General features: G+C 44.6%; 53 protein-coding genes (1 of these 53 running past the window's edge). 19 read left to right on the top strand and 34 right to left on the bottom strand.

Annotated features, from left to right (window positions below):
* Positions 1 to 279: the 5' portion of an STAS domain-containing protein gene (locus AYW76_RS08630; RefSeq protein ID WP_067038367.1), read on the bottom strand. It extends 12 nt beyond the left edge of the window; only the first 279 of its 291 coding nucleotides appear in the window; the start codon lies at positions 277 to 279; its stop codon lies beyond the left edge, outside the window.
* A 344-nt stretch (positions 280 to 623) separates the two neighbouring features.
* On the opposite strand from AYW76_RS08630, the gene AYW76_RS18940 reads away from it, so the two are divergent.
* The 4 genes from AYW76_RS18940 (at position 624) to AYW76_RS08610 (ending at position 4,709) form a co-directional block, all read left to right on the top strand.
* A complete protein-coding gene (locus AYW76_RS18940) occupies positions 624 to 995 on the top strand; it encodes a peptidoglycan-binding domain-containing protein (RefSeq protein WP_082866165.1) in 372 nt (123 codons plus the stop codon).
* A 423-nt stretch (positions 996 to 1,418) separates the two neighbouring features.
* A complete protein-coding gene (gene dusA, locus AYW76_RS08620) occupies positions 1,419 to 2,477 on the top strand; it encodes a tRNA dihydrouridine(20/20a) synthase DusA (protein ID WP_067218838.1) in 1,059 nt (352 codons plus the stop codon).
* Positions 2,467 to 3,417, top strand: a complete 951-nt coding sequence (gene tal, locus AYW76_RS08615) for a transaldolase (protein WP_067218560.1) — start codon at positions 2,467 to 2,469, stop codon at positions 3,415 to 3,417. Before dusA ends, tal begins: the two co-directional genes overlap by 11 nt.
* 185 nt (positions 3,418 to 3,602) lie before the next feature.
* Positions 3,603 to 4,709 (top strand): PQQ-dependent sugar dehydrogenase, encoded by a 1,107-nt coding sequence (locus tag AYW76_RS08610; protein ID WP_231872576.1) that lies wholly within the window; start codon positions 3,603 to 3,605, stop codon positions 4,707 to 4,709.
* 37 nt (positions 4,710 to 4,746) lie between these two features.
* Here AYW76_RS08610 and AYW76_RS08605 read toward each other — a convergent pair whose 3' ends face one another.
* Genes AYW76_RS08605 through hrpA form a run of 4 tightly spaced genes read right to left on the bottom strand, consistent with a single transcriptional unit; the run spans position 4,747 to position 12,871 of the window.
* Positions 4,747 to 7,017 (bottom strand): putative bifunctional diguanylate cyclase/phosphodiesterase, encoded by a 2,271-nt coding sequence (locus AYW76_RS08605; RefSeq protein WP_067218556.1) that lies wholly within the window; start codon positions 7,015 to 7,017, stop codon positions 4,747 to 4,749.
* A 43-nt stretch (positions 7,018 to 7,060) separates the two neighbouring features.
* The gene (locus AYW76_RS08600; protein ID WP_067218553.1) at positions 7,061 to 8,107 is read right to left on the bottom strand and encodes an ABC transporter substrate-binding protein; all 1,047 of its coding nucleotides are present in this window, start codon (positions 8,105 to 8,107) and stop codon (positions 7,061 to 7,063) included.
* Positions 8,108 to 8,138: 31 nt separating this feature from the next.
* Entirely contained in the window at positions 8,139 to 8,942 is an 804-nt protein-coding gene (locus tag AYW76_RS08595) for an MlaA family lipoprotein (RefSeq protein WP_067218550.1), read from the bottom strand.
* Positions 8,943 to 8,962: 20 nt separating this feature from the next.
* Positions 8,963 to 12,871 carry an ATP-dependent RNA helicase HrpA gene (hrpA, locus tag AYW76_RS08590; RefSeq protein ID WP_197467791.1) on the bottom strand — a complete coding sequence of 1,303 codons (3,909 nt, stop codon included), beginning with the start codon at positions 12,869 to 12,871 and terminating at the stop codon, positions 8,963 to 8,965.
* A gap of 248 nt (positions 12,872 to 13,119) precedes the next feature.
* On the opposite strand from hrpA, the gene cysK reads away from it, so the two are divergent.
* A complete protein-coding gene (cysK, locus tag AYW76_RS08585; RefSeq protein ID WP_067099169.1) occupies positions 13,120 to 14,085 on the top strand; it encodes a cysteine synthase A in 966 nt (321 codons plus the stop codon).
* A 91-nt stretch (positions 14,086 to 14,176) separates the two neighbouring features.
* Here cysK and AYW76_RS08580 read toward each other — a convergent pair whose 3' ends face one another.
* The 12 genes from AYW76_RS08580 to AYW76_RS08525 all read right to left on the bottom strand — a co-directional run bounded on the left by AYW76_RS08580 (position 14,177) and on the right by AYW76_RS08525 (position 25,460).
* The gene (locus AYW76_RS08580; protein WP_067038360.1) at positions 14,177 to 14,410 is read right to left on the bottom strand and encodes a glutaredoxin; all 234 of its coding nucleotides are present in this window, start codon (positions 14,408 to 14,410) and stop codon (positions 14,177 to 14,179) included.
* Positions 14,411 to 14,556: 146 nt separating this feature from the next.
* Positions 14,557 to 15,357, bottom strand: a complete 801-nt coding sequence (locus AYW76_RS08575; RefSeq protein WP_067038359.1) for a class II glutamine amidotransferase — start codon at positions 15,355 to 15,357, stop codon at positions 14,557 to 14,559.
* A 4-nt stretch (positions 15,358 to 15,361) separates the two neighbouring features.
* Positions 15,362 to 17,230 carry a vWA domain-containing protein gene (locus AYW76_RS08570; RefSeq protein ID WP_067218547.1) on the bottom strand — a complete coding sequence of 623 codons (1,869 nt, stop codon included), beginning with the start codon at positions 17,228 to 17,230 and terminating at the stop codon, positions 15,362 to 15,364.
* A 48-nt stretch (positions 17,231 to 17,278) separates the two neighbouring features.
* The gene (locus AYW76_RS08565; RefSeq protein WP_067218543.1) at positions 17,279 to 17,761 is read right to left on the bottom strand and encodes a YcgN family cysteine cluster protein; all 483 of its coding nucleotides are present in this window, start codon (positions 17,759 to 17,761) and stop codon (positions 17,279 to 17,281) included.
* Positions 17,761 to 18,051 (bottom strand): YcgL domain-containing protein, encoded by a 291-nt coding sequence (locus AYW76_RS08560; protein WP_067038356.1) that lies wholly within the window; start codon positions 18,049 to 18,051, stop codon positions 17,761 to 17,763. Before AYW76_RS08560 ends, AYW76_RS08565 begins: the two co-directional genes overlap by 1 nt.
* A 25-nt stretch (positions 18,052 to 18,076) precedes the next feature.
* Positions 18,077 to 19,216, bottom strand: a complete 1,140-nt coding sequence (gene rnd, locus AYW76_RS08555; RefSeq protein ID WP_067218540.1) for a ribonuclease D — start codon at positions 19,214 to 19,216, stop codon at positions 18,077 to 18,079.
* Between the two features lies 1 nt (position 19,217).
* Positions 19,218 to 19,811 (bottom strand): recombination mediator RecR, encoded by a 594-nt coding sequence (gene recR / locus AYW76_RS08550; protein WP_067218537.1) that lies wholly within the window; start codon positions 19,809 to 19,811, stop codon positions 19,218 to 19,220.
* A 15-nt stretch (positions 19,812 to 19,826) separates the two neighbouring features.
* Positions 19,827 to 20,153, bottom strand: coding sequence for a YbaB/EbfC family nucleoid-associated protein (locus AYW76_RS08545; protein WP_067038353.1), 327 nt, complete (start codon positions 20,151 to 20,153; stop codon positions 19,827 to 19,829).
* Between the two features lie 21 nt (positions 20,154 to 20,174).
* Positions 20,175 to 22,283 (bottom strand): DNA polymerase III subunit gamma/tau, encoded by a 2,109-nt coding sequence (dnaX, locus tag AYW76_RS08540; protein ID WP_067218533.1) that lies wholly within the window; start codon positions 22,281 to 22,283, stop codon positions 20,175 to 20,177.
* 198 nt (positions 22,284 to 22,481) lie between these two features.
* Positions 22,482 to 23,561, bottom strand: coding sequence for a hypothetical protein (locus AYW76_RS08535; protein ID WP_067218530.1), 1,080 nt, complete (start codon positions 23,559 to 23,561; stop codon positions 22,482 to 22,484).
* Between the two features lie 161 nt (positions 23,562 to 23,722).
* A complete protein-coding gene (gene trhO / locus AYW76_RS08530) occupies positions 23,723 to 24,715 on the bottom strand; it encodes an oxygen-dependent tRNA uridine(34) hydroxylase TrhO (protein ID WP_067218526.1) in 993 nt (330 codons plus the stop codon).
* A gap of 91 nt (positions 24,716 to 24,806) precedes the next feature.
* Positions 24,807 to 25,460, bottom strand: coding sequence for a 2OG-Fe(II) oxygenase (locus tag AYW76_RS08525; RefSeq protein ID WP_067218522.1), 654 nt, complete (start codon positions 25,458 to 25,460; stop codon positions 24,807 to 24,809).
* A 93-nt stretch (positions 25,461 to 25,553) separates the two neighbouring features.
* Here AYW76_RS08525 and AYW76_RS08520 point away from each other — a divergent pair, with 93 nt between their 5' ends.
* Complete coding sequence (locus AYW76_RS08520) at positions 25,554 to 27,299, top strand: DEAD/DEAH box helicase (RefSeq protein ID WP_067218518.1); 1,746 nt, start codon at positions 25,554 to 25,556, stop codon at positions 27,297 to 27,299.
* Positions 27,300 to 27,307: 8 nt separating this feature from the next.
* Here AYW76_RS08520 and AYW76_RS08515 read toward each other — a convergent pair whose 3' ends face one another.
* Together AYW76_RS08515 and AYW76_RS08510 are read right to left on the bottom strand one after the other, a co-directional pair.
* Entirely contained in the window at positions 27,308 to 27,889 is a 582-nt protein-coding gene (locus tag AYW76_RS08515; protein ID WP_067218515.1) for a TetR/AcrR family transcriptional regulator, read from the bottom strand.
* 69 nt (positions 27,890 to 27,958) lie between these two features.
* Positions 27,959 to 28,717 carry a DUF1499 domain-containing protein gene (locus tag AYW76_RS08510; RefSeq protein WP_067218511.1) on the bottom strand — a complete coding sequence of 253 codons (759 nt, stop codon included), beginning with the start codon at positions 28,715 to 28,717 and terminating at the stop codon, positions 27,959 to 27,961.
* Positions 28,718 to 28,912: 195 nt separating this feature from the next.
* On the opposite strand from AYW76_RS08510, the gene AYW76_RS08505 reads away from it, so the two are divergent.
* Both AYW76_RS08505 and AYW76_RS08500 read left to right on the top strand, forming a co-directional pair.
* Positions 28,913 to 29,632 (top strand): tRNA-uridine aminocarboxypropyltransferase, encoded by a 720-nt coding sequence (locus tag AYW76_RS08505; RefSeq protein WP_067218508.1) that lies wholly within the window; start codon positions 28,913 to 28,915, stop codon positions 29,630 to 29,632.
* A 143-nt stretch (positions 29,633 to 29,775) separates the two neighbouring features.
* Entirely contained in the window at positions 29,776 to 30,051 is a 276-nt protein-coding gene (locus tag AYW76_RS08500; RefSeq protein ID WP_082866163.1) for a hypothetical protein, read from the top strand.
* A gap of 19 nt (positions 30,052 to 30,070) precedes the next feature.
* Here AYW76_RS08500 and AYW76_RS08495 read toward each other — a convergent pair whose 3' ends face one another.
* Positions 30,071 to 30,541 (bottom strand): DUF2947 family protein, encoded by a 471-nt coding sequence (locus AYW76_RS08495; RefSeq protein WP_067218504.1) that lies wholly within the window; start codon positions 30,539 to 30,541, stop codon positions 30,071 to 30,073.
* Between the two features lie 134 nt (positions 30,542 to 30,675).
* On the opposite strand from AYW76_RS08495, the gene AYW76_RS08490 reads away from it, so the two are divergent.
* Together AYW76_RS08490 and AYW76_RS08485 are read left to right on the top strand one after the other, a co-directional pair.
* Entirely contained in the window at positions 30,676 to 30,954 is a 279-nt protein-coding gene (locus AYW76_RS08490; protein WP_067038343.1) for a hypothetical protein, read from the top strand.
* Between the two features lie 141 nt (positions 30,955 to 31,095).
* Entirely contained in the window at positions 31,096 to 31,743 is a 648-nt protein-coding gene (locus AYW76_RS08485; protein WP_067038342.1) for an HAD family hydrolase, read from the top strand.
* Here AYW76_RS08485 and AYW76_RS08480 read toward each other — a convergent pair.
* A complete protein-coding gene (locus tag AYW76_RS08480) occupies positions 31,726 to 32,757 on the bottom strand; it encodes a nucleoid-associated protein (RefSeq protein WP_067218501.1) in 1,032 nt (343 codons plus the stop codon). The genes AYW76_RS08485 and AYW76_RS08480 overlap by 18 nt on opposite strands.
* A gap of 78 nt (positions 32,758 to 32,835) precedes the next feature.
* Between AYW76_RS08480 and AYW76_RS08475 the strand changes: the two genes are divergently transcribed.
* From AYW76_RS08475 to AYW76_RS08465, 3 genes are all read left to right on the top strand, one after another.
* Positions 32,836 to 33,159, top strand: a complete 324-nt coding sequence (locus AYW76_RS08475) for a hypothetical protein (RefSeq protein ID WP_067038340.1) — start codon at positions 32,836 to 32,838, stop codon at positions 33,157 to 33,159.
* A gap of 92 nt (positions 33,160 to 33,251) precedes the next feature.
* On the top strand, positions 33,252 to 33,674 hold the full coding sequence (locus AYW76_RS08470) for a VOC family protein (RefSeq protein WP_067218498.1): 423 nt from the start codon (positions 33,252 to 33,254) through the stop codon (positions 33,672 to 33,674).
* A gap of 126 nt (positions 33,675 to 33,800) precedes the next feature.
* A complete protein-coding gene (locus AYW76_RS08465) occupies positions 33,801 to 34,454 on the top strand; it encodes an OmpA family protein (protein ID WP_231872575.1) in 654 nt (217 codons plus the stop codon).
* 60 nt (positions 34,455 to 34,514) lie between these two features.
* On the opposite strand, the gene AYW76_RS08460 is transcribed toward AYW76_RS08465, so the two are convergent.
* The 3 genes from AYW76_RS08460 to AYW76_RS08450 all read right to left on the bottom strand — a co-directional run bounded on the left by AYW76_RS08460 (position 34,515) and on the right by AYW76_RS08450 (position 36,927).
* Complete coding sequence (locus AYW76_RS08460; protein ID WP_067218494.1) at positions 34,515 to 35,810, bottom strand: uracil-xanthine permease family protein; 1,296 nt, start codon at positions 35,808 to 35,810, stop codon at positions 34,515 to 34,517.
* An 18-nt stretch (positions 35,811 to 35,828) separates the two neighbouring features.
* Positions 35,829 to 36,455 carry a uracil phosphoribosyltransferase gene (gene upp / locus AYW76_RS08455; RefSeq protein WP_067038337.1) on the bottom strand — a complete coding sequence of 209 codons (627 nt, stop codon included), beginning with the start codon at positions 36,453 to 36,455 and terminating at the stop codon, positions 35,829 to 35,831.
* A 223-nt stretch (positions 36,456 to 36,678) separates the two neighbouring features.
* Positions 36,679 to 36,927 (bottom strand): hypothetical protein, encoded by a 249-nt coding sequence (locus AYW76_RS08450; RefSeq protein ID WP_067218491.1) that lies wholly within the window; start codon positions 36,925 to 36,927, stop codon positions 36,679 to 36,681.
* 292 nt (positions 36,928 to 37,219) lie between these two features.
* Between AYW76_RS08450 and AYW76_RS08445 the strand changes: the two genes are divergently transcribed.
* Complete coding sequence (locus AYW76_RS08445; protein ID WP_067218488.1) at positions 37,220 to 38,302, top strand: porin; 1,083 nt, start codon at positions 37,220 to 37,222, stop codon at positions 38,300 to 38,302.
* Positions 38,303 to 38,373: 71 nt separating this feature from the next.
* Here the strand turns inward: AYW76_RS08445 and AYW76_RS08440 are convergent, their stop codons facing one another.
* Complete coding sequence (locus tag AYW76_RS08440) at positions 38,374 to 39,333, bottom strand: AraC family transcriptional regulator (protein ID WP_067218485.1); 960 nt, start codon at positions 39,331 to 39,333, stop codon at positions 38,374 to 38,376.
* 171 nt (positions 39,334 to 39,504) lie between these two features.
* On the bottom strand, positions 39,505 to 40,488 hold the full coding sequence (locus tag AYW76_RS08435) for an acyltransferase family protein (protein ID WP_067218481.1): 984 nt from the start codon (positions 40,486 to 40,488) through the stop codon (positions 39,505 to 39,507).
* Between the two features lie 222 nt (positions 40,489 to 40,710).
* On the opposite strand from AYW76_RS08435, the gene AYW76_RS08430 reads away from it, so the two are divergent.
* Positions 40,711 to 41,871 carry an alpha-hydroxy acid oxidase gene (locus AYW76_RS08430; RefSeq protein ID WP_067218478.1) on the top strand — a complete coding sequence of 387 codons (1,161 nt, stop codon included), beginning with the start codon at positions 40,711 to 40,713 and terminating at the stop codon, positions 41,869 to 41,871.
* A gap of 64 nt (positions 41,872 to 41,935) precedes the next feature.
* Here the strand turns inward: AYW76_RS08430 and AYW76_RS08425 are convergent, their stop codons facing one another.
* Entirely contained in the window at positions 41,936 to 43,153 is a 1,218-nt protein-coding gene (locus tag AYW76_RS08425) for a hypothetical protein (protein WP_067218474.1), read from the bottom strand.
* 383 nt (positions 43,154 to 43,536) lie between these two features.
* Here AYW76_RS08425 and AYW76_RS08420 point away from each other — a divergent pair, with 383 nt between their 5' ends.
* Complete coding sequence (locus AYW76_RS08420) at positions 43,537 to 45,204, top strand: GGDEF domain-containing protein (RefSeq protein WP_067218471.1); 1,668 nt, start codon at positions 43,537 to 43,539, stop codon at positions 45,202 to 45,204.
* 41 nt (positions 45,205 to 45,245) lie between these two features.
* Here the strand turns inward: AYW76_RS08420 and AYW76_RS08415 are convergent, their stop codons facing one another.
* The 3 genes from AYW76_RS08415 to csiR form a co-directional block, all read right to left on the bottom strand.
* Complete coding sequence (locus AYW76_RS08415; protein WP_067218820.1) at positions 45,246 to 45,794, bottom strand: HPP family protein; 549 nt, start codon at positions 45,792 to 45,794, stop codon at positions 45,246 to 45,248.
* Between the two features lie 257 nt (positions 45,795 to 46,051).
* On the bottom strand, positions 46,052 to 46,768 hold the full coding sequence (locus AYW76_RS08410) for a YccT family protein (protein ID WP_067218467.1): 717 nt from the start codon (positions 46,766 to 46,768) through the stop codon (positions 46,052 to 46,054).
* A gap of 190 nt (positions 46,769 to 46,958) precedes the next feature.
* A complete protein-coding gene (csiR, locus tag AYW76_RS08405; protein WP_067218464.1) occupies positions 46,959 to 47,657 on the bottom strand; it encodes a DNA-binding transcriptional regulator CsiR in 699 nt (232 codons plus the stop codon).
* Between the two features lie 218 nt (positions 47,658 to 47,875).
* On the opposite strand from csiR, the gene glaH reads away from it, so the two are divergent.
* Positions 47,876 to 48,844: a glutarate dioxygenase GlaH gene (glaH, locus tag AYW76_RS08400; RefSeq protein ID WP_067218460.1), complete on the top strand. Its 969-nt coding sequence runs from the start codon at positions 47,876 to 47,878 to the stop codon at positions 48,842 to 48,844.
* Positions 48,845 to 48,936: 92 nt separating this feature from the next.
* The gene (lhgO, locus tag AYW76_RS08395; RefSeq protein WP_067218456.1) at positions 48,937 to 50,136 is read left to right on the top strand and encodes an L-2-hydroxyglutarate oxidase; all 1,200 of its coding nucleotides are present in this window, start codon (positions 48,937 to 48,939) and stop codon (positions 50,134 to 50,136) included.
* 140 nt (positions 50,137 to 50,276) lie between these two features.
* Here the strand turns inward: lhgO and gloA are convergent, their stop codons facing one another.
* Positions 50,277 to 50,801, bottom strand: a complete 525-nt coding sequence (gene gloA / locus AYW76_RS08390; RefSeq protein WP_067218453.1) for a lactoylglutathione lyase — start codon at positions 50,799 to 50,801, stop codon at positions 50,277 to 50,279.
* Between the two features lie 353 nt (positions 50,802 to 51,154).
* On the opposite strand from gloA, the gene AYW76_RS08385 reads away from it, so the two are divergent.
* Positions 51,155 to 51,607: a tlde1 domain-containing protein gene (locus AYW76_RS08385; protein ID WP_067218449.1), complete on the top strand. Its 453-nt coding sequence runs from the start codon at positions 51,155 to 51,157 to the stop codon at positions 51,605 to 51,607.
* A gap of 481 nt (positions 51,608 to 52,088) precedes the next feature.
* On the opposite strand, the gene acnA is transcribed toward AYW76_RS08385, so the two are convergent.
* The 3 genes from acnA to AYW76_RS08365 all read right to left on the bottom strand — a co-directional run bounded on the left by acnA (position 52,089) and on the right by AYW76_RS08365 (position 57,229).
* Positions 52,089 to 54,929 carry an aconitate hydratase AcnA gene (gene acnA / locus AYW76_RS08375; RefSeq protein WP_067218817.1) on the bottom strand — a complete coding sequence of 947 codons (2,841 nt, stop codon included), beginning with the start codon at positions 54,927 to 54,929 and terminating at the stop codon, positions 52,089 to 52,091.
* A gap of 398 nt (positions 54,930 to 55,327) precedes the next feature.
* The gene (locus AYW76_RS08370) at positions 55,328 to 55,729 is read right to left on the bottom strand and encodes a GFA family protein (protein ID WP_067218442.1); all 402 of its coding nucleotides are present in this window, start codon (positions 55,727 to 55,729) and stop codon (positions 55,328 to 55,330) included.
* 378 nt (positions 55,730 to 56,107) lie between these two features.
* Positions 56,108 to 57,229: a hypothetical protein gene (locus tag AYW76_RS08365; RefSeq protein ID WP_067218438.1), complete on the bottom strand. Its 1,122-nt coding sequence runs from the start codon at positions 57,227 to 57,229 to the stop codon at positions 56,108 to 56,110.
* Between the last annotated feature and the right edge of the window lie 442 nt (positions 57,230 to 57,671).

Genomic DNA, 57,671 nt, shown 5'->3' with positions numbered 1-57,671 from the left:
ATCACGTACGACATATTTCTCGTACATGTTAGCTAAAGACAATATTTCGTCACAATAAGCCGTAGGCTCGCTAACCACTATTTCTTTGCTATGATGCTCGTTAAGACTTTTCTGTAACATAGCAATCATGCCTAAAGCAGCAGAATCTAAAAACTTAACTCGATCACACACTAGCTCTATTTTTCGAGCATACCTCAAAGCTTGCTTACACTCATCACGAAACCATTCATGGTGTTCAAATGAAAAGGTTTCCGGCAGAGTAATTCGTTTGATATCCATAATCGACTTATCCTCATTGCTGTATTATCGGGCTAGAAGACTAAAACAAACCTTGTTTGCTTGCTTTGCGTCTTGGCTCAAAACGTAATGATCACAAGTTAGTTACGTTGAGATAGGGATACTGGATTACATTAGGGGATAAATAGCTTTAAAGGTGCCTGCGGATGAAACACGACTCAACCGCAAACTAGGTTTGTCATCTTACTTGAGGGTAATTGAGCCCTGATGATAGTAGATATCGCAAATTTTCAATTTTTTGGGCAATACAGCACCTCTCAGCACTTTCTAATTCCCTCTATACAGTTCATAATCCGTACAAAATATTGACACTAGAAGGATCTAGAATGCACCCCATCGTTACTCTTGCATTATCACTCTTTTGCTCGCTAATAATTGGAGTCAATGCTTACGCAGGCAACACCAACTCTCTAAGTTGCCAAGGTGACATTAATATTGGCAATTATCACTGTAATGACGCTTCAACCGGAAGCAATGCACTGGCTGAAAAAAACCAATATGCGTATGACTCAGACGTACTTCAAGTACAGCAAATGTTAAGTAAATTAGGCTACAATTCTGGGCACGCCGACGGAATTTATGGGCCAAAGACTAAAAAAGCAATTGAGAAATTTCAATTTGAAAATGGTTTTATGATAAACGACCAAATAACACTTCTTTTGATCTATCGCCTGAAGTTAAAACTTTCTGAGCAATAAAAAAGCTTATCTCAAAGTATCTGCCAAGAATACTTGGAAAACCCTTAGTAAAAACAGTGACTTTCAGATAAGCACCTTAAGGTAATTCGCCCTTTTACGTAACCTCTCAAAGGAAATAGGTGATCCAAGTACGTAAAAAGAATGTGCACTCAATGCTCGCACCACGGACAGTTGAGATTTTGTCACTTCAAATACTATTGCCACCAACCTTTTTGTACTAATCCGTGCCAGTCATGATACTGAACCCTCTTAGTTGATAGGCTACCTAAAAGTAGCCATATCGCATTCCTGTAATTTTATGACATAATGACATCATTATCGCTTCCGCTGGTTACAAAATCGGAAGTACTACCAAATAAAACGTGGCTTTTGTGTGTCACTGTGCCACCAAAAACACCCATACAACCAGAAATTACCCTATACATGACACAAAAAAAGACACTAGAAACTGACCATAGCCCAGTCGAATCAGCCTTTAAACTTGATAGACGCTTCTCTATTGCCCCTATGATGGAATGGACAACCAGCGATTACCGAGTCTTTGCAAGATGCCTGACCAAAAACACGCTTTTGTATACAGAGATGGTGACAACAGGTGCTTTGTTACAAGGTAAAAACCCTGAGCGCTTCCTAAAGTATGACGCGTGCGAGCACCCTATTGCACTACAGCTCGGCGGCTCAGACGCCTCGGCGCTTGCTAAGTGCGCAAAAATGGCGGAAGAGTTTGGTTATGATGAGGTAAACCTAAATGCAGGCTGTCCAAGTGATCGGGTTCAAAACAGTCTGATTGGTGCCATATTAATGGCGCATCCAGATAAAGTTATTGACGCAATGAAAGCCATGCAGGACGCGACCTCTATCCCTGTAACACTGAAACATCGAATTGGTTTAGACGATCAACAAGATTACTCTATTGTGCGTGATTTCGTTGGCGCAGTAGCTGATGCAGGGGTGGAAACCTTTATCGTGCATGCGCGTAATGCTATTTTGCAGGGTTTGAGCCCAAAGGAAAACCGTGAAATTCCGCCGTTAAAATACGATTTTGTGTACCAATTGAAGAAAGATTTCCCTGACCTTGAAATCCTGATCAATGGTGGCATTAAAACAATTGAAGAAACACAAACACATTTACAGCATGTAGATGGTGTGATGATGGGTCGAGAGGCCTACAATAACCCTTGGGTGCTGAGCCAAGTGGATTCAGCTATTTACGGTAATACCCCATTGGTTGAGACACGCTTTGAAGCATTAGAGCGCTTCCTCCCATATGCAGAGCAACAATTAGCAAATGGAGAGCGTCTCATGCATTTAACCCGCCATTTACTGGGCATTTTTCAAGGGATTCCAGGCGGAAAGCAATTTAGACGCTACCTTTCAGAAAACGGTCATCAAAGTGACGCTAAAATTAATGTGTTACTGGACGCTATCGAATTGGTAAAACAACAGCAAGACAAAGCAAAGGATAAGAGCAATGAGCACTAAGTTATCTCAATTAAAAGAGTTCACAACGATTGTTGCCGACACAGGTGATATCACTGCAATCAAAGATTACCTTCCAGAAGACGCAACAACTAACCCTTCTTTGATGCTTAAAGCGGCCCAAATTCCTGAGTATGCCCCATTTATTGATCAAGCGGTTGCTTGGGCAAAAGAACAAAGTAGCGATAAAGCACAGCAAATCATCGATGCCAATGACAAGCTAGCCGTGATTGTTGGTTCTGAGATTCTAAAATACGTGCCAGGCCGCATTTCAACGGAAGTGGATGCGCGCTTATCTTACGACAAAGAAGCGACTATCGAAAAGGCTCGTCGTTTAATCAAACTGTACGAAGAAGCCGGCATCTCTAAAGATCGCGTGTTGATCAAAACCGCTTCAACTTGGGAAGGTATTAAAGCCGCTGAAGAACTTGAGAAAGAAGGCATCAACTGTAACCTAACGTTGTTGTTCTCATTCACGCAAGCACAAGCTTGTGCCGAAGCTGGCGTGTTCCTAATTTCTCCATTTGTTGGCCGTATTCTTGACTGGTACAAAAAATCAACAGGCGAAGAATACACCGCTGAAACGGACCCAGGTGTTGTATCTGTTACAGAGATTTACAACTACTACAAACAACACGGTTACAAAACAATCGTGATGGGTGCAAGTTTCCGTAACATCGGCGAAATCGAACAACTGGCAGGCTGTGACCGCTTAACAATCAGCCCTAACCTACTAGAAGAGCTTAAAAAAGACGAAGGAAAACTAGAGCGTAAACTCGTTCCTACCTCTGACGTCTCTACGGCTGGAGAACCGGTCACTGAGCAAGCTTTCCGTTGGGCTTTAAGCGAAGATGCTATGGCAACAGAAAAGCTGGCGGAAGGTATCCGTAACTTCGCAGTCGATCAACGCAAATTAGAAGCCTTGCTCGAAGCTAAACTGTAAACTCCTTCTTTCCTAAAAGATCACACCAAAACGCGACTTTATGTCGCGTTTTGTTTGTTTACGTGCTGCTTTTATAGTCACTGGGCAAGCTTTCCGCAATGAATATGAATAACGAGTAACGCCCATACCACTTTTGTTTTTAAAATCTATACTGATAGTTCTTGAATGAATTAGGTATAAATTTCATGCTTCAACTTATAAAGAAAATGAGTGTTAGCCTACTGATGACCGTCAGTATATTGGGCCACGCAATGGAAGCAGAACCTCAATTCCAGATAGAGAAAATCAGTCAGCTTCAAGGCATTCCTTGGGGTATGGCGCAACTAAACGCTGACACTTTGCTAGTCACTATTTTGGATGGTCAATTACTCAAAGTAGATATGTTGACGGGAGAAACCGTCGAACTTTCAGGCCTACCTAAGATAGCAAGGTTTGGTCAAGGAGGCTTGCTAGACGTCGCTATCTCCCCTGACTTTAAAGACACCGGCTGGGTATATTTTACCTATGCTCATCCAACAACATCCGATGAAGCAACCACGGCATTGGCCCGGGCTAAGTTATTAGACAACGCACTTGTGGAGTGGACCGATCTTGTTATTGCCGATGCAAGCTCTTCAAAAGGTCAGCACTTTGGCAGTCGAATTGCTTTTGATGGTCAGGGGCATGTCTTTTTCTCGGTTGGTGATCGCGGTAAACGAGCCAATGCACAAGATCTATCCAATCATGCGGGTAGCATACTCCGCGTCAATATGGACGGCTCTGTGCCAGCTGATAACCCCTACGTTAGACATGGGCAAGTACGCCCAGAAATATGGAGTTTTGGCCACAGAAATCCCCAAGGGCTGTACTTTGACAAAAAGACTCAACACTTATGGTCTAATGAACATGGTCCACGTGGTGGTGACGAAATAAACTTGATCCGTGTTGGCGCCAATTATGGCTGGCCAATCGCATCATACGGAAAAGAATATTGGGCACCAATACAAGTGGGTGAATCAACCAGTAAAGAAGGCGTTGAAGAGCCTAAGAAAGTATTCATTCCTTCCATTGCGCCAAGCTCTTTGCTGATTTACCGTGGCGACCTATTCAAAGGGTGGAACGGGGATTTTCTTTCAACCGCTTTAGCATTACGCCATCTGAACAACGTTAAACTGGAAAGCGGCAAGGTCTATGAAACAAGGTTTCTAGAAAACCTCAACGAACGCTTACGAGATGTTATTGAAGCCAGTGACGGTAGTTTGTTAATCAGTACAGACTCTGGGCAAATACTGCAAGTTTTCCCAGAGCATTAATAAAGAGGCTAATGCCTCTTTATTAATGCTGATTCATTTATATCTTATCAGATAGCTGGTACCGTCTATGCCACTGACGTAATTCTGAAAATGTCATCGGCTGCGCAATCGAATACCCTTGGAAATAGTCACACCCTGCATCTTTTAATAGGTCAAACTTAGCCATGGTTTCAATGCCTTCAGCGGTTACTTTGATGTTCTGAAGATGACATAGCTCAACGGTTGGTTCCATAAGCTTATGATAAGCATCATTAGTTAAACGATCGACTAACTCTTTATCAAACTTCACCTTATCAACTGGGTAATCAATCATCTGAAGCAACGGCGTATACCCAATACCAAAGTCGTCTATCGAAATATTAAACCCAGCATCACGCAATTCTCTTAATACAGAAAGCACTTGCTCGACTGCGAAATAACCAAATGTTTCAGTGATCTCAAGCTCAACTGAACGATCAGGTACATTAAATTCTTTCTTAAGGTTAATGATTCGATCGGCAAAAGCTGTTTGCCCAAGCTCTCCCGCGGAGATATTAATGGCGATAACAATCTCTTCACCTAACAACTCTCGAAGATTTGATAATTCACTAAACGCGTTTCTAAACACCCAATCGTCAATTTTAGTATAACTACCCGTTTGCTCGGCTATGGGCACGAACTCATCGGGCGTAATTTGCCCTAGATCCGGCGAAAACCAACGCAGTAATATTTCTAATCCTTTAATCGTATGATTTTGATCCACAAACGGCATAAAAACGAGAGAAAACTCTTCATCACAGTTTACAAACTTCAAGGCATCTTCAATCAACTTTACTCGACGTGCTGCGCGAGCAATCGTGTGCGAGTACGCCGAAAAGCGATTTTTACCCGTACGTTTGGCGTGATACATAGCCATGTCAGCGTTTGCAATCAGCTCTCTTAGATCCTCACCATCACTTGGGTAACTCGCTATACCAACACTTGCTGATACTGGAGTAATATAACGTTCCGTCTTAAATCCGCCTTCAAATAAACTGACTAAACTTGAGGCCAGCACCAAACGATCATCTAAATGATCATGGGCTAAGACAATCGCAAACTCATCACCCGCTAAACGAGATACAAGTGAACTTTGGTTTCGATGCTCGTCGTTTTGCAATAACGCCTGAAAAGTCAATGCAGTATGTTGTAACAATTCATCGCCCGCTTCATGCCCTAATCGGTCGTTAACAAACTTAAAATTATCTAAGTCGATATAAATTAAAGAAACATAGCTATGACGATTCCACGCTCTTATCAATGCTCGTTTTGCAAACTCTTGGAATCGGGTTCGATTGGGTAGCTTTGTTAACGAGTCAGTCACAGAAAGAACTCGTGACTGTCTCAAATTTTCATTAAGCTGATCATATAAGTCGTAAAACTTGATACCTAGACGACTCACCTCGTCTTTACCGAAAGGTTTTTGAATATTACTTTGATGCTCGTCCATCACTAAGGTTAATTGTCGATCTAACGACTCAATGGGATGAATAATAAAACGTTTTATTAAAAGTAATAATAACGCCGTTATAGCAACACCTAGAATCACCGAAACAGCCAGCATCCAACCAATTAAATAGGAACGTGATTGACTTAAATACTGCTCTGTCAGTTGCATTTCCAAATCGAAGTCAGGGAATAAGGTAATTGACCGAAAAGTATCTGACACGTCAGGCTTCACATTTGTACTGCGATTCACTATTGAAGGCTTTACACCATATCGCTCGCTTAAATTGTTGTATAACTGATCAAACTTGGTTAAGTAGACCGTTGCAACAATCGCAATGGAATCCTCCATTGATGGCTTTAAAGGATGTGTAAATGTAGAGGCGTTAACGGTTTTGCCATACAAATAGGCGTGATGCTCACGCTTTAGAAACATGAGTTTTTGTGCTCGTAAATCATTTTTCAGAATCAATGATCTAGCAAACATCGGCAAGAAACTGGGCATATCTGAAAACGGATCATCGCTACGCTCGTAATGATACAACGGCTCGCCTTTATTATTAAAAACCGTCAATAATACACGCGCTTTTTCATCTTCAAGAACTTCATTAATTAAGTAATCTAGGCGTTGCGTGACAAAGTATTCATTTACATCCCTGCCAATATAGTGTGTGAAATCTGCAAGGGTTTCGCCTTCTAAGAGAAGCGAAATGATATTTTCACTTATGCTTGCCTCACGCTCAAACTCGATTTTTGCTTGCAATAGTTTTAGGTCGAGCCTGTTCTGCTCGACCTCTGTCAGCGTAGCGGTTTGGATTTGATACACTCCAATCGTAGCCGCCAATACTCCGACAAGAAGAATTGGTAGAACGAGGAGGACGAGCCGTTTAGTTAGAGTCATAGTAGCGAATTAAAGCGTCCTTGATGCGTGTCCTTTTTAATATATCAACACCTTTAAGCTCCTTAAACAATGTCGAATTTTGAATAGCTTCCGCATCTAAATAAATCGACGTATCATTTAATATCTCGCTATCAATATAAGGTATGGCGTCTTTATAGGGAGAAGCGACCCAAAGTCGATCCGTGTTTCTTGCACTTATTTCGGCACGAGATAAAAAGTTTATAAATGCTTGAGCCTCTTCTTTTCGTTTAGACTCCATAGGAATAGCTAAGCAATCCACCCACACAATAGCCCCCTCATCCGCTATGGTGTACTGCCAAAGCGCATCGCCACCTTGAAGCTCATTCAGACCTTCTTGGTCACCCGAGTAAGCAGGTGCGATCCAGATATCTTCTTGATCGGGGGAGTTAGACACATAACTGTATATATAATCATAGGTCTCTACAAAGTGCGATTGGTGCTTGAGCAATTGGAATGCTTCTTTGAGATGAGTTTCACTATGTGTGTCAATTGGATAACCTAAAGCGGCCAAGGCCGTTGTTAAAAGTTCATCCGCTTGCCCTAGCATACCGACATGACCGCGAAGCTCCTCCACAGGGTCCAAAAGATCCATCCAACTACTAACCTGTCTGTCAATTTTGTCACTTCGGTAAACGATTCCATACGTCCCCCAAAGATAGTGACGACCATAACGACCACAGGCTTCAGGCCAAAGTTTTTCTCGGCGAACCTCTTGTTCGACTGGGTAGAGATGACCTGCTTGAGACATGACGCGAATTGTAGAGTTATCCACCACTACCACATCAATATTTTCAGCATTATGGCCTGATAAAATTAAATTTCTTTGTGCTTCATCATCATACAATACTAAATGAATGGGGATACCTGTCTGCTTTTCCCATTCTTCAATAACGCTTTCACCGACAAAATCTTCCCATGTAAATAGAGTAAGCGGCGAGTTATCAGCTTGCACTGAAGCTGATAACATAGCTGAAAAAAGAACAGCACTATAAGCCATGGTTTTTTGTGGCATTCGCTTCCCCTAAATAGAAAGATCTCATTTATTAAAGCTCTTCACCCCAAGAATCTGTTTCAGCTTCACCCCAGGAGTCTGTTTCACCGCCCCAAGAATCACTACCTTCAACACCCCAAGAGTCGGAAGAAATACCCTCTTGCGTTTGCAAACCATCACTTTGTCTTAGGCTAGAAGTACCTTTTATCTCACCCTGACGGTTTTGAATGTAGACATCTCGTAAAAAAGAGTAACGATCACCAAACACCATACGCTCAGCCGACAAGTATTTAGCACGAATCTGAATGACATTAACGCCGCGAGCAATCCACTTGTGATCATCCGTGAAGTCGTACAAATCCATACCATCATACAAAGAATAGTCTACAACCATGCCACTGGCATCACGTACAGTAGAAGGCCCAAAGAATGGCAATACTAAATATGGGCCTGAATCGACTCCCCAGTACCCCAATGTTTGGCCAAAGTCTTCTTCGTAGTGTTGCAAACCCATTGCCCCTGCAACATCAAAAAGACCAAAAATACCGATGGTGCTATTGATAATAAAACGAAACGTTGACGAGGCGGTTTCATCCCATTTCGCCTGCAGTAAATTATTAAAGGCATTAGGCACTTCCCCTAAATTTGAAAAAAAGTTACCCACCCCTTTTTGCATGAAATTCGGCGTTATCGCATCATAGCCCTGAGCGAGGGGTTTCAATCCATATTCGTCTACCGTTTCATTGAAACCAAACATTGAGCGATTAAACCCTTCCCAAGGATCTTCAGGGGTCGTCTCTGCGACAGCAAACAAAGACGCTAACAAAAGACCTAAGCTGGCCACTATTTTTTTCATCTCGTATTCACTCCCTTGCCTTAAACAAGCTTCTTCACTTCTTGCCATTGTTTTGCTAAACGCTTTTCAGAAATTGGTTCTAGGGTGCCAACCGTTTGCGCAAACAATGATATACGATATTCTTCCAACAACCAGCGATAGCGCGTCAGGTTGGGATCATAGATCCCCTTTTCATCATGCGCTTTTTTCTGGCGTACATATTGTGCCCACAACGTTTCCAGCTCGCCTACCGCGGCATTTTCTTTATTCAAATGATTCTGAAAACGCTCTAAACGTACTTCCACCCCTTTGAAATAACGCGGCAACTGGCCAAGCCAATACAGCGGTGTAGCCCCAATAAACCCAGGATAGACTAAGTTTTCTAGCTGTTTTTTAATATCACCATAAACTATCGTCCAAGGTAGGGGCATAGAGCCTTTCATTTGTTTAGCAACTTTCTGATAAGCTGACAGAACCGAATGCAGTTGCACGCCCATCTCATTAGCGACAGAGATCAATTGACTCTTACGTGACGTCAGTCGCTGCTCAAACTCATCTTTTGTTCTTGGTAACGATTGCTCTTCCAAAAACACTTTTTCAACGATGGCATCCAGTAAATCATGGAGTAGCACTTCTTTCTTGCCAATCGGCGCAAATAACAACATGGATTCACGCAATTTAGGTACATTTCTTTCAAGGTACTTCATGTCCTTGTGGAGTGCTATTTTTAATAATGCGATCACCCCTTTCCGATGAGCTTCTGCTGCAGTGCTCGGGTCATCGTACATTTTTAGTGAGACCGAATGCTCGTTGGCTACGAGTGCAGGAAAAGCGGTAACTTTAATTCCCGCTTGTTTCAGCTCCTGACGCTCAGGCACATCTTGATCAGGCCACTGGGTTAACTCTGCTTGCTCATGTTTTTTGGTGCCAAATTTCGCAAAGCTTTTCTCAACCATTTCGGCAAAACGAGATTGCAACTCCGATAAATCCTTGCCGCTGCCGAGCACTTTGCCACGTTCATCAATCACATCAATGCTCAGCGTCAAATGCCCTTCTAACCGCTCTGCGTTCCACTCCGTAAGTGGTATTTCCACCAAGGTTTCACGCTTAATTTGGAGTGATAATTGCTCCAACAAATCGCCTTTATCCTTAGATAAGTTAGGATAAATACGATCCACAAACTGAGGAATTGGCACAAATCGACGACGTAAAGCCTTTGGTAAGGCTCGAATGAGTGATTCACAGCGTTCCTTCACATAACCCGGCACTGCCCAACCCAGCTCATCTAACGTCAACTGGCGCAACAGTCCGACAGGCACTTTTAATGTGGCACCATCTTTTTGTTGGCCGGGAGCAAACTCATAATCAATCGGCAGCGCGACACCGTTCAATGAATAGTTATCAGGAAACGCAAATTCATCAACGTTAATGTCCTGATTCACTAAGTCATCACGCGTCATCAATAAGAGATCGGGGTTCTGCTTAGCAAAATACTCCACATTTTTCTGATTTCGTACGTCTTCTGGCAGTCGTGTATTATAGAAATGATACACCGCTTCATCATCAACAAGAATATCGCGGGTCCGCAATTTTGCTTCTTGAGTCTCTACCGTTTTAATGAGGTCTTGATTGTATTGAAAAAATTTAGCTTTTGATTTTAAGCCGTGTTCTACCAGCGCCTGGCGAATGAAGACATCGCGGGCATCTGCTGGATTCACGTGCCCGTAGTCAATACGGCGTTTCGCAATCAAGATCAGACCATAAAGCGACACTTGTTCGTTGGCGACAACTCGACCTTGATTACGCTCAAAATGCGGATCGAAATACTGACGTTTAACAAACGGTGCGGCGTATTCTTCCACCCACTGTGGGTCAATCTTCGCCACAATACGCGCATACAATTTAGACGTTTCCACCAATTCTGCGGCCATCATCCATTGTGGCGGACGTTTAAACAGCATAGAACCAGGGAAAATGGCTAACTTACGTGATCGACAACCGAGCATTTCTCGAGAGTCATCAATTTTATTCGCCACCTGTGTAAACAAGCCCGCTAGAAGCGCTTTATGAATAGCATCGTACTGCCGTTCTTCATGATCCACTTCTTTGAAGCCCAGTTGCTTACAAGCAATCAAGATCTGACGATGAATATCACGCCATTCGCGTAGGCGCATAAAGTTTAAAAACTGTTTGCGACAATACTGACGCAGCTGATTTTGGGACAACTCTAAGCGTTGCTCTTCAAAGCGCTGCCAAAGGTTAAGCAATACCATGAAATCCGAGTTTTCATCTTTATCGACGGCATGACATTGATCAGACTGCGTCTTTTTGTCTTGCGGACGTTCACGAGGATCCTGCACTGATAACGCGCTAACAATGATTGCCACTTCTTTTAAAACGTGATGCTCGTTCGCAGCAATCAGCATACGCCCTAATTTAGGGTCAATCGGAAGCTTAGCAAGTTGACGACCTATGGTGGTCAGACGTTCATTTTTCAGAGCTCCTAATTCGGTTAACGCTCGGTAACCATCATTGATCATGCGTTTTTCAGGCATTTCAACAAATGGAAACTTTTCTACCGCACCCAAACGCAAATTGGCCATTTGCAAAATAACGGACGCTAAGTTGGTACGAAAAATTTCAGGATCCGTAAACTCTGAGCGATTTTGGTAATCTTCTTCGTCATATAAACGTATACAGATGCCATCCGCTACACGACCACATCGCCCCGCACGCTGATTGGCACTGGCCTGACTGATCTTTTCGATCGGTAACTGCTGCACTTTGGAACGCACACTATAACGACTGATACGCGCCAAACCTGGATCGATCACATAACGAATGCCAGGAACCGTTAGCGAAGTCTCCGCCACGTTAGTCGATAACACAATGCGTCGACCGCCGTGCGATTTAAAAATGCGTTGCTGCTCACTGCTGCTTAATCGGGCATACAAGGGTAAAACTTCCACCCCTTGCAGTTGTTCTTGTCGCAATAACTCAGCCGTCTCGCGAATTTCACGCTCACCGGGTAAGAAAACCAGTATATCGCCTGCTCCACGGTAACCAGAAGCACGTTCTTCTGCGATCAAAAGCGTCACCGCATCTAATACGCCCTGCTCCATCGACTGATCTTCGTCGAGCTCTTCCGAATCACCTTTGCTCAGTAGTGGCTGGTAACGAATTTCAACGGGATAAGTACGTCCAGAGACTTCAATAATGGGGGCATTATTGAAGTGACGAGAGAATCGCTCAACATCAATGGTGGCTGAGGTGACGATCACCTTCATATCAGGGCGGTTATCCAATACCCGCTTTAGATAGCCTAACAAGAAGTCGATATTAAGGCTGCGTTCGTGGGCCTCATCGATAATAATCGTGTCGTATTTCTGCAGATACTTATCCTGCTGTATTTCAGCCAGCAAGATACCGTCCGTCATCAATTTGATGAGCGTTTCTTGTTGACTTTCATCTGTAAAACGGACTTGGAAGCCTACCGCCTCGCCCAGTTTCACATTCAATTCGTCACTGATACGATCGGCAACGCTGCGCGCAGCGATACGACGTGGTTGCGTGTGACCGATTTGACCAGCAATGCCGCGACCCGCTTGCAAACACATTTTAGGTAACTGAGTGGTTTTACCCGACCCCGTTTCCCCCGCAATGATCACCACTTGGTTTTCTTGGATGGCTTTAACGATTTCATCGCGTCGCCCTGAAACTGGCAACGATTCATCAAACGTGATGTTAGGCATGCGTGCTTGACGCGCCTGATAGAGTGTTTTCGAGGATTCAATTAATCGCGCCACTTCGGTTTCTAACTTTGAAGTAGGCAGACCTTCCCTTCGACGTTTTTCAAGCATCTCTAGCTTTCGAGTAATCGCGTGACGATCTCGTGCCATAAGCTCAGCAGACTGATGCCCTGGCAAATTGGTTTCTTGGTTATCTCGCATGTAGTACTACGGACCTTACAAATACGGCGCCAATACAGACGACTGACGAATGGTAACTGTTTAATATGGATCAGATTCTATCATTAAATGCGGCAATTGGCGTTGACTGTATCGACCACTCAATAAGGATGCACACATCTAACCTTATAGTTCAAAATTCTTACATCGTTTCAGTGGATACGGTTATAGTGGACGACTACAATTGAACTCAATGAATACACTCCCTAAACAATAGATAAGGATGGCCAATGTCTGAACAAGTATTTAACGATAACTCCTTAACCATCGGCAACACACCACTGGTACGTCTTAACCGCATTGGAAATGGAAATATCTGGGCCAAAATCGAAGCGCGCAACCCAGCTTTTTCTGTTAAATGTCGCATTGGCGCTAACATGGTTTGGGACGCGGAAAAACGTGGTGTTCTAACAGAAGGCAAAGCCATTGTTGAGCCGTCAAGTGGTAACACCGGTATTGCTTTATGTTTCGTTGCTGCGGCGCGAGGTTACGACATTACCATCACTATGCCATCCAGCATGAGTCTTGAACGCCGCCAAGTTATGAAGGCATTAGGTGCCACGATTGTGTTAACTGAGCCGGCGAAAGGCATGAAAGGCGCGATCGAAAAAGCGCAAGAAATTGCTCAAGACCCTAACTTTGTTCTGCTACAACAATTTGACAATCCCGCTAACCCAGAAATACACGAACAAACAACTGGGCCTGAAATTTGGAACGATACCAATGGTGAAGTTGATGTCTTTGTCGCAGGTGTGGGTACTGGCGGTACCATCACAGGCGTAAGTCGTTATATCAAAAACACGCAAGGCAAAGCGATCACCAGTGTCGCCGTTGAACCAACCGCCTCTCCGGTGATCACGCAAACCATCAATGGAGAAACACCAACCCCTGCACCTCACAAAATTCAGGGCATTGGCGCAGGCTTCGTACCTAAAAACCTTGATCTGTCTGTTGTTGATCGCGTTGAGCAAGTATCAAACGAAGACGCAATTGCCATGGCAAAACGTCTAATGCGCGAAGAAGGCATTTTGTGTGGTATCTCATGTGGTGCAGCCGTGGTTGCAGCAGAGCGATTGAGCCAAGAAGCAGAGTTTGCAGACAAGAAAATCGTAGTGGTGTTGCCGGATTCCGGTGAGCGCTATCTGTCTACAGCATTGTTTGAAGGTGAATTCAGCGACAACGAACTTGTTCAGTAATCACTAGCTAAGCTTACCGCTGTAATATGAAAACAGGCCCTCAAATTGTGGCCTGTTTTTTTTCACATAAACTGTTGTTTGCTTTAAGCAATTAAACAGTACGAAACAAACTCTGTATATCATCTAGATTACCGACGTACTCTGTACCATAAAACACTTGCGGCGTTCGAGTGGCGTCGTTGGCAAATAAACCCACCAAGTCAGAAGATGCGTTGGCAATGTTCACGCTAATTGTTTCAAATGCAATGTTGTTCTGCGCTAAGGTGTTCTCAGCAGCGCTGCAAAACCCATTATCAGACGCACAGTATAACGTGTAATGTTTCATCAAATATTCCTCTTAACGTTAGATCGCCTTGAATGGCGTTTTTAAGAGCGATTGGCGCCCTTTTAGTAGGGCTAACTATAAAAAGAATATTGATATCCATGAAATCAATTAAAAATATAGATCCGATAGTTTTTTTTAAACCCTAATTACGCATCAAGCATTTCTACCTCAGGCTTAATATGAACAACTAGCTCCCCCGCATCAAACACGCACATCTCACCCGCCCGCATTTGATGCCATGTTTCATTTTCCGTTAATGGCTGCGTCGCGATCACTGTCACCACATCTTTATCAGTTGTCACTTCTTTAAAATCAACGGTCATGTCTTCATCTGACAGAGTGGCTGGCTTAAACGGTGCTCGACGAGTGATCCAATGAAGCTTAGTGGTGCAATAAGAAAACAAATATTGCCCATTAGATAGCATCATATTAAAAACACCTTTCTCTCGCAGTCGGTCGCATAGCTCGGTAAGTGTTTCTGAAAGCGCTTGTACATCGGGCATGGTATCGCCAAAACGTGCCATCAGCTGCTCTATGATCCAACAAAACGCTCGTTCAGAATCCGTTGTCCCTAGAGGGAAATGGGTTAATAGCGACAAACTTTGAGGCGTATCCAACTGGCCATTATGGGCATAACTCCAAGTTGTATCCCACAACAATCGGCTAAATGGATGCGTATTAGGCAAACACACATTGCCTACATTCGCTTGGCGAATATGGCTGATAACAATGTGACACTTCAACGAGGTTTTACTCATCACATCGGCCATGTCTGAATCTGCACTTGGCCGCGGATCGTGTATTGACCAAACGTGGCTGTCTCGATACATCGCCATACCCCAACCATCTTTATGGGGACCGGTTCGACCGCCTCGGGCACGTAGGCCCGAGAAACTAAAGCAAATGTCCGTTGGCACATTTGCGCTCATTCCAAGCAACTCACACATTAAATTAATCTACTTTTAGCTGTTTACGTTTTTTACGGATGCGACGAAAGATTAAATAGCCGCCCACGAGTAAAATCACACCGGCACCATTTAGCGCGCCGTATAGTATCCATTCACTACTGGAAAGTCCCGCGGGCTCTTCTTTCGCTTTAGTGTCATCTATCGACTCATTAATAGCAGCATCGACAGCCTCATCTTGCTGACTGGCTGGATCGATTTCCTCCATTTCTTCCTGGGATACCAGCGCAATTTGTGGCGTCACAACAACCGGCATTAAGTCACGATTTATCGCCGCAACCGCCGCCATTTCAGCCCCACCTTCATCCCGTGATTGACTCAGTTTAACGACATCAGCGCCATTACGATTTAGGTACCATGAAGGCGTAGAATACTCGAAACGAACACCAGTTTGAGTAATGCCGATTAAACGTATGTGAGCACTCAACGCACTGTTTGGCGCAACTGGGTAAATTTTTTGCCAGTACCCCTCACCAATTAAGGGCATTTCAAGGGACTCTTCGCTACCATCACCACTTGTGATAATTAAACGTGCATTACTGCGAAGCAAATTTAAGCGCAAGTTCGTTGGCTTAGCAGAAAAAGCCACTAAGTTTTCACTCTGGCGCTCTGCTTCCAATGAAATCGGTGCTGTCACTGCAAAAAATTGGCTAAGTTTGCGAACAAAAGTTTTTCCGTCTACTTCTGAAATCAACTCATAGTTGCCTTCACCCGTAATTTGCTCAATTTTATTCTTGAATTGATTATTAGTGATGGGTAATGGACGATTAAGGAGTTGTTTCGTACTCTCACCACTCAGCAGATTCAGTTTTTGCTTGGTCTCAACTAATGACAGTACCTCGGGATCTTCAATCAGAGTGTTATCTTGGAACAGTCCGACGGTCGAATAAATAGGTTCATTCACAAACAAAACCGGAGCGACTTTGGTGGCTTGAGCGCTGAGTTTGGTGATCACACGAATGTTACTGCGCTCTAAATCGACATCCTCTACTTTCCATGTCCCCACACTTGGCTTAGTAATGGTAACCAACAAATAATGATCCGCATCGACATAAGAGACATTCTGCGCCTCCATTTTCAACCGTTGGCCGCTTGGCAAAAATACTTTTGGTGAGACGCCTTGCTCATGAAATATGAGTAAGGTGGCCTCTTCAATAGCGTCATCAATAAAGAATGTATTACCTTCAAAAGGTACTTCTTCTGACGGTGCCGCTTGTGAAAAGACTCGATCAAAGGTATCTAACAAGTCATTTGGCGTAGCAACTTCTGTATGTGTTGCATCCGTTAACGTCGAGACTGATGACAGCAGCTCTTTATCGGTATATCCCGTCATGGAAACTGTATGCAAATGGATATTACGTTCAGCCAACTGACTGGCCAAATCGTTCATAATCCGAGAACGAGAAGCTTCATTCACCGCTTCATCCAAGCTTACATCCACCATACCATCGGTGACCAAGATCCAATGGCGATCAAAGCCTGGCTCTAAATCCCCAGCATCAGGTGTTTGCAGCAACATTCTAATTATCGATTCTAAATCCGTCTTCAAATCACCTGGCGTGTAATTACTAACAGCTTGGCTTAATGCCTGTTTCGTTTCTTGATTGACACGTGCTTCTGGTAGCAACACTCGGGCACGCTCTCCAAATAGCCAGACACCCAGAGTAGCTTGTTCTTCAGGTGCTAAATCGGAAATGAGTTTTAAAGACTCGGCGGTTAATTTGTCAGGATCACTGATCAACATACTGCCAGAGGCGTCTACAATGAGACGAAATTGTGTGTCAGCAGCAGCCCAGGGGGCTATTGTAAGAAGTATCATCACCAAACAACTGTTGACGTGCTTTCGTATAACCATCTTCTTACTCCTGAGCAACTGCTTTATATGCTAATTCGAAGGATTGCCCTAATAAGTAGGATCATAGGGCTCGGGCATTCCGTGTACCCATTTGATTATATGTTCTTCCCAACGCTCTTCGTCAACGGTGTTTTCGTTAACGGCGTAATGGCTAACATTTAGGCCTTGAGTTTTCATTTCTCGATCACTGCCCACCACAAGTGGATGCCAGTTCGGTAAATCGCCCGTTTGATGCAGTACTCGATAGCTACAAGTGTCGGGCAGCCAATCAAACGCTGCGACATCTTCCGGCCTAAGAGACAAGCAGCCTTCGACCTTTTCAAGACGCTGATCATAGACTTTACAACGGCAAGCATTAATATCTAATTGGTGACACGACAGGTTGGTGTAATACACCTCTTCTGTCTCATCATCTACCATTTTCTGTAAACAGCACTTGCCACAGCCATCACAAATAGACTCCCATTCACTGGGGGACATTTGCGCCATCGGCGTGGTCTTCCAAAAAGGTTCGTAACGCTTTGCAATCATCAGTAACGAGCTTCCGTCGGCGCTTTATACATATCCAATAAATACTCTTCCCGAGCGGGTGGCATTTGCAAATAAAAACCTTTCTCTTTAATCGATTCCATAACGTCTGTAGCGTTCGCTCGAGCCAATTTTTGATCTGGTTTAATCAGCATTGTCATTGCACTAATGCCCGCGCCAAAGCGAGACATTAATGCTTCTGGAATGTTCTTTAACCCTTTGTTTTTCTCAACATAAAGGTACATTTCGTCCACTTTTGATGAGCGGAAAATTTCAATAATCATGTGACTCATGATAGTTACTCAGTAAGTAATAGTATTAGTTTGCGAATTTTTCTAACAAAGGTGCAACCACCTTATCTTTGCGCCAGCCATTAAACGCTGGATTCGACCAATCCATCGGTGAGCCTTCATAAACATGTCGCATCAAGGGATCCAACAATTTACGTTTTAACACCACTTCCGGTGCCAGCTCCAGTTGCTGAGCAAGTTGCTTTGAATACGCTCGCATCGCCTTTGATAAATCACCGGCTTCGGAAGGCAGTGGAGCAGGCAATGGTTTTTGGTATTCATCGGCACTCAACTCATTCACCAATGCAATTTTTTCAAGCACTGTATCGGAATATAAGCGCACTTGCTTAGGCGTAATTTCTTCTGTCTTGCCTATATCACGCGCGTTATCCGGCATAAACTTAGCCAGCGCCCATAATGTACGGTCTTTCAGCACTTGGCCACGGGGCGTATCGTTTGCGCGAGCTCGCTCATCACGCCACAAGTACAGTAAACGCAACAACGTCAGGCCTTTCGGACTTAAACGCCAAGCCGCTTTCACACCATCCCAATTCTGCTCAGCATCATTATTTTGCAAATATTGCCATTTAAGACTTTCGCAATCTTCTAGCACCCAATCGAGCATGTTTTTCGCGATTAAACGCTCTACCTGCATTGGGTATACTTCAGCAAGATATATAACATCTAAGGCTGCATAACGTTTTTGCGCGTCCGTTAAAGGGCGAAGAGTCCAATCAGATCGCGTCTCATCTTTGGCAACATCGATATCAAGGTAGGCTTTCACTAACTTAACATAGCTTAACGACCATTGTGCACTGGCAAACGCTTCACCGATTTGAGTGTCATAAAAAGGTGTCGGCAACACGCCTAAAAGGTGATCAAAGACATCTAAGTCTTCAGAGCAGGCATGAAAGACTTTCATAACGTCTTCATTAACCAATAGCGCGCGCAATGGTGACCAATCTGAGATGGTTTGTGGATCAATTAAGACCGCTTGCTTGCCTTCAGAAATTTGAATCAAGCCTGTCACTGGGTAAAAAGTCGTGCGACGCACAAACTCAGTATCCACTGCAACAAAAGACAATGTGGACCAGTAATCACACCACTTCGCCAGTGCTGCATCGTTATCCACCCAAACAATATCGAGATTTTGGTTTTGTGTATCCATGTTATAGTCTTTTCCGGCCTTCTAATGCTAACGCTAGCGTATTACCGTCAACATATTCTAATTCGCCGCCCATCGGTACACCCTGAGCTATACGACTGACGTCTACTCCGTGAGGTTTCAGCATTTGCGCAATGTAATGGCTAGTCGCTTCACCTTCTACGGTACTGTTTGTAGCAATGATAACTTCTTCAACACCGACTTTTTTAGCCAGTGTCTCTAAGCGATCTAAGCCAAGCTCTTCTGGTCCAATGCCATCAATCGGGGAAAGATGCCCAAGCAGAACAAAATACAATCCATCAAACTGCTTAGTACTTTCAATGGCAATCACATCAGCAGGCGTTTCAACAATACATAAACGACTGCTGTTACGCTGATCGTCAGCGCATATAGGACAGAGCGTATCCTCGGTCAAAGTGCGGCACTGATGACAGCGCCCCACTTTATCCAATGCTTGACGAAGAGACTGAGCGAGTCGATCAGCCCCTTGGGAATCGCGTTCTAATAAATAGAGCGCCATTTTTTGCGCGGACTTAGGCCCAACACCCGGTAAACAGCGCAGGGACTCAATCAGCTCTTTAATTAATGGGCTGAACAAGTGTCCACTCCTATCTTAGAAAGGCATTTTGAAACCAGGAGGAATCGGCATGCCTTCTGTCGCAGCCGCCATTTTCTCTTTAGAAGCCGATTCAATGTTACGCACGGCATCATTAATGGCCGCCGCTACTAGATCTTCTAGCATTTCTTTGTCGTCTTCAAACAGAGAGTCATCGATTGAAACACGTTTCACATCATGACGACCTGTCATTGTGATTTTCACAAGGCCTGCACCCGCTTGGCCTTCAACTTCCATATTGCCCACTTCTTCTTGGGCTTTTTGCATGTTTTCTTGCATTTTTTGCGCTTGGCGCATCATGTTGCCCATACCACCTTTAAACATAACTCTCTCCAAATATAGTAATTAAGCTTTCACTTTAACTGTGTCATAAAGAACTTGGCCACCCAACGTTTCCGCTAACGCTTGAACCACTGGGTGCGCATTTAAATGATTGATCGCAGCTTGCAGTGCTTCGGCACGCTTGCTTGCCGCAAACTCTTCGGCCGTCACACCTTCCACCTCAGCCAGCGTATCGATAATAAGTGGCACTGGCGCAGCGAAAAATTCCGATAACTGGTTTTGTATTTGCTCATAACGAGCTTGATTTAACATATGCCCGTATTCAAGTGGAACTTGTAATTTCACCCCTTGCTCTGAAGCATCCATCAAACAAGAGTTCATAATTATATTTTGGACCAATCCAGTTAATTTCAAGCGTGGCGCCACCAACCACCATAGATTCATGGTCATATCTTTAAAATGCGCAATGTCTGGCAACGGAATTGCCAATGCTGGCTGAGCAACTGTATCGGGCTGCTTTTCAATTAAAGCCGGTTTATCTGATACAGTCTCCACCAGATTTGCTGACATCGCGTATGGGTCTGAGGTTTCTGCAATGGCTCGCTCATCGGCCTCATCGTCCGTTTCTTCTTCTGCTGCATTGGAGTCATTCAGCATTTTAGAGAGACGAGCACTAGGATCGACCGACACTTTTGGCTGAGACGTCGTAGCCGGTACCGCTTCTGTAACAACCGGCTCAGGTGGCAATGATTCAGGCACAGCATAATCCGCTACCGACGCTTGGTACTCATTGTCTTCGTCGTCAGGTAATGACTCATCCCATGGCGGAGTTTGCTCATTCGTCAACGACGGTTCAGCAGGTGCTACTGGAACTGGCGTTTCTGCTAGCGTCTCAACCGGTGTCGCTGTAACCGCATCCCCTTGGTCATACTCAGTTTTAGCAGGTGTTACTTCTGCATCACTCGCAGGCAAAACCGTAGCGGCTATATTCGACTCAGCTGTTTTTTTTTGCTCGACTGTCGGTTCAGGTTCTCGATAAGGGGCAACGGGCTCAGAAGGCGCTTCGTAACGTACAGTCATCTGAGTGGCTGGTCGAAATGCGATTAGGCGAAACATCAACATTTCAAAGCCGGATTTAATCGAGTGAGACAAAGGAAGATCGCGTCGGCCAATTAACAAACTTTGGTACATCACCTGTATTTCTTCAGGCGAGACATTGTGTGCCAATTGCTGAATACGAGCTAAATCCCCCATCTGATCTTGCAGCACACCAGGTACTTGTTGCTCAACTGCCACGCGGTGCAATGCATCCAACAAGGCACCACAGATTGAAATGAAGTCCGGCTGATAATCTGCCAACGCTTCGATTTTTATCAATGTTTGAGCCGCGTCTTTTGCCGCAACGGATTCTAATAAAGATAAAATCTGAGTCTGGTTGACCAATCCCAGCATAGATGTCACACCGGTTTCGGTAATTTTACCATCACCAAAGGCGATCGCTTGATCCGTCAAACTCAACGCGTCTCGCATACTGCCATTAGCTGCTTGACCAATTTGCCACAAGGCCGGTTGGTCATAGCTGACTTGCTCGGAGCCAAGAACGGTTTGTAAATAATCAACCACTCGCTGTGCCGACATATTCTTAAGATTAAACTGCAAACAGCGAGAAAGAATCGTCACAGGTAGTTTTTGTGGATCCGTCGTCGCTAGTAAAAACTTAACATGCTCAGGCGGTTCTTCTAGGGTTTTTAGCAGCGCGTTAAATGAATGACTCGACAACATGTGCACCTCGTCTATTAGGTACACCTTGAAACGCCCTCGTGTGGGTGCGTATTGGACGTTCTCCAATAGCTCTCGGGTGTCTTCGACTTTGGTACGCGACGCCGCATCCACTTCAATTAGGTCAACGAAACGTCCTTCCGTGATTTCACGACAGCTGTCGCATTCGCCACACGGCTCAGGAGAAATACCATTCACCTCACAGTTTAGACATTTTGCGAAAATTCGTGCGATGGTGGTTTTACCTACCCCGCGAGTCCCCGTAAACAAATAGGCGTGGTGTAGACGCTGCTGCCGCAACGCATTCACTAATGCTTGTAATACGTGGTCTTGGCCTGCCATTTCAAGGAAGGTTTGCGGACGCCATTTTCGTGCGAGTACTTGATAGCTCATGCAATCTAATCTGGTGATAAATGGGGTTGCTTAATCACAACTTTGAGCCGCAATCTTATACTTTAAAAGCTTGAATAACGACTTGATAATGTACTGAATTTTAAGCTTTTTCAGCCTAAAAAGGAATGAGCAGAAGGGAAATCTCTTTTGTTTCAAGGAAACACCCGTTAGACAGGGCTGTATAACGGGTTGTAGCGCTTATTTACGATCGATCAATTTAAAGCCATCTGGAACCTCAAATCGGCTAGTGTGCTCGCCAGACATTTGAGCGGATTTCACTTCGCGCAAGTATGTCAACACTGGCTCGCCTTCTTTAAGCCCCATCCAAGACTTAACACCTTTCTCTGCTTGCTTAGACAAGAAACCGGTCGCCATCCCTTGCAAAGAGCCAAGTGGGTCATTGGCATCAAAGCCAGCACCTTGTTCTTGTTCCGCTTTTGCAGGCTCCTGACAGGTGTTTATATCTGCGTACCATTCCATTTTAACGGAAATGGGCTCTCCCCCAACAGACGTCAGTTTTTTCAGCTCTTTTTCTTTACCGGCACTGAAAATAGTCATGATCTCTGCGATATTTTCGTTCGCTAGCTGAGCCAGCGGTGTTGGCGCAATGGCGGTATCGTAATACTTTTTATCAAATGCATGAGCGGCTTGTAATGCTTGGTTAGAAGCCGTATTCGCCATCCAATAGTCCATCGTAACAACATGACTGTCTTGTTTACCGTATTCATCTTCGCTAACTAAATCCCAGCGAGCAACATATTGGTCTGCCATGAAACCGTTCACATCACGTTGACGAGCTTTTGGTGTAACAGTGAAGTCATATTTCTTTACGGTCACCTCACAAGAGTCTGTGCCATTAGGATCATAATCGACCTCGGCCTCCTCAGAGTCGTCTTCACCTAATTGTTCCAACTTTTCAAATGGACTCAAAGACGTACAACCGGTTAATGGGCACTCTTGATAATTTTCAAGGTCAAAATTAACGTCCCAAATTAGGTTTTTATCTAAACGAGTAATCAACGCCTGATTACCACCACCCAACATTTTGTTGACGATCCAGGAATCGTACTCAACTTCTGACTTAACAACACTTTTATCTGCAACGGTATAGCGCGTTTGCTTTGTCGTCACCTCAGGCAGCAAAACACCACCTATATGCATATTAACGTTCAAAACACTGGTATCAACAACAGGCGTATTGTCTGCCACTTGCCCAGCACAGCCAGTCAAAAATAGCGTAACACCCGACAAGGCAATCAAAGATTTAGAATAATGCACTTAAAAATCCTTCTAGATTCGTACATAAAAGATCAGAGCACGACTCACTCACACTCTTTGCTAACGCCAGATAGTAATCGTTACTTTTTGTAACTTCAAGCACACAAAAAAGGCCAACACATGTTGACCTTTAAAAAAATGGACTAATCAGTCAAAAAAGACTAGTTGGACGCCTGACCCGCCAAACGCTGACGTTCACGCTCTAACTCTTTCTCACGGCGGTGCTTTTCAACCGCATCTAGCACTTCAGCACCAATGTGAGCTTCGCCACGCTCTTTCGCTAACTGCACTTGACGCTCACGCTCAATGAATCGGCGGCGCTGCTCATCCGTGTATTTGTCAAAGCAATGAGAGCAGCTGACACCTTGCTCAAAGCGCTCATCTTGCTTCTCTTCTTCTGTGATCGGCATACGACACGCATGACATTGTCCGTATTCACCCTTTTCAAGCTTATGATTCACAGAAACACGATTATCAAACACAAAACATTCGCCCTGCCACATAGTGTCTTCTTCTGGCACTTCTTCCAAGTACTTCAGAATACCGCCTTCTAAGTGATAAACCTCATCAAACCCTTGCTCTTTCAAGTAAGCCGTCGATTTCTCACAGCGGATACCGCCAGTACAGAACATCGCAACCTTTTTGTTCTTCTGAGGATCAAGGTTCTCTTTGACGTAATCAGGAAATTCACGGAAGGTATCGGTCTTAGGATTTACCGCATTTTCAAAAGTACCAATTTGGAATTCGTAGTCATTACGGGTATCAATCAACACAACATCTGGATCAGAAATTAGAGCATTCCAATCTTTTGGCTTAACGTACGTACCGACAACTTTACGAGGGTCGACACCTTCAACACCCATCGTAACGATTTCTTTCTTCAGCTTAACTTTGGTGCGGTAGAACGGCATGTCTTCATCAAAGGATTCTTTGTAGACGATATTATCCAAACCCGGTTGTTGAGCCAACCACGCCAGCATGGCATCGATGCCTTCACGAGTACCGGCAACCGTACCATTAATACCTTCACTTGCTAGCAGCAAAGTACCACGCACACCATTGTCTTCTAACACTTGACGAAGCGGTTCACGCAACGCTTCGTAGTTATCTAACTGAACAAATTTATATAAAGCACATACCACAACTTTTGACACGTCTATCTCTCCTAATGCGTTCTGGAACGTAAAACCAGAGCCTTTAATTGAAGGCGCGCATTATAGAGAAAAGAGGAGTTGATTGCGAATTTTATTGACCCGGGTCAACATTGTTTTGAATGCTATTGTTAACGCGAAACCAGCCAGCAATGCTGTGACGTGTTCGCTTAGCCGTAAGCACTTCATGAGGAAAATCTTCACTCAGAAACACGGCTAAACGCCCTTTGATTGGGGCATAGCGACCCACTTCTTTGTTTTCATCCTGCTCATCAAACAAAACAAAATCACCGCCATCTTGATCGCCCCATGCTTCATTGAGATACAGCACCGTTGACAGCACACGATTACTTTTACCCTTGAACGCATCCACATGCTTTTCGTAAAAAGCACCTTCTTCATAACGTGCAAAATGCGCCTCGTAATCCCAAAGCCCCATGAACAATCGACGATTAAACGCTAAACGCAACTCTGACATGGCATCCAAAAAAGCCGCACGAGCGGACGTCACTGGATCAATCCAACGAATATAATCACTGCGCCGATTCAAAACAACCTGATGATCGCTCGAGCGCCCCACCCCGGCCTGCTTCATATAGGCGTTATCAAGCTCCGAAATATCCGCTAGAAGCGCTTCAATCAATTCCTCTGAAAAGAACCCATCTGTTACGCTCCACCCCTTTTCACAAATATCCGCAACCACTTGATCAAACGGCGTGTGGGAAGTGAACGGCTGGATAACACTCATAAAGGAAACCTATTATCTATGAAGATTGTAAAGCGGCGAATGATACTGTAGCGTGCCCGCGAGAACACTCATTATTAGACGATTTCTTTGCAAATGTATCAACTACGTGACTATCAGAAAGAGGCCGTAGACGCCACTTTGAATCATTTTCGCAGCACCGACGATTCGGCTGTGATTGTCCTACCGACGGGCGCTGGGAAAAGTCTCGTCATAGCCGAGCTGTGCCGCTTAGCTCGCCAAAAAGTTATCTGCTTGACCCACGTAAAAGAACTGGTAGAACAAAACCATCAAAAGCTCACAGCACTTGGCGTCGATGCAGGGATTTATTCTGCAGGACTGGGCCGAAAAGACACCCAAAACAAAGTGTCCTTCGCCAGCATTCAGAGCATTGCTCGTGGCCTTGAGCAGCATAATGAGCCACTATCATTACTCATTATTGATGAATGCCACCGCATTCCTAAATCCGAACAAGGCCAGTATCATGCGGTTATTCAGCATTTCAAAAAACTCAATCCAGCCTTAAAAATCTTAGGGCTAACGGCCACTCCTTACCGCCTACACAGCGGCTGGATCTATCAAAACCATTATTGGGGCTTTGCGCGAGAAACAGACAACCCGTTTTTCAAAAAATGTATTTATGAATTACCACTGCGACGCCTCGTAAAATCGGGGTACTTAACAGAGCCTAAAGTCTTTGATGCCGCAGTTGCTCACTACGACTTTAGTCAGTTCCTCAGCAATGAATACAACGAAGACCAGACCCCCGTTGAACAACAACTCAACGAACTGGTTAGCAAACATCCTCGCGTCACCAAAGCCATCTGTGAACAGATAGAAGAGCTAGCAAAAAACAGACTGGGGGTGATGATTTTCGCCAGCACCGTTGAACACGCCAAAGAAATAATGGGGTACTTACCGGCTGAACACTCTCAAATCGTTACTGGCGACACAGCGATCACTAAGCGGGACCAAATCATTCATGACTTTAAGCAGCAAAAAATCAAATATCTAGTGAATGTTTCGGTGCTCACTACTGGGTTTGATGCACCACACGTGGATGTAATCGCTTTATTACGCCCCACAGAATCGGTTAGTTTATTCCAACAGATGGTTGGTCGAGGTCTACGCTTACACCCCAATAAACAGGACTGCCTAATCTTAGATTACACCAACAGCGGCTATGATGTTTTCCAGCCCGAGATAGGTTCGCAAAAACCCAACAGCAAGTCTCAATTGGTTCAAGTGGAATGCCCGCAATGCGAGCATCAGAATATATTCTGGGGCATAAAAGCCGCGGACGGCACACTTGTTGAACACTATGGTCGCCGATGCCAAGGGCTAGTAGAGACATTAGACGGTAAATTTCAATGCGATTATCGCTTTGTGTTCAAGCGCTGCCCATACTGCAATGAAGAGAATGACATAGCCGCACGCCATTGCCAGCACTGTCATGAACGACTCATCGACCCAGACGACATTCTAAAAAAAGCGTTAAATTTAAAAGGCCATAAAGTCATACGCTGCCAAGCCATTTCCGCTTCCATAAACGGCAACAAACTAACCGTTCGTTATCATGATGAAGATGGCGAAGAGCTTAAACAAACCTATAATTTTGACTTTACAAAAGGGCGCGATAGCTTCAATCAAGAATTTGCCCGCCGCCTTGGCGGTGGCACTACACCAGTAGAATTTGATAAGGCAGAGCAAGTCGCCCCTTTTATCGAACACTTACCTCACCCAGACTTTGTTATCGCCGAACAGACCAAACGCTATTGGCAAGTCACCCAATTACTTTTTGACTACCAAGGCCCCTATAGAAAAGCAAACGAGGTACGCTAGGCCTAGCGCTATTTGACTGCGTTTTCATAAGACACTTTAAAAGGTAGATTTAGACTTTCCAAGCGCTGCATTGCTCGCTTGGAAAGAAACGCGTTACCGGGTATTGACTCAATAAAAACCAACCAATAATTAGCAAGCATATTCTCAGAAAAAATACGTGCTGTTTTCTGATCAATACCAACCGCTTCAAATCGCTTACTAATTCCTTCACTAATAGACAGCATCTGTTGCGTGTGAAATCCGCCATTAAGCACGCTGTCGGTCATGATATTTTTAGTAAACTCTAAGTGACTGGCATAGAAAGGAAAAAGGGTTTGGGCAATTTGCAGAAGATATTCGGTGGGAGATAACGTTGGTTTAAAAGTCCCTATCGCTGCGTTTAAAGCTGCATCCATTTCATCAAAATAGATTTCTTTCACTAAATCTAATTTATCAGGAAAATGTACAAAAAACGTCCCTACTGCCACACCAGCCAAGCGGCTGATTTCACGTGTGGTCGTAGCATCTATACCATGATCAGAAAATGATTGTTTTGCCGCGTCTTTGATTTTGGCTCGAGTAGTGGCTTTTTGTTGAGTACGACGATTCACAGTAACTTACTCCACGTGTCAGACTCAGTGAGTCTAACCAAAAGCAAGCAGCGGGTGAACATCAAAACATCAGATTCTGGAAGCAAGCCCTATCGGCGCAGGTTTCAAACGACTACCAAGCTCACCTAAGAAGCCTATGATTCGTTCTGCATTGTTACCATGATCAGACTCGCCAGACCGCGAACAAGAACGCATGTCCACCACTACAAACTCATCCTGACGAGTAAGACGAATGACTATGTCGTTACGCATACCAAAAATAGGGGTTCGAGCCGTAGCTTCAATCACGCCAGCATTAGGGTATTGAGAGACCACATCCCAACCACGCTCTTTTACCAATTGAATCGCTTCAATGTAGGCTTGCTTAAACGGTGTTTCGAGTATCAAAGGTTTAACATTAGGATAATGCTTTTGCTGCAGTGATGCCCAGGCTTCATCGTAGACAAGATCATGCTCAGAGCCCTTACGAAGAAAAGCAATATTGATAAAAATAGGGGGATTTTCAAAATCAGTCGTGATGTCATATAAGTCTGGCAAAGCTGACTTTTGCGTATACAAACCAACCCACATAACACTGTATATAAAAGAGACAACCGCTACTAATATAAAGAACCTTCGACCACCTGCACTGCACTCGCGTCGACAGACCAACAAAGACGCTAACGTGAGCACGGTAAGCGCTATAGCAGCAAACACCGTTTTGCGTAACAAACCAAAAGCGGTATGGGGATCAATGAAGCCCACTCGAACACCGGCAATTGAGAAGAACGCTGCGCACCCAATTAACATCAGTAAAACGTACAACACGGGCGAAATGTAACGACTCATAATCCACTCATAAAAACATCACTTGGCTAACCTTAGCGTGACATGGAGCCAGTAGATAGTAAGCATCTCAGAGTTCTGCAGTGATTCCATTAAATTTGCATATTTTGCGTAAAGCCCACTGATTTTTAATAGAAAATTATAATTAAACACGTCACACTAGCCAGCTCTAGAATAACCCTGCCAAACATGAACACTATGACACGCAATCGTACCCACCTAAGCCCTCGAAAACATCCGCTGCATTGCGTTGATCAGCTAAGAGAAGCCGCCAAACAAAACAGTCAGAGAGCATTTATAGCTCGAGGCGCCAACGCAGAACGTTGCCCGTGCTGCTTAATGGCATCGTTCGCGTGCTTTTGCGATCAAAGAACACCTCATACCAGCCCAATAAACTTCACACTGCTATTTCATTACACAGAAATACACAAACCAACGAATAGCGGGCGCTTAATTGCAGACTTATTTCCAGAACAAACAAAAGCATTCATCTGGTCGCGAACAACCCCTGATCAAGAACTACTCGACCATTTGGATCACTTTAGAGGAAAAAGCATCATCCTATTCCCCGATACCGAAAAAAGGACCGCGTTAAATAAAGACCTAGAACGCCCGGCTTCGCTTGAGACACCTATAAACGTCATTATTCTTGATGCCACCTGGCGCCTGGCCAGCAAGATGCTTCACCAAAGCCGATGGCTTGATGACATACCCACCTTCGCTGTCAGTGATGACGCTCAACGTTCCTTTAAAGTACGACACGCTAAACACGATAATCAGTTTGCCACTGCAGAAGTCGTTGCCATGCTACTTGCTCAAGCCAATGCAGAAACACAAAGCACTGCCCTAGCCAACTATTATCGAGTATTTAATGATCACAGCATGTGGAGCCGCAGAAGACACAACAGCCCAATATAACATTCACCCTAAGACCACCCCCCACTAAAGTCGTCCCAGCATCTTGCAATAAAATCACCTAAGAATAATCAGCAAAAGCTCTAGAATCGCCTAAAATACAAACTAACGATTCCCGTTACGGTCAAGAAACGCAGGGCCCAACTATGATGAAGGCACTCATTGAATTCCACTTATATCTTGCATTAATCACGCTCATGCCTACTTGGTATCAGCGTGATTGCATCGAAGAAGAAAGACTCAGCAAGCACGCTCACTATCGCCGTCAATCCGAGCACTACCAAGCTAAACACAAGCTTGTTAAAGCGCTTTGGACTGGCACAGGCACACTTATGCTCATTTTTCCAACACCACCCTTAGTAGTCGGCGGTTTACTGTTCAGCACTTGCTTATCCTTCGCCATTTTGGATGAAGGCAAGTAACCTCAGAAACTAAGCGCTATTAACGCACCAGCAATGCCACATCACCGTTTTCGCAAAACTGTAATGCCTGTTTCTTCTTACGACCCACAAGAATCGCATCACTGTCCAAGAACAAGAACGCTTTCCAAGTACGCAAAAAGACCCCCCACGTGGTCTCAATCACAAAGTCAGCATGGCAGCAGAAATAAATCTTGGTGCCGTCTCCCCAATTATCACAATGCTCTAGAGCTTCGACTGGAAACCCTGACTCATCAGACTCCCATAAAGCCTCCCAATCTGCACCCCCTACACGATTGGCTTTCACCCACACATCATCAGCAAACAAATCAGGAAATAAGCACGCATCAGAGACATAGTCTCGCCATATATTGGCACCAGCAACAGGATTCAAAAGCAAAATTTGAGCTCGATCTTGTTCCGACACAAACGGCTCTTCTCGACGAAAAACCCATTCTTTACCGCTGTCTGATAACGGTCGATATTGAGACATACACCACCCAATTGATGAAAAAAATTAACCTATTTAGTGAAAAAGCATCGTTTGAAGTACACACAACAAACAACTAACCTACAAATGTAGTAATAAAACTACATTTTAAACATTAACACCCACGGAGATACATTATGTACACATCAGAAGACGTAAACACTGCAGCGCTTTACAACCTTCACTACACTGGCGCAGCGAAGAAAACACAGGACTCTCAAGAGCAATACGAAGCACTGCTAAACAGCTGGGGCTTTAACCCTACAAAACCCAGCACTAGCGGGGTAATTATTAAAACCGCATCAACATTTTTTCGTGCCGTTCGCAAAGCACTTAAATCCAGCTTTAACATGGTCTCTGCCACCGCACTTATATCAAAAAAGCACAGCGCTAGCGCACACATTCCGAGCCACTAACACAACTTTCAAACTGGATTAATCTGAAAGAAATTCACAAAAAACAAGTATTTGGGGAGAAAAAAAATAACACCCCCTCCCTTTCTTCTACTTCCCTCGCTACACTCTGTTCGCTCAACCACTCAATTATTAGGAGTTGTTATGCGTTTCCCTTACCAAGCCATTCTATTTGATTGTGACGGCGTAATTGTCGACACTGAGATTCTGTCTTCCAATATCCTTAAGCGTATGTTGAACGAATTAGGACTTGAGTTAGACGACCACACTATGCACACGCAATTTGCAGGCTTTACTACCCATAAGAATCTCATTCTCGCAGAAAGCATGCTAGGCAAGCCTCTTCCAGATAACTTCCTGAACCATTATCGGGAAGAATTCAATTGCGCCATTAAAACGGACCTTCACCCAATCGAAGGTGTTCGAGAATTACTTGACGCCATCACTTGCCCTGTTGCCATGGCGACCAATGCGCAACGGGCTGAGATGGAACTTAAGCTTGAACTAATCGGCCTAACACACAAGTTCAAAACACGCTTTGCCGTTGATGACGTCGACCAAGGTAAACCGGCTCCTGATCTCTATCTAGCCGCAGCCAATGCTTTGCAGGTATCGCCTGAACATTGCATCGTTATTGAAGACTCTCTAGCTGGCATTCGAGCTGGCAAAGCGGCTGGCGCGACCGTACTGGCTTACAGTGACGTTCTTCCCGCAGAGGCGCAAATCGAAGCAGGCGCATCTGCCACCTTCGACTCGATGGCAGAGCTTATGGTTTTACTTGGACTCAAGTGACATCAACTGCTTCAATAAACTACGAGGCAGCTCTTTAATCGTAAGCGCGCCGGTATCTGCATTGAACTCAATACTTTCTCCCAATAAATCCGTATCAAAACTTAGCGTTAGGGCACGATTTGACCCTGACGCTCGCGTCAGCTTTTTCAGCGCCGCCTTTTCAACAAAAATCTCCTTCTCTACCTGAAAGGCATCAGACTCAGCCATTTCAAGAAACTGATTGGCTTGATCTGTCGAAAAGCGAGACTCTATTTGTTTTGCGACATCACTCAACTCAAGTGGCTCACGCTCAGCCGCTTTTTCAAGACATTGTTCAGCCACTGCACGTTTAAACTCGTTGGCTGTTTTACTAGACATGGATTGGCTTTGGCAAAACGCAGACGCCGCCTCCACTAACTTACGCGTTTCTTTTGCAGCAACTTTTGGTTCATCACAACCAATGAACTGAGTAAAGTATTCACTTTCCCATTTAGGCGCTTTGCCGAAACGAAAAGCGATGTAACGAGTGTCATCTCGGTCATGATACGCAGACAAATTCACTCGCATCGCCATGTGTAATTTATCTGTTTCAAGTTGGTTTACTTGAGCAAAGCTCAAATCTTCACCAAGAGTAATACCGGCTTTACGCTTCAATAACACAATAAATAAGAAATGAGCACCGCCCAGTTCATAATGATTAAACCAAAGCAGTCCACCTTCAGCTTCACTGACTGGCTCTAAAAAGCGAACATATTCTGCAGCGCAAGCCTTTGTAAACGTAGCAAAATCATCAAAACCTTGACCATTAAAGTGATTATGCAAAAGAGCAGGTAGTTTACTGCCTTCTTCACTGCCTTCAGGGTTGGAGAACTGCCCAGTGTTCATGCCAGAGCGATTAAATAGGTTAGTCACCTTTGCCGCCAATTGCTCAGCGTCCGCATCAATTGGGTTTTCTGTTGGACGAGCCACCAACAGTGCTTTCGACTCACCTTCTGCTTTCTGAACTTCATGGACGATTAAATTGGCAATAGACACTAGCAACCTCTTACTATTAGTATGATTGGTTTGTAATTCTTCTTTAAGCCGAATGAGGCAAAGCTCGAAACAGACGTTATGACAAAATCAACGAAGACAAAGGCGCAAACTCGACAAGAAATCGAATCTCAGATCGAAAACTTTATCCGCGAACAAGGCGAGATAGAGCAAGTCGAAATGGGCGCTTCTGGATTACAAGACGGCAAGTATAACACGAGCAACATGGGGTTTATCGAGCCTAAAAAAGAACGCACCCCACTAAATCATATTGTCGCAGCCATTCAACAACGTAAATCCGACAAAAAGCCCGCGCCGATTCCATCAGTCAAACCAAGAAAACCGCAAAAGAAAGTCATTTACGATGACTTTGGTGAACCTATTCGCTACGTCTGGGAAGATTAAGGAAAGTCCTCGTAAGATCTTTTGATGCTTTGCCCATGCAGCTAGCTTCCACTAACATAAAAGAAATTTTATTTATTGGGAGAGAAAATTAGATGAGTATCAAATACCTACACGCAATGATCCGTACGGCGACCCCTGAAGCAAGTCATGAGTTTTACACAAAAGGGCTAGGTCTTATACAAACACGCCGCCATGATAGCGAACAAGGTCAGTTTTCTCTAATTTACTACGCAACAGAGAAAGGTGCTCCGGAAGTAGAGCTAACTCACAACTGGGACGACCGCACTTATTCGGGTGGCGATCAATTTGGTCACCTAGCATTTGAAGTCGACAATATTTACGCGGTTTGTGAAAACTTGCAGAACATGGGAATCACCATTTTACGTCCACCTCGTGACGGACATATGGCGTTTGTCAAAGATCCCAATGGCGTTTCAATTGAATTATTACAAAAAAATGGCTCTCTTGAGCAGCAAGAGCCTTGGGCTTCTATGCAAAACACAGGGTCTTGGTAACACTAAATTACATATTGTTACATTTTTTTAGCGTTAACGTCCCTCGATAACATTTTAGGTCTAGAGACATTCATGGTTCTAGACCTATAGTTAATCACAACTATTAGTGGACCATGGGAAACCGCAATGACTCTAACAAAAATGGCCAAAAACGCATTTGTCATCTCTGGCATTATTTTAGCTCCTTTCAGCATTGCCAGTGAGCCACTGTATGATGGTTCGACTCTTCCACCAAATATCGCCGATAACGATAAAGATGGCGTGATCAATATCCGTGATTTTTGTCCTGAAACTACGCTTGGTGCAAAAGTAGACAATGATGGGTGCCCTGCAACGGCCACACACTTAGAGTCTATTAACCTTGAAGTGCTTTTTGAGACAGGCAAGTTTGATGTGAAGCCCATCTACTATCCTGAAATCCAAAAATTAGCAGACTTCATGTACGCCAACCCTAGCTCGACGGTCATTATTGAAGGCCATACCGATAACGTGGGTGGTGAAGAGTACAATATTGAACTGTCACGTAATCGAGCCAACGCCATTGCACTGGTTGTCATACGCCAATTTGGTATCGATCGTAACAGAGTCCGAGGTATTGGTTATGGTGAAAGCCGCCCTATTGCCTCGAACGATACAGCGATGGGAAGAGAACAGAATCGTCGCGTTGTCGCTGAGCTTTACAGCGAACAAACGGTGCAAGCAAAACGTTGGAGCATTTATAGCGTGGATAAGAATTCACCTAACGCCAATGCACTGCCCGCTGCACTACAGTTTGATTAATTAACACCAAAAAAAAGGGGGAGACAAGCAATTGTCTCCCCCTTTTTTTTAAACAACCAACTACTTTTTATGGTGTAGCAATTCTTCTACAACATCTTGCTCTTCATGCAGATCGTTGGTTTCATCCGCCTTAGGCAGAATCAAATTCAACGTAATCGCCACTAAGCCACACAAACTAACACCTTGTAAATGCCAGTCAGACGAGCCAAGCGTCATGCCGCCGATGCCAAATACCAGCGTAACAGCCACTATCACAAGGTTACGTTGTGCCCCTAAGTCCACGCGCGCTTTGATCAGAATATTCATCCCAACACCAGCAATCGAGCCAAACAGCAAAATCATAATCCCTCCCATCACAGGGGTTGGAATCGTTTGTAGGATAGAACCGAACTTACCAATAAAAGCCAGACTGATCGCAAATATCGCCGCCCACGTCATTACGACAGGATTAAAGGCTTTCGTCAGCATGACGGCCCCCGTCACTTCTGAGTAAGTCGTATTAGGTGGCCCGCCAAACAAAGAGGCAGCAGACGTCGCAAGACCATCCCCCAGTAACGTACGGTGCAAACCCGGCTTACGAACGTAGTCTTTACCCGTAATCGAGCCAATTGCCAATACGTCACCGACGTGCTCAATCGCTGGTGCAATCGCAACAGGTAACATAAACAAGATCGCTGCTAACTGAAACTCAGGCATGATAAAGCCAGGCACGCTTAGCCAGCCCGTTTGTTGAACAGGCGTAAAGTCCACAATCCCCATTAATAGCGAAACGATGTAACCCACTAACACACCCGCAATAATCGGGACTAGACGGAAAACTCCTTTTGCATACGTCGCCACGAGCAACGTTGTCAAAAGTGCTGGCATGGACACCAGAATCGCATCGATATATGGAAACAATTGTGCCGCACCATCACCCGTTTTGCCCAAGGCCATGTTAACCGCTACTGGCGCTAAGCCGAGACCAATTACCATAATAATTGGACCTGTCACCACGGGTGGCAACAAACGATGTAAGAAGCCAGGTCCGCGCAGTGCAACCAAAATAGAGAGCAGCACGTAAACTAAACCAGCACAGAAAAGTGCCCCCATCGTCGCGGCTTGCCCCCACGTTTCCACAGCGAAAATAATTGGCGCAATAAACGCAAAGGAAGAGCCAAGAAATACAGGCATACTACGCTTTGTGCACAGCTGGAAAATCAATGTGCCTAGGCCCGCGGTGAACAATGCCACACTTGGATTAAGCCCAGTGATCAACGGCACAAGGACCAATGAGCCAAATGCCACAAACAGCATCTGCGCACCGGCCAAGATAACGCGCCAACCGCTTAGTAAATTATCAGATTGAGTTGTCATGTGAAGGGAACCGTTCTCTTATTTAGTGCCAAAGATTTTATCGCCAGCGTCGCCTAACCCTGGAACAATGTACCCCTGCTCATTCAGATGGCTATCGATCGAGGCCGTATAAATATCCACATCAGGATGCGCTTCTTGAACTTTCTTAATACCTTCAGGGGCTGCCACAAGCACCAACGCTCGAATGGTGTCACAGCCATTTTTCTTAAGCAGGTCAATGGTCGCTATCAAAGAGCCACCTGTTGCCAACATAGGATCCACAACTAACGACATACGCTGATCAATATCGCTGGCAAGCTTATCGAAGTAGCTCACAGGCTCAAGCGTTTCTTCGTCACGGTAAATGCCTACCACGCTAATTTTTGCGCTTGGGATCAATTCCAGCACGCCGTCTAACATGCCTAAGCCAGCACGCAGAATCGGCACGACCGTAATTTTCTTGCCCCGAATACGCTGACACGTAGTTGGACCACACCAACCATCTTGCTCGTAGTCTTCAAGCTCTAGATCTTTTGTTGCTTCATAGGTCAACAAATTACCCACTTCAGATGCAAGTAAACGAAAGCCACGTGTGCTCATCTTCTGATTACGCATCAAGCCAATTTTATGTTGAACTAGGGGGTGACGAATTTCATGAACGCTCATGGAAACCTCTTTTCGGCAGGAACTTGACTAAATGGTCATTTTCGCACATTACCCCGTATGAGGCGATACGATATGGCCCAGTTTTTGCCTAAAGACATGAAAGAATTGTGCCAAAATAGAGTTGCAGGCCAATAACTGAGTGCAGACTCTTAAGCCGTCAATCAGTCACAAAAAAAAGCGCATACTGCTATGCGCTTTTAGCTGCTGCTTTAACATTACAGAATCAGTGTAACTCGACCATTCCGCTATGACATAAATGCGGCGCCCAAAGCTGCATTGCATTAAGTAAATTTTCTTTTTCCACACCAACTAATTTTGACGCCTCTAGAATATCCAGATATTGACACTCCGTTTCTTGACCTGGCGCCTTTCCTGCAACACGTAACAAATCGGCTTTATTGAAGTAACGCCCAGTTTGTAATTCCGCGACTCGAATATCCGCTCCTTCAAACTCAATAGACTGTACTGACATAGCAACACGCTCCAAATAAAAGTATTCGTAAATAGGTTTTTTACCTCGCTACCTTTATAGCGCACCAAATCATCACTTTATGTTACAACTGCACAATTTTTGATCCATCACTAGAAATACTGCGCAAGTACCATCAGCCCTAAAAGCTGGCATAAATTATATTTATCAACCTGATACCAGACTAATTTTTTGCACAATGTACAAAGATTACACTATTTGAATATCGAATCTCCAAGGCCTTTGCGATAGTAAATTTACCTTTAACAATGATAATAACGAAGGCTTTAAAAGTATGATGATTAAAACAAAAGTAGCGTTAGCGGTATTAGCAGCGGGTCTTTCGTCACAGGTTTTAGCGGTTGAACTGGGTGAGTTTAACGGCACAAAATTTAACGTTGGCGGCTATTTAAAAGCTGAAACCGTATTCGATCGACCTGATGATGGCAAAAATACCGTAGAAGGTAGCGTACGTCAGTCGCGCTTTAACTTAGGCACATCTAGCATGGTTGAAGGCCATAAAGTGCGAGGCTTTATTGAAGGCGATTTCTGGGATAATAATACCTCAAGCGACAGCAGCTACGCTTGGCGCTTACGTCACGCTTACATCAACATCGACAACGTCACCGTGGGTCAAACTTGGAATGGGCAGTTTTACGCCAATGCGCCATTTGATACAGAAATGATCAACTTTTGGGGCCTAGGCATTGGTACGATTGCGGGCAACGGTGCACCTGTTCGCCCTGATCTAGTTGTACATTACACCACTAATGGCTGGCGCTTCACACTTCAAGATCCCGTGTACTCCAATGCCGATGTGCCAGATGCTGTCGTTGCCTATACACGAAGAACTCAAAGTGGTCATGCTTTTAACGTAGCCTTAACGGGTCGTGAAGTGGATACCACACCTACCGTTGATTCGGACGATCAATCAGATTATGGGGTAGCTATTTCATTAGCCTCGAAGCTAAAGTTTGGTGATACGTCTTTGAGCTTAAGTGCTTTTACAGGTGAAGGCGCAGGCGTTTATGCTGGCTGGGGTTACTTGGGTAACACAGGCCCATCAGGTGTAACAGAAGTCGATAGCAATGGTGACATGGTTACACTAACAGGCTTCAGTGCTGGTATTGGTCATAAATTTTCTGACAAGCTTCGTGCTAACCTGCGTTATGGCCAAGTGCATTCAGACAAGTCAGCCTTGTCCGAAGCCACCCTTCAGCAAACGACGCTCAATATGATTTATACCTATCTCCCTCAAGTTGAGCTCGGTATTGAACTGCGTGACCAAAATGCAGCCAATCGCCCACCAAGCTCACAAGGAACCTCGGCACGCCCAGCGGGTTCACAAGTTGAGCTAATGGCGATGTATAAATTCTAAGTTAAAATGTACGAAGATAACCCGAGCTTCCCCTTGCTAGGGTTATCTTTTTGCTCTGCTAACCAACCATTTTAACACGCGACGCTGCGAAGCGTATGGGAAGGAAGCTCACCAATATGATCACGATATTGTGCAGAGAAACGCCCCAAATTGGTAAAGCCATACTTAAGCGCCACTTCCGTTACATTGCGAATACTCTGATTTTGACTCAGCTCAGAATGAATACTTTCAAGTTTCAAACAACGTACGTAGGTAGACGGTGTTAACCCCGTTTCTCGCTCAAACAAATTGTATAGAGACTTGCGACTTATTTGACACAGTTCAGCCAGCTCATCCACGGATATGTCACTGGTGATATGACTCAACACATAATCTCGCACACGCTCAATGTAACGATGCTGAGATAGCTGAGCGCTTTGGCTTGGGCAAAGATTGCATTCGAATGTGCCCAAAATAGCATTACACAACAGTTTGCTGTAATACATCAGCCCCCGCTCGCACAACTGCCCTTGTGGCTGTTGCAAAATATCGTCCAATAAACTTATAAAAGAACCCGATGTTGGCAAAGGCTGTTTTTGAAAACAAAAATGAATCCGGTCGTGGTTCATGTGATAACCAAATTCCCGGGCCGTTTGCATCATAAACTCTGCAGGAATACGGATGATCAGCTTGCGACAATCTTCAGAGTAGTCGCTAATTAAAGAAGCGCGCGGCGGTACGATCAACGCATCCCCAGTATTTAGATGCTGTGTCGTACCGTTACAATGTACTTTACTTTGACCACTTAACATTACTTGCAGGTGATACGTATCTGACATCATTGGCGTATGCATTTGTACCGCACAACCGAATGTATGCTCTGAAATCGACAGTTCGCCAAAGCCTTTAAACTTGATGTCTGCCTGCGAAGAGGAAGACGCACCTAGAATTAGCTGATGTTCGCCAAAGCGTTTACTGATTAAGTAGCTCGACACGGACTGGGCAGAAATACCACTGGCTTTATGGTCACATACTGTTAGACAAATTGTCATATCCAACCCCTAATGTAATTATTTTTATTGATCCTAGGATTGAGAATCTATTCTCAAAGATATTTGTTTATTCGCTAAACAATTTAAGTCTAATGCTTACTAGCCCATGTTAAGCATCCAAAATTGTGAAATTGCTATCCATTATTGGCATAAGCGAATGGCGCGGGGGCGCTAATGACGTTTTCGATTCATTCTAGCCAGCCATGCTTTACGAGGTATTTTGTTGTCAATACTTTGAACATAAAGCGCTATTAGCAGTAATAGCGCTATCAAAATCATAATGGCAACACTGACGTTCATGCCTAATTCTGATAGCCAGACAACCAGAAACAAGAATGGGTAATGCAGCAAAAATAAAGGGAAGGACAAATCACTTAAGACGCCAATAGGACGCTTAAGCCAGTGAGGTAAGCCATTAAAAACAGCCCACACCTTGGATGTTAACGTTAGCGCTAACCAAACCCCGAGCCCAAACTCAAATAGACGACACAAAACAAACCAGTCCCCCGGCCGTCCAGGCATAAAGCCGTACAATCGATATGCCCAGTTTTCGATATCATCAAACCAGTTACTTGGTACAAACGGAACGCCATACTGCCCCACATACCAACGACTCAACAGACTGATAATGAGCAAGCTCAGAAGAGTGACATTAGGTACCCGATGCATAAAATACGCCATTACAGGAAAGACCACGTATAAGGTCATAATCAGCGCTATAAACCAACTTGGCGGGTTGTAAGGTCCACCCCACAGTCCCATAAATGCATAAAAACCTGTCAGGCTGCCAGAAATATCTTGAACAAAACCATTAGGGAATAGCGTTATCCAAGTTCCATCCATCATCAACCCATTAAGCACATAACCCAACATAGAAAGGGGTATCGTCATCCAATATAACGGATAAATACGCAGTACTTTTTTGAATAAATACGTTGGATAAAAAATAGGTCGCTGCATGTCCGTCAAACCCGCTAACACACCGGATAGCACCAAAAATAGGGTTACCCCTACCCCACCTAAGCTGACGTAGTAGAAGTTTTTGATACCAAAAAACGTTCCCGCTTGAGTATCTAAAAGCTGGCCGAAGTGCGCCACGAAGACCAATACAATGGCGGCAATACGAAGTAGATCCAATAAAACGGAGCGCTCCATAGTGTTACCTTTCAAATTTATTCGTTAAGCTAATTTTTATCAGGTTGAGGTTGCAGAAATGTGAGCAAAGCTGCGTTTTACTGAATAAGCCTTGCTATCAGCGTTTCGTCTAATACAAATCCCCCTAGCAGAACTGTTATTATGGAATTTAAATGCCCCGATTTAAGCATCTAGGCGGCATTCGTCTTATCTGCACATGCATTCATTTTAAGGAGTAATAAAATGAGCATCATTTGCGAACTCAGTGACTTACAGCACCTTTATCACAAACGCGTTCCAAAAATGTTTCAGGGATACTGTGAGTCGGGGTCATGGACGCAACAAACGCTGGAACTGAATTCGTCTGACTTTCATCGCATCCTATTTCGTCAACGTGTGGCACGAGACTTAGAACCGCGCTCACTCAAAACCACCATGGTCGGTCATGACGTAAAAATGCCATTGGCTTTAGCACCTGTCGGTTTACTGGGAATGCAGCACCCAGATGGAGAGATCCTTGCCGCGCAAGCCGCTGAAGAATTTGGTGTGCCGTTTACGTTATCAACGATGAGTATCTGCTCAATTGAAGCCGTCGCCGCAAAAACCACGCAATCATTTTGGTTTCAGCTATACGTACAGAAAGATCGCGCATTCACTAAAAAGCTGATTGATCGAGCGCAAGCCGTTGGCTGTTCAGCCCTCGTCGTAACGCTTGACCTGCAAATGATTGGCCGCCGCCACGCTGATCATCGTAATGGTATGACGGCACCGCCCAAGCTGACCTTGCCTAATATTGTTGACATTGCTCGTCGCCCCCGCTGGGCATTGGGCATGCTAAAAACTGACAACCGAGCATTCGGCAATATTCAAGGCTGTGCCACGGGCGTCGATGATATGCACGACTTAATGAAGTGGACTGCCAGCTCGTTTGACCCAAAGCTTAGCTGGGAAGATATTCGTTATTTCCGTGACGTATGGGAAGGTCCATTAATCATCAAAGGCATTATGGAAGTGGAAGACGCTAAAGAATGCGTCAAACTTGGCGCAGATGCCATCGTCGTTTCCAATCACGGTGGCCGTCAACTCGACGGCGCTCGCTCATCTATCAGCACCCTACCAGAAATCGTTGCCGCCGTTGGTGACCAGATTGATGTATGGCTCGACAGCGGCATTCGCAGCGGCCAAGACATCATTCGCGCCAAAGCATTAGGCGCAAAAGGTGTCATGGTGGGCCGCCCCATGGTTTATGGCCTAGGTGCAATGGGTAAAGCAGGTGTCGCTAAAATGCTCGACATTTTCCATCAAGAGGCAGAATTAACCATGGCTTTCATTGGCCATCGAGACATTAACAACATCACCCGCGAAGACATCGTATTTCAACATGAGACGTTTAGTAACGTATAGCCAGCAGCAACGAAGCCTTTGTGTTTGAATGCCAACATAAAGGCTTATCTGAAATTGATTGAAATTATTTCTCAAATGTATTTTGCGGGCTTTCCGGATTCTCAGATGTAGTTCGCTTAATAGCACCTTGCAAGCCCTTAACCGCGGCCACTGGTGTCATCCCCCAGAGTCTGACAAACACTTTGTAAATCGCCACTAAAAACACAATTGGGATAATCACGGTCTTCAATACAAACAATGCGATCAGGTTTAAAAAATGATCCATGGATTGGTTTAACGTACTTACAAATCCAGTGATTTTGTTTTTCGCGGCCATTGTGACTTGGTTAAAACCATCGCGGATGCTTTGAAAGGTGCTTTTTTCTCCTTCTAAGCGCTCCCGAAGATCAGAGGCCATCTCTTTCGATTCAGCGATGTCATCTTCAGTTGCTTCAATATCGTACTGAATACGCTTTAACTGATGCGCCAAGACCGTTCGTTGAGCGTTTAATGACTGCTGTTCATCACTGGCTTTTTCAAATAATGCAGAAAACCCTGTTTTGCCACCTGATAGCTCAGCTAACGTCACGTCAATCTCGTCAATCTGCTGTCGCTTTGCCGCTTCCTCTGTAGCCAACGTATCTAATTGTACTTGCATGAGTTGCTGCTCAAGCTGAGCTGTTTCAAGTTCAGAGGCAATCTGTTTATTGATTTCACTGGATAAGTCTAAGGTGTCATCAAGCTGACTTGGCGATACGGGAAACGCCTCTAATATGGCGTTTTCTTTTTGAACGACATCATCAATAAATGCGCTGTCCACCCAGCTACTGCCGAGTGCCACCGCCGCAATCGAAAATTTACACATGACTGCGAACAGGAACACTTTATACGTGACCGTTCGATACTCTTTGAGGATGTATTTAGTCAGTACAAAGGCCATGCCAGAGAGCAGTAAGAATACTTTGAAATGGATTGTCTGGAGTATTCCGACTAAAAACTTTTGGATCAGAAGCGATGAGATCGCGTATTTCATGACCGAGGAAAAATCCTCGACAAGATCGTTTAGAGGGTCTAACAACTGACCAATTTGGATCGAGCCAACCACTGGCACGTTTAGCGTAATCGTGGATAAAACAGACACCGTCGCATTGAACAATTTCGCTACACCAAACGACGCGCCGGCGGATACAAGCGAAGCATTAATATACGCCTCGGCGTATTGGTCAATAAAACCGATCCAACCAAAAACAATAAGAAGCGTTACTAGCACTAGATCCCTATTATTCTTAATGAACTCAATCATTCAAGCTCCTTAGTGCTCAATTAGTATTCGCTAAAATTTATTGTGATGTATATTTGATCACAACGGTGGACGCGTTCGGTTATCGATGCAACACTTTGTGGCGTGAATACGCATCAGACACAGGCACAACTTTGACCAACATTGGTGTCAAAGTGTTGGATCCAGGCGTTATCATCGCGCTATTTCCTTGCATGTACGTGAGTTTTTACATTACGGTAACATTTTACGTAAAGCGCTAACATTCGTACACAAAGCAAGCATAGGTAAATGGTTGTATTCGACCTCAATATATGTGTTTAATTGTATACGCGATAGAGCTTTAAAGACCTGTAAACACGCTCTAAATATCGATCATGATAAAACCTAAGATAGTAATATAACTTATGGCCGCCTTAATCCCAGCTTCATCAGACCTGCACGACTTCTCTAATTTATCTGATCTTATTTTAGAAGGCAGTAATCTCGGCACTTGGGCTTGGAATATTCAAACTGGTGAAGCGATATTTAATGACGAGTGGGTGCGTATAATTGGCTATACCATTGATGAACTTGAGCCCCTGTCTATCAATACTTGGTTAGACGTAATTCATCCAGATGATTTAAAAAGTTCCAATTCAGCACTTCAGGCACATTTTTGTGGTGAAACACCCCTTTATACCTTTGAAGCACGGATGAAGCACAAGCAAGGCCATTGGGTAAAAGTACTGGACCAAGGCACAGTATTAATCCGTGATTCAAAAGGAGAGCCACTGTGGATGTTTGGCGTACATCTTGACGTAAGCGAACTGTGGCATAAGCAAATAGAAATCAAGCAGCTTAAAGACCGCCTTGAGCTTCTCGCTAGCAACCTACCAGGGTTTGTTTATCAATTTCTAATGGATGCATCAGGGATTATAACCACGCCTTTTGCAACTGAAAAAGTCCAAGAGCTTTTTGGCTGCAGTGCCGAAGAACTCCACGCCGACGCATCAGCAATGATGAATCGAATAGATTCAGATTACATTGATCATATTTATCAAACGATCGAACAATCTCGCATCAATCTATCAGAGTGGCATGAGACATTTAAAGTTAATCACCCTGAAAAAGGCAGCATTTGGGTGGAAGCACGCTCGTTACCAAAGCGAACCAAAACGGGCGGCACGATTTGGTACGGTTACGCTCAAGATGTAACGGAGCAAACGAATAAATTAGAACGTATTCGCTTATTATCAGCGGTCGTCGACACCACTCATCAAGGCGTTATGGTGACGGATACAAATTCCGTCATTCAAGAAGTGAACCATGCCTTTACCAATATTACCGGTTACAGTGCCAAAGAAGCGTGCGGCCAAACTCCCTCTTTTTTATCTTCCGGTCGTTGTGAAGAAGCATTCTACGAAGACATGTGGAGAGACTTAAAAGACAAAGGCCACTGGAAGGGTACGGTTTGGAATCGCCACAAATCAGGCGAGGTTTACCCGCAACTATTAACCATCGACGCACTCAAAAACAACTCAGGAGTGGTAACAAATTATATTGGTGCGTTTACCGATATATCAGAACTGATTCAAGAGCAAGAGCTGCTGCTTGAACTAGCCAATCGTGATCCGTTAACCAACCTTCCAAACCGAAAAATATTTGATCAAGAGTTGGGCCATCGATTGGCTCACGCTAAAAAGGCGAATGAACACTTAATGGTGCTGTTTATGGATCTCAACAAATTCAAAAGCCTTAACGATACATATGGCCACTATGAAGGGGATCAATACCTAGCGAAAGTCGCCAATGTGCTGTCTGAACGTTTAAGCGACCAAGGCTTACTATGTCGAATTGGCGGTGACGAGTTCATTGGCGTACGGAATGTCGAGTGTTGCGAAGCCTGTGATAAACACACCCTTATCACTAAGATAAAACAAGACATTCAAGATATTAGTGCGATTTATCCTGACCTTAAACTCGGCATTAGCATTGGCGTAGCGTGCTTTCCCCCTGACGGACAAAGCACACAACGTCTTCTCGAAGTGGCGGATAAACGTATGTATATTGATAAATACAAAAGCCGCCACTGAATTCAAGGCATATACAAAGAACGTCCAGACATGCGCACTCTTTACCACCAATAAACGGGATAGTGGCGTTTTGGGTTACCCGACATATTATTCACGAACAACGCCACCATGAGCATGATCAAAGCGCCTACCAATACTGGTGTAAGCGCATACCAGTAGCCGAGGCTTTGCACGTGCGCGCCACCAATCACCGCAATAAGCGCCGTGGCACCACCGGGTGGGTGTAGAGTGCGGGTAAAATCCATCGTAGCGATGGATAAAGAGACCGCTAGAGAACTTGCTAAAATAAGATCGTCTGGAATAAAAATATGGACGGTAACGCCAACTAAGGCGGAAAACACATGCCCACCAACCAAATTACGAGGCTGGGAAAATTCAGCCAGTGGTGCCCCGTAAATCAATACGGCAGATGCGCCAAATGAGCCGATCAAAAACAACATACTGTGTTGGTTGAAACTCCATAACTCGCCCAAACTAGCAATCAAAAAAATACCTAAAAAGGAGCCAACCCAAGACCAAACAATCTTGCTAAAAGGCTTACGTGGCGGGCATGCTTCTTTTGCTCGCATGCGGGACAAATAGTGTTTCATATAGCACTCAACATTAGCGTGTACAGTTAAACGATGCATCATACGAAACCACGTTACCTTTGGCAAAGCATAGCACTTAGGAAAACTCGTTTGTAATGATAGCGGCGCTATGTCGAGAATGCCACCCGATTTACGACCGCACACGAAGCCTATGATGCAACCCCTGCGCAAGAAAGGGCAATTTTTCCATTGCAAATGAGGCTCAATAGAGCCAGATACTCATAACTTACTATCTGGCTCTATGATTCAATCACCGCTTACTCGTTTAACAACCAAACTTGAAACGCTTTTTGATCTTCTTTAGAGGCTTTCTTGAACCAAAACACCATCATATCGTAGGCATTGTTGCTCTGTGCTGCTTTATGCGAGGGATCAATCATCCAAATACGAATGTCTTTGCGGGTTGCAACATCCGCTTTGTTGTACCAGAACTTAAGCATCTCAAGCTCTTCAGTCACGGCGACTTGCTTTGCCGCCGCTTTAGGCTTATCTACAACTGGCTGTTTATAAGTCGCTGTAAACTCACGAATCTCACTTTTGTAATCACGTGATGGTTGAAAGCCTGATTTTTTTGGTAGCATACGGATTTGATAATCCAATTTATCCATTCGACCTTCATCAACTAACGAAAACTCAGGCGCTTTCGCGAAACGTTCGGCATCGCTCTTATTGAAGAAGTATGGCGCTTGAAGAACAATATCGGAGTCTTCTTTCACTTTCACATCTATGATGTAGGGTTCCGACTCAAAAAATTCCGCATTGCTGCCACCGCCGATACGCTGGTTAAATCGCACCACAAACTGACGTTCGCCCGGTTCTATATCCGTTTCAAAATCATTTCCGAAGCTGGTACTTTCTAAGTCCACATACATGATTTCAAAATTCTGAGGTACTTCAAATGTCGCCGCCAACGCAGGCACACTCCCCGCCCCTAGCAACATACCCAAGACCATCACACCTGACTTCAAACGCATTTTGCGACTCCTTAGCAAGAACACTGAACTATTATTTTAGACTCCGTAACCTACCATAAAGCTTTTCGAGATTATCCTGCTAAGGCTCGTCACAATACGAATATACTAATTTTTGCCTTTTTCTGATAAAACCTAATATAAAACCGTATCACTCAGAGTGCGCAGTGGCATTACTGAATAAACGCTTAATTTACTCATGCTCAGCCAGGCCTCGCGCTTCTATTATTTCTGAAATGATCGACACGGGGCCAGTCATATGCTCGAACATCATGTCGCGCGCTTTAACGTGATCTCGAGACAGTAATACCTCAACAAGCTGTCGATGCTCTTCGCGTTTTGCCTCTAGAGCCTCTGCAGAAAAAACGGTATGACGCAGCCAAAGTTGTCGATATCGCTCAACCTGATCAAGCATCGTCAGTCGAAGCTCTAATAATTTAGCAGAACCACAGCCTTGGGCGATTGCAAGATGAAATGCTTTGTGGCGCGCATCCCACAGTCCTAACATGTCTTCAGCACTGTTTAACTGAGTCACTTTCGATAACGTATGCGTACTCGCAATCACACCCGCTTCCCAGCTCTCATCCCCTAACTTCACTGCAAGCTCGGTGATCATGGCTTCTAAATGGGCACGGGCAAAGTAGATATCCGTCAGTTCCTCAATCGACATCGATGCAACGCGAAAACCGCGCTGGCTGATGGCGGTGACGAGGTGTTCAGAAACAAGTCGTGAAAGTGCTTCCCGCATAGGGCCAGAGCCAATCTCATAACGCTCCTTTAACCCCCGCATGAGCAACTTATCACCGGGTCGGTACACACCCTCGGTAATATCTCGTTTCAGTGCAACATAGGCAAGGTTCACCAGATTGTTTTTTTCGTCATTGGTCGCCATGAAGCATCCGTATCAGAGGTGTATGAATGACCCGATTATAGCCATTCCCATAATGCCTCACAAAGCAATTTTATCGTCAAAAACCAGGAATGTAGATATTTTATTGACGGAAACCAAAAATGTAGATATTTTGTTAAAACGTAAACATTATTGATTATCTACCTACATTCAAAACAACAATGTCATACCCAAAAATAACAAATATGAACGAGGCCCCCATGTCCATAGCTGCCGTATCCAATTCACCTAATAACCTCAGCCATTCCGGCTTCTCCCTAAGACCATCTGAGCAAAGCCCACGTTTACTTCAGCTTCACTTCGAGCAATCACTGGTTATCGCCTTTCTGAAAGAGGTCGAAAAGTTTCCGGTACAGGCGTTGGAATATAAATCGATGCTACGATTTCGTGTCGCTAGCATTCTAAATAGGCTTTGTGATGATCAACTTCAGTCTCTCTTAGTAGAAACACTTGTGGATCGCAATAGCGGCGCTTTGTTGGTCACGCCTGAAGGCTTAGACGAAGTCACTCAAGCCGAAGATATGATCAAATTCACAACGGCCATCGCTCACCTTTTAGGACGCTCTAACTTTGACGCCATGAGCGGCCAGTATTACGCGCGCTTTGTCGTTAAAAATGAAGACAACTCAGACAGCTACCTACGTAAAGCCCATCGTGTAATGGAGCTGCATAACGATGGCACATACGTAGAACAAGACACTGATTATGTGATGATGCTGAAAGTAGACGAGCAAAACATAGAAGGCGGCAATTCGTTGTTACTGCACTTGGATGACTGGGAAGATCTCGAGCGTTTCAGTACGGATCCTTTAGCACATCAAAGCATGCGCTGGAGTGCACCACCCAGCAAAAACACTAGCAAGGATATCTTTCACGCTGTGTTTGATATCGATCGTAGCGGGCAGCCTATCATGTCGTACATCGATCAATTTGTTCAGCCGAAAAATGATGTCGAGGGGAACTGGTTAACAGATTTATCTGAATCTCTTGAAACCAGTAAGGCTACTTTGTCCGTGCCTGTTCCAACCGGCTCTTTCCTCATCATCAATAATCATTTTTGGCTACACGGGCGTGACAAATTTACCGCCCACCAAGGGTTGCGTCGTGAGCTAATGCGTCAGCGTGGTTACTTTACCCACGCAAAAACCTTACGTAATCCGACCCAGTGATGGTCAAAATACACTAAAATAGACGTCTACCGAACATCACCGGAGACACGGCCGGTGATGTCGATTTATGGACTCTTCAAGAGACAACACAGATGTACGATTTTATGATTATTGGCGGCGGCATAATCGGCATGTCAACGGCGATGCAGTTGCTTGAGCGCTACCCAGATAAAAAACTATTGGTACTTGAAAAAGAATCCGGTCCCGCAGAACATCAGACGGGCCATAACTCAGGTGTTATTCATGCAGGGGTTTATTACACGCCTGGTAGCCTTAAAGCCCAGTTTTGTTTAGAAGGTAACCGTGACACCAAAGCATTCTGCCAAGAAAACAACATACCCTATGATGAGTGCGGCAAGCTTTTAGTAGCAACCAATGCGCTAGAAATGCAACGCATGAAAGCCTTATGGGAGCGCACCGAAGCCAATGGTCTAGAGCGCCACTGGCTCAACGCGGACGAATTGCGTGAGCGTGAACCGAACATCACCGGCATCGGCGCAATTTTTGTCCCGTCCAGCGGCATCGTCAATTACAAGCAAGTCACCCAAGCCATGGCTCGTAAGGTGATTGAACGTGGTGGCGAAATTCGTTACAACACCAATGTCACTGGATTGAATGAAACATCTGAAGAAGTCTGTGCGCACACAACAACCGGCGCTTATAACGCCGAATATTTGATCTCTTGTTCTGGCTTAATGGCGGATCGAGTCGTGAGAATGCTAGGGCTGGAGCCGGAGTTTCAAATCTGTCCTTTCCGCGGTGAATACTTTTTGTTACCCGAAAAACACAACCAGATCGTCAATCATTTAATCTACCCCATTCCCAACCCAGCCATGCCGTTTCTTGGCGTGCATCTAACACGCATGATTGATGGAACAGTCACGGTAGGGCCGAACGCTGTTCTAGCGTGGAAACGTGAAGGTTACCGTAAAACCGATATTTCGTTATCGGACAGCTTAGAAAGCCTTCGCTACCCAGGTATCCGCAAAGTGTTGATGGATAACCTCAAGCCAGGGCTATTGGAATTAAAAAATTCGCTCTTTAAAGGCGGCTATCTAAAAGAAGTGCAAAAATACTGCCCTTCCGTAGAGAAATCAGACCTGACCCCTTACCCAGCAGGCGTTAGAGCGCAAGCGGTGTCTAAAGACGGCAAGTTAGTGGATGACTTTTTATTCGTAAGAACGGCCCGCACCATCAATGTGTGCAATGCCCCCTCTCCCGCGGCGACGTCAGCACTACCAATAGGCCGACACATCATTAAAGAAGCACAAACTCAATTTGGCTTAAACTGATTTGGTATTTCGTAGAGGCTGGTAAGCAAGGACGCGGCTGAGAAAAATACACTCAGCCGCAACATATGAATTTGAACGTTAGTGCAGGTAAGTAAAAGGCGTTTTGAAGACCATGCTTAACGCCTTTTTATGTCATCAGCTTAACCTTTGACACGGTTCGCATCGAAAATCTCAATCCAATAGCCATCAGGATCTTTGATGAATGCAATGTAGTTCATCTTGCCATCGGCTAACTTTTTCTGAAAGGAGACGCCTAAGTCTTCAAAGCGCTGGCAGGCTTCTTCTAGCTTAGGAACATGAAAGCCGATGTGGCCAAAACCACGTGGATCATTGTTACCGCTGTGATATTCGACTGTGTCGGCCGTATCCCCCCAATTGTGCGTCAACTCCAAAACCGCCGGACGCCCAAAGGTTTGCGCCGTGCGTTTGTCGTCGTCGGCACTGATATCAGAGAAATCTTCACCGTACGTCAAAAAATACAAACTGAATTCCATTTCTGGGAAATCGAGCTTCTTCAGCAACGTCATCCCCATCACACGTGTATAAAAATCGAGCGAACGAACTGGATCGGCGATGCGCAACATAGTTTGGTTAAACACAAACCCATTCGTGGCGGGATCTTTCTCTTCACACAAGCCTTCGGCTTGCTCAAAATGACGACTCATATTCTTACCCTCTTATCGTATGTACAAAATAGGTGGGGACCATTCGCAAAAAATCAATGCCTGACCATTAGCCAACTCGTACGACCAGACGCCTGATACTTCGTACGGCCTGACTCCTGTCAGGGACAAAAGCGCCATCGCTATCAAGAGATAATTCGCATACTCAACCTTATAGGTACAAGTCCCTGTCTAAGTTATTCAATAACAGCATTGTCCGTTGCAATCAGTGTTTGAAGCCTATGATATAATTACACAAAACAGAGAGTTTATTGACATATTAATCATATTAAAACGAGTACACTTTTCTTTTGCATTCTTCAGCACAATTGATACTTTGCACTTAGGGAAAAGTTATGAGGCTCATTTTTAGTATACAAAAGCAAAAGTTAATAATCACGACACCGGCTTGGGCTGCTGTATTAAATGCGACGAGTGGTCGAGATAAATGTATGAATAATTCTTCTGAAGAATGTTTGTCTCAAAGCTGGCATGGCCCAATACCTATTGGCGAGTACTTTATAAACCCAAGAGAATTGAGTGACCCAAATATTTTTGGGGATATACTTCGTAATTTTCGTCCTGATTCGCCAGGAGATTGGGGGAGTTTTAGAATTCGAATTCATGCTAAAGAAGATACAGAAACTCATGGTCGAGATAATTTTTTTCTGCATGGCGGCAGTGTTGAAGGGAGTGCTGGCTGTATTGATATAGGAGGCGGGTTATTTGGAAGTCAACATTTAAATAATCTTCTTACAGCAATACGGATGTCCAAGCATGCGATAGATTTGGAAGTTATTTCAGAATGAACAATCTAAAGAAGCCACTTGCGATTAACGTACTCTTTATAGTCCTTTCTGTACTAGGTCATATTCTAGATATCAGTAATATTACCCTTATTATTGTCATGGCTCTCTTCCTGCTTTCAAGCATTTTAGTGCGCTGGTCAATATTGGAATTAGCTGCATCGTTACTAATCTATATTGCAATTAGATGGGCGATTTGCCTTATTGGCATAGAGCACGCATTCTATATGGCTAAGATGTGTGAAGCTGCAAGCTTTACCTTAATATCGAGCGTTATTTTTCTTATTCCTTTAGTATTTGGAACCATATTTCGAAAACTCTTCTATAAAGCTCATTAATTGAGCTTCGCTTAGTACCCTTAGGGAATAATCCGTACGATCTGACTCCTGTCGGTGATAATAAGACGCTAAGCCCAGAAACCAAAAAGCCCAACCCCTAATGTTACAAGGATTGAGCTTTTGTCCTAGCAAAACACACTAAGCCATTATGCAGCGTCGATATTCTCGCGTGCCAATTGGCGTAGTGCATAATGCAGCACACCCCCATGACGCACGTACTCGCACTCTTTTGGCGTTTGTAGCATGACATTGACCTCAAACACTTCAGACGAGCCATCGGCACGCGTGGCGGTCACCGTCGCGGCCTTACTCTCACCATTCTCCAACCCTGTGATGCTCAGCACTTCCGAACCATCCAGTTTGTACGTGTCGGCGTTCTCACCGTCTTTAAAGGTCAACGGCAACACACCCATTCCTACTAGATTCGAGCGGTGAATACGCTCAAATGAGCTGGTCAAAACTGCTTTGACGCCGAGTAAACTGGTACCTTTCGCCGCCCAGTCACGGCTCGAGCCTGAGCCATACGCCGCGCCACCGAGAATCACAAGAGGACGCTGATCGGCCTTGTACTTCATGGCAGCATCGTAAATAGGCATCTCTTCGCCATCTTTGAGCGTGGCGTTGTCGCCGTTGAAATAGTAGGTGTAGCCACCCTCTTTGCCTCCCAACATGGTATTTTTGATACGGATGTTGGCGAACGTGCCTCGAGTCATGACCGCATCGTTACCACGTCGTGAGCCGTAGCTATTGAAGTCTGCCTTCAGCACGCCACGCGATTGTAAGTATTGACCAGCAGGAGAATCCGCTGCAATGTTACCCGCGGGTGAAATATGATCGGTGGTGATCGAGTCACCAAACAAACCTAAGATGCGCGCACCTTCGATATCAGGAATACCTTCTTGCTCAAGCGTCATCCCCTCAAAGAACGGTGGATTTTTGATATAGGTCGATTCGTCACTCCAAGGATACAGCTGGCTGTCTTCCGAGGTAATAGCGTTCCAAGCTTGGCTGCCTGCAAAGACTTCGCCGTAGTTTTTACGGAACATGTCGGCATCGATGTTGTTCGCGATCAGCTCATTAATTTCATCCGAGGTTGGCCAGATGTCTTTTAAGTACACATCGTTGCCGTCTTGGTCTTGACCAATAGCATGGGTCGTCAAATCAATATCCACTGTACCCGCCAGCGCATACGCGACCACCAGCGGTGGCGACGCTAAATAGCTGGCTTTGACGTGTGAGTGAATACGACCTTCAAAGTTACGGTTGCCCGATAGCACCGCTGCCGCTACGAGGTCGTTTTCTTCTATGCCTTTTTCAATCGCTTCAGGCAGTGGCCCTGAGTTACCAATACACGTCGTACAGCCGTAACCCACCAAATAAAAGCCGGTTTTTTCCAACTCATCCATTAGATGCGTTTTCTTTAGGTAATCGGTCACCACCTTAGAACCCGGCGCGAGAGAAGTTTTCACCCAAGGTTTGGCTTTGAGACCTTTTGCTGCGGCTTTTTTAGCCACCAGTCCGGCGCCAATCATCACGGCTGGGTTGGAGGTATTAGTACACGAGGTGATCGCAGCAATAACGACTGAACCATCACGCAATTTGTGCTTTTTGTCATCAATGCTAACGCTTGAGAACACATTGTTTGCATGAGCGTAGGCTTGCCTCTCTTCGGTTTGAGTGTCGACATCAATGGTTGGCTGAGCGGCTAAATCCTCGGCCTGCTCTTTTTCCCCGCCCTCATGATCAAACCGCGCTTTGGCATCACTATCAGGGTTACGACCTTTGGCCATCTGCGCAATGGTGTCACCAAACTTCTGATGCATCTCCGAAAGATTAATACGTTGTTGCGGTAAACTAGGGCCCGCCAAAGCAGGCTGTACGGACGACAAATCAAGTGCTAACTGACTGGAGTAACTGGCTGCCGGCGTGTCAGCATCATGCCACAGGCCTTGGATCTTAGCGTATTGCTCCACCAGCTTAATTTGAGATTCATCGCGACCGGACAGGCGCAAGTAATCAATCGCCATTTGGTCGATGGGGAAGATACCACACGTTGCCCCATACTCCGGCGCCATATTGGCAATGGTGGCTCGATCGGCAAGCGGCATATTGTGTAAGCCTTCACCGAAGAACTCGACGAACTTACCGACCACTCCATGGGCACGCAGCATCTCAACCACACGCAGCACCAAATCGGTGGCGGTCACGCCTTCCGTCAGTTTACCGGTCAGCTCAAAACCAACCACTTGGGGAATCAGCATGGAAGACGGTTGACCCAGCATGGCCGCCTCGGCTTCGATACCGCCCACACCCCAACCAAGCACACCAATACCGTTGATCATTGTGGTATGACTGTCGGTACCAAACACGGTATCAGGGTATGCAGTCAACTCACCGTCGACCTCAGAAGCCATGACAACGCGGGCAAGGTATTCAAGGTTGACCTGATGCACAATACCCGTCGCCGGCGGCACCACGACGAAGTTTTCAAAGGCATTACTGCCCCAATTCAAAAACTCATAGCGCTCTTGGTTACGCTTAAATTCGATTTTTTCATTTAAATCCAGCGAGTCTTCACGGCCATAGGCATCCACTTGCACAGAGTGATCGACTACCAGTTCACTGGGAATAAACGGATTGATTTGCTCCGCTTTACCGCCCAGCTTCACCACCGCATCCCGCATCGCGGCCAGATCCACCACCGATGGCACACCGGTGAAATCCTGTAACACCACACGCGCCGGCATGAACGCGATCTCTTTTGAGGCTTCTGCTTTGGCGTCCCAATTGGCCACCGCCTCAATGTGGTCTTTACCCACCGACTGACCACCGTCTTCATTACGCAACAGGTTTTCTAAGACAACTTTCATGCAGTATGGCAATCGGCTGATGTTCTCATAGGTGTCGGTCAATTTGGGCAAACTGTAGTAGGCATGCTCTTTACCATCGACCGAGATCGTATCTTTCACATTAAACGTATCACTCATGGTAGCGTCCTTATCAGGGTTACTGGGCTCAAACATAGGCCAAAGAGCGCCTATGTCGATAACATGTGGCTTAAAGGCTCATCCTGTAAATTGTGAGGCAGGCAAGCTATCACCCTTTAAAAAGTAGCCGGATGGATTCTTGCTGACCCATTACTTACATCACCATAACAAAACCTAGGTTGGTTATTAAAGCCTCTTACTATGACCATAACACCACAAAGGAGGTCGCAGCGTGTAGGCCGAAATGGGGAAATCACTCGTATCTTGCAAAAAGTGCGTCGTTATCAAGGCGAGCGGGAAGCGTTCTCAGGGGTTATAAAAAAAGTGAAACCGCTATCGGCGTGAGGCGAACCGAATCGATGTAGATCGGCGTTTGTGTTGAGCCTGCACAAAACGGCTCAGATTGGCAGTGTTTTAAACTCTGGTACACCTGCCAACTCGTTCTCCCATTCAGGTTTACTGGATGTGAAAATATGCGCCGTGGGCACCAGCGATAATTTAGTATCCAAACACCCTGCTGGCACCATCAGCAACGATGGCAACTGAGTACAAGGCAATGCTGAGCCACACACCTTGCAAAAGCTCTTGCTGTGCTGGGTGCCGGGTAGCGTGAAGGTCGTCACCTTATCGACGCCCGACTGCCAGACCAACTGAGCAGACGGCGAAAATAGATTCGCCGCATAAGCCGCCCCGGTGTCTTTTTGGCAATGCTGACAATGACACAGATAAAAACTGTCAAAATCACCTCGGACCACAAAACGCACTCCCCCACACAAGCAAGAGCCGAAATATTCAGCCATCAGCCTCTCCTAATCCGTAAACTCAAACGATAGGCATAGCATCGAGAACCTAAGATGCCAACTGATCCGTTGAGCGAAAAAACCTATTACGCCGTTTAAGCATTGTTCAGCCTGCTATCTGTATCGCCATTGATTCACTAGAAACTTCTCTGGTTCGTGAAACCAATTTATCAGTGCGCGAATACACATTAGGTTTTAATATGTGCATTCAAATCGAGTTAGTTGTGATGGTTTAATTTAGGAAGTTGTGACCAAAAGAAGTTTTCTATGTATGACTTCGGCTAGCTAACGCCGTTTTAAGCGGCAAATTTCAGTTGGCTAAAATAAGTGAGGCACGAACAAAAGCCAGCTGTAATTTGTCCGACTTGAAAACCCTTGTTAGGCGCAAAAAACCTCTAGCTGATTGTACAGTGCCTGTTTTAGACCTATAGGCAATGAAATACTTTGAGTTTCGTTTACCGGTAATAAATGATCAGAAATTTCAACTTGAATATGTTCAGGAATTCCTTCCATACTAAAGCCAACTATTGGCGTAATATTAGAGCTTGCGAAGCTTTCAATTCTTTCTAAAGAAAAAAGCCTAGCTAAAGCTTGGAGTTGTTTCTCTTGGGTGGATACGTAAGAAATACAAACTTCAGACGGTGATGCAGGAAACATTATTTCAGGCATTCTTAATAAATATATATCCCATGCTGTGGACCTAATGATTGCAGCAGCTTTTTCTTTTGAAGTCGTAGATTGAATTCCTAAGAGGCGCCCAGCATTATCACAAAAATAATGAATTGCTAAATGGGCTTCTCTAGCTAATATCATCCCTAAATCAACTTTTAAAAAACGTATAAACTCATTATATTGTTCAATTATTGAGGAGCGATTCATTTCAGTTTTTCTAATTAAAACCATTTTTATTAGTGCTATTTCTGTTGCCTCAAGCATTGCAGTAAGAGATGATTTATTGTAATTAGCTATAAAACTTTCAACTCTTTTTTCTGCGACTTCATAAAGTGATCTAGCATCAGAAGATTTTTTATAATGCTCAACTGCTTCTATATTAGGAATTACTTCCCCTGTTTTAAGAAAGTGTGGCTCGTTCATTGAATGAATTTTTAGTAATGATTCTGTTCTTCGTATTGCATTCTTTTTGAAGACATCAATATCAGATTTTGAATAATGTTCTAGATAATAAAATAAAGCACTAGAGTCCCAACCCCTTTGAGTTATAAAGATTAGAAAATCAAGAAAACCGTCAGTCGTTTTTCCTTTTTGAACAAATTTATCAAGTTGATCTAATACATTAGAATCAAGCAATGCTGTTGGAAACATTTCAAACTTTAAGTTCCCTGTTTCAAGGAACTCTTTATTAATTAGTGCTGGCTGCTTCCCAGAAAATTGATCTAATAAAAAAACAGGATTATCTTTACCAAATTCTAATGTTTCACTAAGAAACTTTGATTTATAGGGAGATTTTGAAATTTCCCAAAAAAATGACTCTGTGTCCATACTTATCCTATAAAATTAAACGAGGCTTTGAACCTCTTTGGCGCCTAACAATTAAGGGTTATACGGCAGCGTAGCTGCGGCTATAACCCACTGTTGAACGGCTGCGTTGTCTATATAGGGGATTTGCTTTTTTCATGGTGGGACGTCCCTGTTAAATAATTCGCTAAACATCAGAGTCTGTTTGGACTATGCCGCTTCAGATCGTCTTTGATCGCCGCTATGTTGGTTCATAATGTACCCTTTTGTAGCGTGATTTGACCAGAGAGGCAAGCGCTTCCCTCAGACTTTATGATCTGATCTATTTTTATACCCTGACCTCACTGAGCGCTAATGCTAACTGCCATTGTCCCATGGCAGCATGACGTGAAGCCGTTCTATCACTTTACTCTCAGAAGCATCGCCAAGATAAGTAACAGTACGTTCTCCACAAGCAGGGCATGAG

The sequence above is a fragment of the Marinomonas gallaica genome (assembly GCF_001639745.1).
GTDB lineage: Bacteria > Pseudomonadota > Gammaproteobacteria > Pseudomonadales > Marinomonadaceae > Marinomonas > Marinomonas gallaica.
The sequence above is the reverse complement of the archived record's forward strand: the minus strand, read 5'-3'. Positions and strand labels throughout refer to the sequence as shown.

Coding starts and splice junctions, on each gene's coding strand:
- AYW76_RS08365 (WP_067218438.1), bottom strand. CDS start 57,229: ATGGACACAGAGTCATTTTTTTGGGAAATTTCAAAATCTCCCTATAAA.
- AYW76_RS08575 (WP_067038359.1), bottom strand. CDS start 15,357: ATGTGTGAGTTGCTTGGAATGAGCGCAAATGTGCCAACGGACATTTGC.
- lhgO (WP_067218456.1), top strand. CDS start 48,937: ATGTACGATTTTATGATTATTGGCGGCGGCATAATCGGCATGTCAACG.
- AYW76_RS08570 (WP_067218547.1), bottom strand. CDS start 17,230: ATGGTTATACGAAAGCACGTCAACAGTTGTTTGGTGATGATACTTCTT.
- AYW76_RS08600 (WP_067218553.1), bottom strand. CDS start 8,107: ATGCCACAAAAAACCATGGCTTATAGTGCTGTTCTTTTTTCAGCTATG.
- gloA (WP_067218453.1), bottom strand. CDS start 50,801: ATGAGTCGTCATTTTGAGCAAGCCGAAGGCTTGTGTGAAGAGAAAGAT.
- AYW76_RS08595 (WP_067218550.1), bottom strand. CDS start 8,942: ATGAAAAAAATAGTGGCCAGCTTAGGTCTTTTGTTAGCGTCTTTGTTT.
- dnaX (WP_067218533.1), bottom strand. CDS start 22,283: ATGAGCTATCAAGTACTCGCACGAAAATGGCGTCCGCAAACCTTCCTT.
- AYW76_RS08610 (WP_231872576.1), top strand. CDS start 3,603: ATGCTTCAACTTATAAAGAAAATGAGTGTTAGCCTACTGATGACCGTC.
- AYW76_RS08410 (WP_067218467.1), bottom strand. CDS start 46,768: ATGCGTTTGAAGTCAGGTGTGATGGTCTTGGGTATGTTGCTAGGGGCG.
- AYW76_RS08520 (WP_067218518.1), top strand. CDS start 25,554: ATGTATCAACTACGTGACTATCAGAAAGAGGCCGTAGACGCCACTTTG.
- dusA (WP_067218838.1), top strand. CDS start 1,419: ATGACACAAAAAAAGACACTAGAAACTGACCATAGCCCAGTCGAATCA.
- glaH (WP_067218460.1), top strand. CDS start 47,876: ATGTCCATAGCTGCCGTATCCAATTCACCTAATAACCTCAGCCATTCC.
- AYW76_RS08510 (WP_067218511.1), bottom strand. CDS start 28,717: ATGAGTCGTTACATTTCGCCCGTGTTGTACGTTTTACTGATGTTAATT.
- upp (WP_067038337.1), bottom strand. CDS start 36,455: ATGAGCGTTCATGAAATTCGTCACCCCCTAGTTCAACATAAAATTGGC.
- AYW76_RS18940 (WP_082866165.1), top strand. CDS start 624: ATGCACCCCATCGTTACTCTTGCATTATCACTCTTTTGCTCGCTAATA.
- AYW76_RS08505 (WP_067218508.1), top strand. CDS start 28,913: ATGACACGCAATCGTACCCACCTAAGCCCTCGAAAACATCCGCTGCAT.
- AYW76_RS08450 (WP_067218491.1), bottom strand. CDS start 36,927: ATGTCAGTACAGTCTATTGAGTTTGAAGGAGCGGATATTCGAGTCGCG.
- AYW76_RS08385 (WP_067218449.1), top strand. CDS start 51,155: ATGAGGCTCATTTTTAGTATACAAAAGCAAAAGTTAATAATCACGACA.
- AYW76_RS08565 (WP_067218543.1), bottom strand. CDS start 17,761: ATGATTGCAAAGCGTTACGAACCTTTTTGGAAGACCACGCCGATGGCG.
- AYW76_RS08370 (WP_067218442.1), bottom strand. CDS start 55,729: ATGGCTGAATATTTCGGCTCTTGCTTGTGTGGGGGAGTGCGTTTTGTG.
- csiR (WP_067218464.1), bottom strand. CDS start 47,657: ATGGCGACCAATGACGAAAAAAACAATCTGGTGAACCTTGCCTATGTT.
- AYW76_RS08470 (WP_067218498.1), top strand. CDS start 33,252: ATGAGTATCAAATACCTACACGCAATGATCCGTACGGCGACCCCTGAA.
- cysK (WP_067099169.1), top strand. CDS start 13,120: ATGTCTGAACAAGTATTTAACGATAACTCCTTAACCATCGGCAACACA.
- AYW76_RS08435 (WP_067218481.1), bottom strand. CDS start 40,488: ATGGAGCGCTCCGTTTTATTGGATCTACTTCGTATTGCCGCCATTGTA.
- AYW76_RS08430 (WP_067218478.1), top strand. CDS start 40,711: ATGAGCATCATTTGCGAACTCAGTGACTTACAGCACCTTTATCACAAA.
- AYW76_RS08475 (WP_067038340.1), top strand. CDS start 32,836: ATGACAAAATCAACGAAGACAAAGGCGCAAACTCGACAAGAAATCGAA.
- AYW76_RS08445 (WP_067218488.1), top strand. CDS start 37,220: ATGATGATTAAAACAAAAGTAGCGTTAGCGGTATTAGCAGCGGGTCTT.
- rnd (WP_067218540.1), bottom strand. CDS start 19,216: ATGGATACACAAAACCAAAATCTCGATATTGTTTGGGTGGATAACGAT.
- AYW76_RS08420 (WP_067218471.1), top strand. CDS start 43,537: ATGGCCGCCTTAATCCCAGCTTCATCAGACCTGCACGACTTCTCTAAT.
- AYW76_RS08440 (WP_067218485.1), bottom strand. CDS start 39,333: ATGACAATTTGTCTAACAGTATGTGACCATAAAGCCAGTGGTATTTCT.
- AYW76_RS08425 (WP_067218474.1), bottom strand. CDS start 43,153: ATGATTGAGTTCATTAAGAATAATAGGGATCTAGTGCTAGTAACGCTT.
- AYW76_RS08465 (WP_231872575.1), top strand. CDS start 33,801: ATGACTCTAACAAAAATGGCCAAAAACGCATTTGTCATCTCTGGCATT.
- acnA (WP_067218817.1), bottom strand. CDS start 54,929: ATGAGTGATACGTTTAATGTGAAAGATACGATCTCGGTCGATGGTAAA.
- AYW76_RS08500 (WP_082866163.1), top strand. CDS start 29,776: ATGATGAAGGCACTCATTGAATTCCACTTATATCTTGCATTAATCACG.
- AYW76_RS08580 (WP_067038360.1), bottom strand. CDS start 14,410: ATGAAACATTACACGTTATACTGTGCGTCTGATAATGGGTTTTGCAGC.
- hrpA (WP_197467791.1), bottom strand. CDS start 12,871: ATGCGAGATAACCAAGAAACCAATTTGCCAGGGCATCAGTCTGCTGAG.
- AYW76_RS08545 (WP_067038353.1), bottom strand. CDS start 20,153: ATGTTTAAAGGTGGTATGGGCAACATGATGCGCCAAGCGCAAAAAATG.
- AYW76_RS08560 (WP_067038356.1), bottom strand. CDS start 18,051: ATGAGTCACATGATTATTGAAATTTTCCGCTCATCAAAAGTGGACGAA.
- AYW76_RS08490 (WP_067038343.1), top strand. CDS start 30,676: ATGTACACATCAGAAGACGTAAACACTGCAGCGCTTTACAACCTTCAC.
- AYW76_RS08460 (WP_067218494.1), bottom strand. CDS start 35,810: ATGACAACTCAATCTGATAATTTACTAAGCGGTTGGCGCGTTATCTTG.
- AYW76_RS08485 (WP_067038342.1), top strand. CDS start 31,096: ATGCGTTTCCCTTACCAAGCCATTCTATTTGATTGTGACGGCGTAATT.
- tal (WP_067218560.1), top strand. CDS start 2,467: ATGAGCACTAAGTTATCTCAATTAAAAGAGTTCACAACGATTGTTGCC.
- AYW76_RS08415 (WP_067218820.1), bottom strand. CDS start 45,794: ATGAAACACTATTTGTCCCGCATGCGAGCAAAAGAAGCATGCCCGCCA.
- AYW76_RS08525 (WP_067218522.1), bottom strand. CDS start 25,460: ATGAGTGTTATCCAGCCGTTCACTTCCCACACGCCGTTTGATCAAGTG.
- AYW76_RS08495 (WP_067218504.1), bottom strand. CDS start 30,541: ATGTCTCAATATCGACCGTTATCAGACAGCGGTAAAGAATGGGTTTTT.